A 57,013-nucleotide genomic window follows, 5' to 3' on the forward strand; every position below is an offset into this window, starting at 1 on the left:
CCTGCACGAAACGGGCGTCGTCGGCCACCTCGCCGAAGTTCCAGCCCTCGCCGTAGAGGATGATCTTCTTGCCGTCGACGCCGTCCTTGGCGGGGGTCAGCGCGTCCAGGGCCCTGCGGACGGCCAGGATGTTGGCCTTCGGGTGGTGGCCCATGAGGTCGAAGCGGAATCCGTCGACCTTGTACTGCTTGGCCCAGGTGACGATCGAGTCCACGACGAGCTTGCCCATCATCGCGTTCTCCGGCGCGGTGTTGGCGCAGCAGGTGCTGTCGGCGACCGACCCGTCGGCGAGGAGCCGCTGGTAGTAGCCGGGCACGATCCGGTCGAGGACCGAGGTGTCCGCCTGGCCGGCGGCCGCCGTGTGGTTGTAGACGACGTCCATGACGACCCGCAGCCCGTCCCGGTTGAGCCCCTGGACCATCTGCCGGAACTGCACGGTACGGGCGGTGCCGTCGGGGTCGGTGGCGTACGAGCCCTCGGGGACCGTGTAGTGGTACGGGTCGTAGCCCCAGTTGTAGGCGTCCTTCGCGGCGGTCTTCGCCACGCAACTCTGCTGCTTGTCGGAGTCGGCCGGGTAGGAGGCGAGGTCGCAGTCGGGGTGGGCCTGGTCGGCCTTCCGCTCGGGGATGGTGGCGATGTCGAAGGCGGGCAGCAGATGCACGTAGGAGGTTCCGGCCTTCGCCAGTGCCTTCAGGTGCTTCGAGCCGTCGCTGTCCTTGTCGGTGAACGCCAGGTAGGTGCCGGGGTGCTTGGCGGTGGGGTCGCCCATCGAGAAGTCCCGGATGTGCAGCTCCTGGATCTGCGCGTCCCTCAGCGGCACGGCCCTGGGCTTGCGCAAGGCCGACCAGCCGGTGGGCGCGAGGGACTTGTCGTCCAGGTCGACGACGAGGCTGCGCTCGGAGTTCGCGGTGAGCGCGAGGGAGTAGGGGTCGGTGACCTTGTTGGTGACCACCTTGCGGACGCTGGGCGCCCACACCTTCACCACGTACCGGTAGGGCTTGCCCTTCCAGGACGCCGGGCCGGTGACGGACCAGACGCCGGTGGAGGCGTCGCGGCGCATCTTCACGGCCCTGCCGTCGAGGTCGAGGTGGACGCTCTGCGCGGTCGGCGCCCAGACGGCGAGGGTCGGCCTGCCGTCGCGGAAGGTCGGCCCGAGGGCGGCCTTCGTCGCGCCGGGGTACAGATCGTCCAGCACGCCGGCGATCTGCACGCCGGTCGCGGCCAGCACGGCGCCGTTGGCCGCCCGCTGCGAGGCCACGAGCTGCCCCTTCAGGGCAGCGCGCACCCGGTCCCGGTCACGCGGGTCGACGGACCAGGAGACGTAGTCCTTCAAATGCGGGAACTTCGCCTTCTGGGCGTCGGTGAGCGCCGTCTTGGTCAGACGCAGCCAGTGCTCGTCGTCGCTGGTCAGCGTGCCATCCTTGACGGCGATGGAGCCGTGCGGGGAGTACAGGAGCTGGGTGGAGGCGGCGCCTTCGACGCCGTTCCAGGCGACGGTGTCCCGGTCGATCCAGACCGCCTTGGAGGTGGTGAGGTCGAGGGCGGCGGCGCTGCCCGCGGGCTGCGGCAGCAGGTGCTTGTCCTGGCCGTTCAAGAGCCACACCTCGTGCCCGTCGGCCTTGAGGTCAAGGGACTGGTCGGTGGGCAGGTCCTTGTCGTCGCCCTTGTGGATGATGTAGCTGAGGCTGGTGGCACCCTCGGCGAGGGGAACCTCGAAGACCGCGCCATAGGCGTCAGTCTTCACCGGCTTCAGGGGGTTCGACCAGTCGGTGGGGTTCGCGGCGCCCGTCCAGACGTGCAGGCCCCAGCCGTCGTAGTTCCCGTCGGCGCGGTGGTAGTGGACGACCGCCTTGCTCGTGTCCTGGGCCGGGTAGTCCGGCTTCTGGGTGAGCACGGCGTCCTTGCCCTGCTCGATCCAGACCTCACCCGTCCTGGTGACGTCGATGGACCGGTCGGCGGAGACGTCCTTGTCGCCGTTCTTGTCGATCACCAGGAAGCCGACGTTGGAGGCGCCGGGCTTGAGCTTGACGTAGGCGAAGGCGCCGTAGGCGTCGCGGCCGACGAAGGGGTGGCTGGCGGGCCAGTTCGTCGCCTCGCCGTCGGCGAGGTCGCCCCAGGCGTACAGGCCCCAGTCGGCGTAGTCGCCGTCCGTGCGCTTGTAGTGGACGACCGCGTAGTCGCGGGAGGAGGCCGTGGGGACCTCGGGGGCGGCCGGGGCGCCGGTGGTGGTGCTCGCGGTGGCGCTCGCGGTGTGCCCGGCCGAGTCGATCACGACCGCCTTGTAGCGCAGTGCGGTGCCGGCCGGCACGTCGTCGCCGATGACCTGGGTGACCTTGTAGGGAGCGTGGTCGGCGGAGCCCAGCGTGCGCCACTTGCCGTTGCCGACCTGGGCGGCGAAGACGACGCGGTCGAGCCCGCCGCCCTCGACGTCCGCGCTCGGCTCGACGGTCCCGGTCGCGCCGGCGGCCGGCGCGGTCAGGGTGATCGCCGGCTTCGTGGCGGGCTTGGCGAGGGTGCCCGCGGCCTTGTAGACGACCGTGGCGCCGGCCGGAACGGTGACGGTGAGCCGGCGGTCGGCGTCGGAGGCGCGGGTGTCGTCGGCGCCGTGGACACCGCGGTAGGACATGCCGGCCGAACCGGTGGTGAAGGTCGCCGTCTTCGCCTCGTCGGCGTTGTTGAGGGCGACGACGTACTCCTGGCCGGTCTTCGCGTCCGTACGGGTGAACGCGTAGATCCCGGCGCCGTCGGCGGCGTAGCGCTCCGTCTGGACGCCGTCGGTGAGTGCCGGGTTGTCCTTGCGGAGCTTGGCGAGGGCGGCGATCTGCCGGTACAGCGGGGCGCTCGTGTCGTAGGCGTCGCTCGCGTGGGTGCGGTCGGTGCCGATCTCGTCGTCGTCGAGGTAGTCGGCGACCTTGGAGGCGAACATCGTCTGGCGGGCGTCCTTGTCGCCGCCGGAGCCGGTGAAGCCCTGCTCGTCGCCGTAGTAGACGACCGGGTTGCCGCGGCTGAGGAACATCAGCTCGTTGGCGAACTCGTCCTTCTTCAGGATCTCGGCGTCGGTGGCCTTGGGGTTGTCCTGCTTCAGGAAGTAGCCGATGCGGCCCATGTCGTGGTTGCCGAGGAAGGTGACCTGCTCGTACGCGTTGGCCTTGTCGGTCGTGTACTTGTAGTCGTCACCGAAGACGCTCGCGAGCCGCCGGGCGCTGCCGCCCTGGGAGGCGTAGGCGCGGGCCGCGTCCTGGAAGGGGAAGTCCAGGGTGGCGTCGAGGCGGCCCCGCGTGACGTACGGGGAGGTGACGGCGGTGTCGGCCGAGTAGACCTCGCCGAACATGAAGAAGTTCTTCCGGCCGTGCGCGGCGGCGTACTTGTCCAGCGCGGTCGCCCACTGGGTCCAGAACTCCATGTTCACGTGCTTGACGGTGTCGATCCGGAAGCCGTCGACACCGAAGTCCCGCACCCAGCGCTGGTAGATCCGCTCCATGCCGGTGACCACCTCGGGACGCTCGGTCCACAGGTCGTCAAGGCCGGAGAAGTCGCCGTAGGTGGCGGACTCGCCGGCGTAGGTGGAGTCGCCCCGGTTGTGGTACATGGCCGGGTCGTTGAGCCAGGCGGGGACCTTGTCGTGGCTGGTGGCCCGTGGCGTGCGCGGGAAGGAGCGGGCGTCGACGGCGGGGAACCCCTTGCCGCCGGCCGCGTAGTCGGCGTCGTCGAAGGGCCGTCCGTCCTTCGTCAGGTAGGGGAAGGCGCCCTTGGAGAGGTAGTCGTAGGACTTCTCCTGGTAGTCGACGACGTCGGCGGTGTGGTTGGTGATGACGTCGAAGAAGACCTTCATGCCCTTGGCGTGCGCCCGGGAGATGAGGGTGGAGAGGTCCTGGTTGGTGCCGAAGTGGGGATCGACCTGGGTGAAGTCGGTGATCCAGTAACCGTGGTAGCCGGCCGAGGCGTTGGCGCCGGTGCCCTGGACCGGGCGGTTCTTGAAGATCGGGGCCAGCCAGATGGCGGTGGTGCCGAGGCCCTTGATGTAGTCGAGCCGCCGGGTCAGGCCCTTGAGGTCGCCGCCCTGGTAGAAGCCCTTGTCGGTGGGGTCGTAGCCGGTGCTGAGCCGGGAGCCGGTCAGTCCGCCGCGGTCGTTGGAGGTGTCCCCGTTGGCGAAACGATCCGGCATGACGAAGTAGAACTGCTCGCGGGTGTCGTCGTGCCGGGCGGGCGCGGCGGCGAGCCTCGCGTCCGACGGGGGCGCGGGCGGGGTGGCGGCGTGGGCCGCCAGTGGCTGGATCAGGGCCGCGGCGAGGGCGACGGCGGTGACCGCCGCGGCTCTGGCGCGGTGCGGGGTGCGGCGCGCCCGGGGCGCCGGCCATCTCGGTATCACAGGTGGTAACTCCTCGCGATCGCGGCTCTGTCGGGTCCGGCCCCTGTGCCCGCGGCACGGTTGCGCGGCCGGGCGCCCGCGCGACCGTACCGCCGGCGAAAGGGTTGCAGCAAGACTTCTGAAACGGCTGGAAAGAACTTTCAGGCCCGGTCCGGAAAGACGGTCAGCAGGCCGACTTGCCGGCGTAGACCGCCAAGGCCGTGTCGGAGCCGAGCGTGGCGGTGAGCTGCCCGGCGGAGTTCACGCCGACCGTCCGGTTGCCCTGCACGTCGCAGTAGGTCCCGGCCGGCAGCGAGGTCTGGTAGGTCCGGGTCAGGGACGTGGACTCGTGGTTGATCGCGACATAGCCCTTGCCGCCCCGGCCGAACGCGATGGCGTTGCCGCCGTCGTCCCACCAGTCGGTGACCGCCTGGCCGCGGGTGGTGTTGCGGAAGGCCACCATGGACCTGATCTCGGGCCAGGCGTGCTGGCACTTCCAGCCGTCCTGCCAACAGGCATTGACGGTGCCGCCGTTGGGTGGCCCGGCGTCGGCGTCGGACCACTCGTAGCCGGAGTTGACGTCGGGAGCGCCGTAGGGCCAGGCGAGCATGAAGACGTTGGCCAGGGTGTAGCTCGCGCCGCTCTTGTAGTTCAGGGTGCTGCCGTTGCGCTCGGTGTCGTGGTTGTCGACGAAGACGCCGGCCACCGAGCTGCTCAGATAGCCCCAGCCCTCGCCGTAGTTCTTCAGATACGCGAGCTTCTCCGCGGTGAAGACGCGCTTGAGGTCGTAGGCGTAGCGGAACTCCTGGACGTCCCCGTTGCCGGTGTACTCGGTGGGCTGGACCGCCTCGTTCGCGCCGTAGATGACCTCCTGCTTCCAGTAGGCGCCGGGATTGGTCAGTCGGCTCTTGATGTTCGCCAGGTCCTCGGCCGGGATGTGCTTGGCCGCGTCGATGCGGAAGCCGTCCACGCCGAGGCTCAGCAGGTCGTTCATATAGCCGGCGATGGTCTTGCGGACGTACTCCTCGCCGGTGTCGAGGTCGGCCAGGCCGACGAGTTCGCAGTGCTGGACGTTCCAGCGGTCGGCGTAGTTCGACACCTGCGCGGTGCAGTCGTCGAAGTCGTAGGAGGAGTACAGGCCGGGGTAGTCGTACTTCGTGTACGACGAGCCGCCCGTACCGGTGCCGGAGCCCGCCGACATGTGGTTGACGACCGTGTCGACCACGACCTTCACACCGGCCGCGTGGCAGCTGTCGACCATGTTCCGGAAGGCGGTGCGGTCGCCGAGACGGCCCGCGATCTTGTACGACACCGGCTGGTACGACGTCCACCACTGCGGGCCCTGTATGTGCTCGGCGGGCGGGGAGACCTGCACGTAGCCGTAGCCGGCCGGGCCGAGGGTGGAGGCGCACTCCCTGGCCACCGAGGCGTAGTTCCACTCGAAGAGGACGGCGGTGACGTCCTTGGCGCCGGGCGGGGCGGCCGCCGCGCTGGTCGGGTTCATGCCAATCAAGGCGGCGGTCGTGAGGGCGACCGCCAAGGGGAGGGTTCTGCGTGCCATGTGGGGGTCCTTCGACATTGAAGGCGCTTGCTGAAAAGTTTCAGCAAACTTGCGGTGACGCAGATGTTAAAGGCCCGCTGCCGGAAAGGCAGCGGGCCGGTGTGAAGTTGATGCGAGAACTTTTCGAAGGGCCGTCAGCTCACGGGGACTCAGCCCTCGGTGGACCACCACACCGTGGTGTCCGCCGGTACCTTCGCCTCCCCCTCGGCCTCGGTCACCTCGTCGCTGGCGAGCAGGACCCGGCCGAACGCCGGCATGGTCACCGACTCCCCCGTGGTGTTCGCGACACAGACGAAGGCGCCCCGGCGGAACGCCACGACGCCCTCCGGCGCGCGCAGCCACTCCACCGCGTCACCCGCGCCGAGGTCCGGCTGCGCCCGGCGGACGGCGAGCGCGTGGCGGTACAGCTCCAGCGTCGATCCGGGCTCACCGGTCTGCGCCTGCACGCTCAGCGCGGCCCAGTTGTCCGGCTGCGGCAACCAGCTGCCCCCGCTGCCGAAGCCGTACGAGCCGCCCTCGCGGGTCCACGGGATCGGCACCCGGCAGCCGTCGCGGAAGCCGTCCTGGCCGGCGCCCCGGAAGTACGCCGGGTCCTGGCGCACCTCGTCGGGCAGGTCCACCACGTCGGGCAGGCCCAGTTCCTCGCCCTGGTAGATGTACGCCGAGCCGGGCAGCGCCAGCATCAGCAGGGTCGCCGCCCGGGCCCGGCGCAGGCCCAGTTCGCGGTCGCCCGCGGTGCGGATCTGGGTGCCGAGGCCCGGGGGGTTGGCGAAGCGGGTGGCGTGCCGGGTGACGTCGTGGTTGGACAGCACCCAGGTGGCCGGGGCGCCGACCGGGCGCATGGCCTCGAGGGTGCGGTCGATGACCGTGCGCAGCTCGGCGGCGTCCCATTCGGTGGCCAGGTACTGGAAGTTGAAGGCCTGGTGCAGCTCGTCCGGGCGGACGTAGTGGGCGGTGCGCTCGACGGTCGGGGTCCAGGCCTCGGCGACGCAGATCCGCTCGCCGGAGTACTCGTCGAGGATGGTGCGCCACTGCCGGTAGATGGCGTGCACGCCGTCCTGGTCGAAGAACGGCATGACATCGTTGCCCAGCAGCTTGAGCTGGTCGTGGTCGCCGAGGTCGGGCAGTCCCTCGGCCTTGACCAGGCCGTGGGCCACGTCGACGCGGAAGCCGTCCACGCCCATGTCCAGCCAGAAGCGCAGGATGGAGCGGAACTCGTCGCCGACGGCCGGGTGTTCCCAGTTGAAGTCGGGCTGCTCGGGGGCGAAGAGGTGCAGGTACCACTCGCCGGGCGAGCCGTCGGGCTCGGTCACCCGGGTCCAGGCCGGTCCGCCGAAGATGGACTCCCAGTCGTTGGGCGGGAGTTCGCCGTTCTTCCCCTTGCCGGGACGGAAGTGGTAGCGCTCCCGGAGCGGGGAGCCGGGGCCCTCGGCGAGGGCGCGCTTGAACCACTCGTGCTGGTCGGAGGAGTGGTTGGGGACCAGGTCGACGATGATGCGCAGGCCCAGTTCGTGGGCGTCGCGGATCAGCGCGTCGGCGTCGAGCAGATTGCCGAACATGGGGTCGACGGCACGGTAGTCGGCGACGTCGTAGCCCGCGTCGGCCTGCGGGGAGGCGTAGAAGGGGCTGAGCCACACGGCGTCGACGCCGAGGTCGCGCAGGTAGGGAAGGCGGGAGCGGACACCTTCCAGGTCGCCCATGCCGTCGCCGTTGCTGTCGGCGAAGCTGCGCGGATAGACCTGGTAGATGACGGCGTCCCGCCACCAGTCGCGGCGGCGGTCGGCGACGGCGGCGACGGCGGAGCGGTCGGCCGGGGCTGCGGAGTGCTGCTGGCTCATGGCGTCCTTGGTACGTGACGGAATTCGGGTCATGGTCGTGGGTGCGGTGGCGGGCCGGGCGGGGGCCGGGGATGTGGGGCGGCCGCGGTGCCGGCGGGGTCTGGCGTCTCCCCTTCGGGGGAGGGCAACGCGGCCGCCCGCCCGCGCGCTCGGGCGCGCGGAGTCTCTTCCCGGACGAAGGGGGGTCAGCCCTTCGTGCCGCCCGCGGTGAGACCGGTCACCAGGTTCTTCTGCACGAGGTAGAAGAACGCGGAGACGGGTATCGCCACCAGCACGGCGGTGGCCGCCATCAGGTTGCGCTGGGCGTCGTGTTCGCTGACGAAGCTCTGCAGACCGACGGCGAAGGTGTACTTGCTGTCGTCCAGCATGAACGTCGAGGCGAAGGCCACCTCGCCGAAGGCGGTGATGAAGTTGTAGAACGCGGCGACCGCGAGCCCCGGCTTGGCGAGTGGCAGGATCAGCCGGAAGAAGGTGCCGAAGGGGGAGAGTCCGTCGACTCTTCCCGCCTCGTCGATCTCGAACGGGATCGTGTCGAAGTAGCCCTTGAGCAGCCACGCGCTGTAGGGCACGGCGGTGGAGCAGTAGACCAGGATCAGGCCGAGGTAGCTGTCGATGAGCTGCAGGTCCGACAGGATCTGGTACATCGGCACGATGAGCACGGCGATCGGGAACATCTGGGTGACCAGCAGCACCCACATGAACTTCTTGTAGCCCGGGAACCGCATCCGGGACACGGCGTACCCGGTGGTGGCGGCGACGAGGACGCCGATGACCGTGGTGCCCAGCGAGACGATCAGCGAGCTCTTCATCCAGTCGAAGAAGCCGGTGTGGCCGAGGACGAACGAGTAGTTGGCGAACGTCATCTTGTGCCAGATGCCGCCGGGGTGCAGGTAGTCGTCCTTGTCCGGGCCAAGGGAGAGGAAGACCAGCCAGGCGATCGGGAAGAGCGCGATCAGGCTCGCGACGATGAGGATGCCGTGGGAGGCGAGCGAGGCGAGCGGGCCGCTCTCACCGCGCCGGGGCCGGCGGGTGGCCTGCGCCGGGAGCTGCTCGGTCATGGTGGCGGACGCCTCGGCAGTGGTCGTGGTCATGGGTACTCCTGCCTCAGATCGCGAGCTGCTGCTCGTTGCGGTTCAGCCAGCGGCGGTAGAACGAGGTGAAGACGATCAGGATGGCCAGCAGCAGGATGCCGTAGGCGGCCGACTGGGCGAAGTCGCGCGGCTGCTGTCCGAAGCCCAGGTAGTAGGACCAGGTCACGAGGATCTGGGCGTCGGGGGCCGTGTTGCCGAACAGCAGGAAGATGACCGCGAACTGGTTGAACGTCCAGATCACGCCCAACAGCACGACGGTGGAGCTGACCGACCTCAGCCCGGGCAGCGTGACGTACCGGAAGCGCTGCCAGGCGCTCGCGCCGTCCATCTCGGCGGCCTCGTAGAGGGAGGCGTCGATGGACTGCAGGCCGCCGAGCAGGGAGACCATCATGAACGGCACACCGCACCAGGTGTTGACCATGATCGCGGCGAACCGCTGCCAGAACGTGTCCTCCAGCCACAGCGGCGCCGGCAGGTGCAGCGCGTCCAGGGCGGTGTTGATGATGCCGCCGTCGGCGAGCATGAAGCGCCAGCCGAAGACGGTGACGAAGGTGGGCACGGCCCACGGCAGGACCAGCAGCAGCCGGTAGAGGGTGCGGCCGCGCAGCTTCTGGTTGAGCAGCAGCGCCAGGCCGAGCCCGACGCAGTAGTGCAGCGCGACGCAGAGGACGGTCCAGGCGATCGTCCAGATGAAGTGCGACCAGAAGCGGTCGTACGCCGTCGGGCCGAACAGGATGTCCTTGTAGTTGTCGAGCCCGATGAACTTGTACGTGGCGTCGATGTGGTTGACGCCGATCGTGCGGGCCGAGTTGAGGCTGTTGGCGTCGGTGAGGGTGAGGTAGAGGCCCCGCACCAGCGGGTAGCCCACGAGGACGCCGAGTACGACCACCACCGGAGCGATCATCGCGTAGGCGTACCAGTATTTCTGGTAGCCGTTCCTGACGCGCTGCCCCAGCCCGGGACGAGGCGCGCGGTCACCGCGGCGCTTGCCGGTCGCGCGGTCGATGGCGACTGTCATGGTTCGACACCTTCGGAAAAGAGTTCGGGGGTGGGGCCGGGGTACAGACCGGTGGCCGCCGGATCCGCCGCCCCGAGGGGGACGGATCCGGCGGCCACCCTGGGCTCACTTGGTGAAGCCGGGCACCAGCTTGGCGATGGCCAGTTCGGCGTTGCCGAGGCCCTTGTCGAGCGACTCCTTGCCACCGGCGATCTTGGGCAGCTCGGTGTCGAGCGGACCCCACAGGGAGCTGTACTCGGGCAGCGCCGGGCGGGGCTGGGCGGCGGCCAGGACACCCTGGTAGCCCGCGATGCCGGGGTCGGCCTTGACCTGGGCGGTGTAGGCGTCGTCACGGGTGGGCAGCGTGGAGTTCTTCTGGGCGATGGTCTCCTGGGACTTCGCCGAGGTCATGAACTTCACGAACTTCAGCGCCGCGGCCTGGTGGGCCTGGTCGGAGCCGGCGTAGACCGAGAGGTTGTGGCCGCCGGTCGGGGCGCCCGCCTTGCCGGAGGAACCGGCCGGGACGGTGGCGATGCCGAGGTTGGACTTGTCCTTGAAGGCGCTGCCCTTGTAGAAGTTCGTGATCTCCCAGGGGCCCTGGATGATCGCGGCGACCTTGCCGTTGACGAACGCGTCCTGGATGTGGGCGTAGGCGTCGGCGGTGGTGTCGGCCTTGTGCAGGCCCTGTCCGGAGAAGGTGCTCAGCCAGGTGGCGTAGGCCTTCTTCGCGGCGGGCGAGTTCACGGTGATCTTCTTGGCGGAGGCGTCGACGGTGTCGGCGCCCTCGCCGTAGAGGAAGGTCTGGGCGTAGTAGGCCTGGGTGGAGCCCCAGTAGCCGTACACCTTGTCCTTGGTGTCGATCTTGGCGGCGTCGGCCTTCAGCTCGTCCCAGGTCTTGGGGGCCTCGGTGATGCCGGCCTTCTTGAACAGGGCCTTGTTGTAGACCAGGGCGAGGGTGTCGGTGACCAGCGGCACGCCGTAGGTCTTGCCCTCGTACTGGGCCTGCTTGATCAGGCTCGGCTGGAACTTCGCCTGATCGGCGAGGGCCTCGGTGCCGTCCAGCGGAAGGAAAAAGCCCTTCTTGGCGAAGGCGGGGGTCCAGCCGACCTCGGAGCGCAGCACGTCGGGGGCGCCCTTGGCGCCGGCGGCCGTGTCGAACTTGTTCTGCGCCTGGTCGAAGGGGACGTTGACGTACTTGACCTTGACGTTCTTGTCGGCGGCCTCGAACTGCTTGATCAGGGCCTGGTACGTCGGTGCCTCATTGGTGGCGTTGGAGGTGTCCCACCAGGTGATGGTGACCGGGCCGTCCGACTTCCCGCTGTCGTCGCTCCCGCCGCAGGCCGTCGCCGTGAGGGCGAGGGACGCCACCAGCGCGGAGGCCGCTATGCCACGCCGCATGAGTTCTCCTTGAGGGTTGAGCCCGTGTGCTGCAGGGAGCGGTCCCGTCCGCCGTCCCCGCTGTCGTGCCGACTGCGCCGTTGCGGCGGCCGGGCGACCAGGAACGTAACAGCGATGTAAGCGTTGCGAAAGACCTTGCAGAAAAAAAGTGCAAGGGAACACGATGGTTACCCCGCCGTGACCGGGCGGCACCCGCCGCACAACCGTGCAGCGCCACTGATGGGCGGTCCGGGCGGCACTTGTGCAAGACTCTGCAAGCTCTTGCCACCATGAACCCGAGGGAGCGCGATGAGGCAGCAACCCACGGCAGGCCGTTCACCCGCCGGCGCCCGGCGTCCGGCCGGTGTGCAAGGGGGCAGGCGACCGGTACAGTCCAGTGCCGTGACCACACGGCTTGCCGACATCGCTGCGCAGGCGGGGGTGAGCGAAGCGACTGTCAGCCGGGTCCTCAACGGGAAGCCGGGCGTCGCCGCCACCACCCGTCAGTCCGTGCTCGCCGCCCTCGACGTGCTCGGCTACGAGCGCCCGGTGCGGCTGCGGCAGCGCAGCGAGGGCCTGGTCGGTCTGATCACGCCCGAGCTGGAGAACCCGATATTCCCGGCCCTGGCACAGGTCATCGGCCAGGCGCTGACCCGCCAGGGCTACACACCGGTGCTCGCCACCCAGACCCCGGGCGGGTCGACCGAGGACGAGCTGACCGAGATGCTGGTGGACCGGGGGGTCGCGGGGATCATCTACGTCTCCGGGCTGCACGCGGACACCACCGCCGACATGCAGCGCTACGACCGGCTGCGCGCTCAGGGTGTGCCGTATGTGCTGGTGGACGGGTTCTCGCCGAAGGTGCAGGCGCCGTTCATCTCCCCCGACGACCGGGCGGCGATGACGCTCGCGGTGACCCATCTGGTGTCGCTGGGGCACACCCGGGTCGGGCTCGCGCTCGGTCCGAAGCGGTTCGTGCCGGTGCAGCGCAAGATCGAGGGTTTCGTGCGCGCGATGCACGACCAGCTGGGGCTGGCGGCGCCGACCGTGGAGAGCGAGCTGATCCAGCACTCGCTGTACACGCTGGAGGGCGGACAGGCGGCCACCACGGCGCTGATCGAGCGGGGCTGCACGGCGGTGGTCTGCGCCAGCGACATGATGGCCCTCGGCGCGATACGGGCCGCCCGGCAGCGGGGCCTGGAGGTGCCCCGGGACGTGTCGGTGGTCGGGTTCGACGACTCACCGCTGATCGCCTTCACCGACCCGCCGCTGACCACGGTCCGCAAGCCGGTCCCAGCGATGGGACAGGCCGCGGTGCGCACGCTGCTGGAGGAGATCGGCGGGACGCCGGCGCCGCACAGCGAGTTCGTGTTCATGCCGGAGCTGGTGGTGCGCGGTTCGACCGCCTCGGCGCCGCATGTCGTCCGCACGTCGTAGAAGGTGCATGGGGGACCCGACCTTGGGATGATCGGTCGAGCAAGCCTTGTCTGGCAGACTTGATGCCTATGAGTGACTCGACCGTGACAGAGCCGGAAGGTCGCGAGGAGCCGGCCGCTCCGCGCGCCGTCACGGGTGAGGGCGGCCGGGGCGTGCTGAACCGCTTGCGCCGTCCGCGACGGCCCCGGCTGTGGTTCGAGATCCTTCTGATCGCGGTGAGTTACTGGCTGTACTCGCTGATCCGCAACGCCGTGCCGGAGCAGCGGGCCGCGGCGCTGCGCAACGCCGACTGGATCTGGCGCGCCGAGCAGGAGCTGGGGATCGCCGTCGAACGGTCGGTCAACCACGCCTTCAACGCGGCGACTTGGCTGATCATCGGCATGAACTACTACTACGCCACCCTGCACTTCGTCGTCACGCTCGGCGTACTGGTGTGGCTGTACCGATGGCATCCGGGCCGGTACGCCGCGGCCCGTACGGTGCTGTTCGCGACCACGGGCGTGGCCCTGGTCGGTTACTACCTGTTCCCGCTCGCGCCGCCCCGGCTGATGCGCGGGGGGCGGTTCGTGGACACCGTGATGGTGCACCACACCTGGGGCTCCATGGCCTCCGGCGACCTCAAGCACATGTCCAACCAGTACGCGGCGATGCCGTCGATGCACATCGGCTGGTCGCTGTGGTGCGGGCTGACCGTCTGCGCGCTGGCCTCGGTGCCGTGGGCGCGCGTTCTGGGCCTGCTGTATCCGGCGACCACCCTGCTGGTGATCGTCTCCACCGCCAACCACTTCTGGCTGGACGCGGTGGGCGGCGCCCTGTGCCTGGCGTTCGGCTGCGCCGTGGCCCGGCTCTGGTACGGCGCCCTGCCGCACGCCCTGCCGAGGCCGGCGCCGGTCCTGGAGGCCCGGCCCGCTCAGGCCACCCCGTCGCCGTAGAACAGCTCGTCCACCACCGTGCGCGCCCTGCGGGTGGTACGGCGGTAGGCGTCCAGCATGTCCCCGGCGTGCCCGGCGCCGAAGCCGAGGTAGCGGCCCACGGCGGCCAGCTCGCGCGGCTCGGTGGGAAAGGTGTCCCCGGCCCGGCCGCGCACCAGCATGACGGCGTTGCGCACCCGGGTGGCCAGCACCCATGCCTCGTCCAGGATCTCCGTGTCCTCGGCGGACAGCAGCCCGGCCTCGCGGGCGGCGGACAGCGCCCCGCGGGTGCGGGTGGTGCGCAGACCGGGGACCTCGTGGGCATGCCGGAGCTGGAGCAGTTGCACGGTCCACTCGACGTCCGACAGGCCGCCGGGGCCGAGCTTGGTGTGCAGCTTGGGGTCGGCGCCGCGCGGCAGGCGCTCGGACTCCATCCGGGCCTTCAGCCGGCGGATCTCGCGGACGGCGTCCTCGCCGAGCCCCCGCTCGGGATAGCGCAGCGGGTCGATCAGCTCGGTGAAGCGACGGCCGAGGTCCTCGTCGCCGGCGACCGGCTCGGCCCGCAGCAGCGCCTGGGACTCCCACACGAGGGACCAGCGGCGGTAGTAGGCCTCGTACGACTTCAGGGTGCGTACCAGGGGGCCCGACTTGCCCTCCGGGCGCAGATCGGCGTCGATGAGCAGCGGTGGATCGGCGCTGGGCAGCTGCAGCAGGCGGCGCATCTCGGCGACGACCTTGTTGGCGGCGGCGGCCGCCTCGTGCTCGTCCACGCCGTCCTGCGGCTCGTGTACGAACAATACGTCCGCGTCGGATCCGTAGCCCAGCTCGTGGCCCCCGAACCGGCCCATCCCGATGATCGTGAACCGGGTGGGCAGGGTGTCGCCCCAGCCGCCGCGCACGACCGCGCGCAGGGTGCCGGCGAGGGTGGCCGCCGTGAGGTCGGAGACGGCGGCGCCGACCCGGTCGACCAGGGCCCCCTGGTCGGCCTCGACCGGGCTCGCCTCGGTGCCGTAGGAGCCGACGATGTCGGCGGCGGCGATGCGGAACAGCTCGCGGCGGCGTACGCCCCGGGAGGCGGTGACGCCCTGCTCGGCGTTCTCCGCGCGGCGCACGGCCGCCAGGATCTCCTGTTCCAGCTGGGCGCGGCCGCGCGGCCGGAGCCCCCCGCCGCTCCCCTCGCCGTCGCCGAGGAGGGCCACCGCCTCCGGGGCGCGCATCAGCAGGTCGGGGGCGAGACGGCCGGCCGACAGGACGCGGGCGAGATTCTCGGCCGCCGCGCCCTCGTCCCTCAGCAGCCGCAGGTACCAGGGCGTCTTGCCCAGGGCGTCGGAGACCTTGCGGAAGTTCAGCAGACCCGCGTCGGGCTCCGCCGAGTCCGCGAACCAGCCCAGCAGGACCGGTAGCAGGGTGCGCTGGATCGCCGCCTTGCGGGTCACGCCGGAGGCGAGCGCCTCAAGGTGGCGCAGGGCCGCCGCCGGGTCGGCGTAGCCGAGGGCGACCAGGCGCTCGCGGGCCGCCTCCGGGCTCAACCGGACCTCGCCGGGGGCGAGTTGGGCCACCGCGTCGAGCAGGGGCCGGTAGAAGAGTTTCTCGTGCAGCCGTCGTACGACGCCGGTGTGCCGTTTCCATTCGCGGTTCAGCTCGGCGACCGGGTCGGCGCGCAGGCCGAGGGAGCGGCCGAGGCGGCGCAGGTCCGCCTCCGCCTCGGGGACCAGGTGGGTGCGGCGCAGCCGGTACAGCTGGATGCGGTGCTCCATGGACCGCAGGAAGCGGTAGGCGGCGTCGAGGCGGGCGGCGTCCTCCCGGCCCACGTAGCCGCCGGCGGCCAGGGCCTGCAGGGCGTCCAGGGTGGTGCCGCTGCGCAGGCCGGTATCGGTGCGGCCGTGCACCAGCTGGAGGAGCTGGACCGCGAACTCGACGTCGCGCAGGCCGCCCGGGCCGAGCTTGAGCTCCCTGTCGATCTCGGCCGCGGGGATGTTCTCGACCACCCTGCGGCGCATCTTCTGCACGTCCGCGACGAAGTTCTCGCGTTCGGCGGCCTTCCAGACGAGGGGATCGAGGGCGTCGACGTAGGCCCGGCCGAGGTCCAGGTCGCCGGCGACCGGGCGGCCCTTGAGCAGGGCCTGGAACTCCCAGGTCTTCGCCCAGCGTTGGTAGTAGGCGAGGTGGCTGCTGAGGGTGCGCACGAGGGGGCCGTTGCGGCCCTCGGGGCGGAGGTTGGCGTCCACCGGCCAGATGGAGCCCTCGACGGTCGTCTCGGAGCAGATCCGCATCAGATGCGAGGCGAGCCGGGTCGCGGCCTTGAGGGCCGAGGCCTCGGAGGCGCCCTCGGCCGCCTCGGCCACGAAGATCACGTCCACGTCGGAGACGTAGTTCAGCTCGTGGCCGCCGCACTTGCCCATGGCGATCACCGCGAGGCGGCAGGCCGCGGCGTCCTCGGGCGCGTCGGCCTGCGCTATGGCCAGGGCCGCGCGGAGGGTCGCGGTGGCGAGGTCCGCGAGTTCGGCCGCCGTCTCGGCGAGGTCGGTGGTGCCGCAGACGTCCCGGGCCGCGATGGAGAGCAGACAGCGGCGGTAGGCGACGCGGAGCGAGACGGGGTCGGTGGCCTCGGCCAGGCCGCGCTCGAACTCCTCGACGCCGGGGTGCAGGTCGCGGGGCTCGTAGGTGACCAGGGCCTGCCAGTCGCCGGGGTGGCGGGTGAGGTGGTCGGTGAGGGCGGCGGAGGAGCCGAGGACGCCCAGGAGGCGGTCGCGCAGCGGCTTGGCCGCGATCAGGGTGTCCAGGAGTTCGCGGCGCGCGACGGGGTCGTGCGGGTGGTGCTGGGCCTCCAGGAGGCGGACGAGGCCGTCCAGGGCCAGGTCGGGGTCGGCGGTGGCGCCCAGGGCCTCCAGGAGGACCGGGTCGTCGCGGACGGGGGTCAGCTCCGGGCCGTCCAGGAGGCGCTCGGCGGCGGAGGGGTCGGTGAAGCCGTGCCGGAGCAGGCGGGTGAAGGTACTGCTCCTGCGCCCCGGCGTCATGCGCGGCCTCCCCTTGTCACGGATCAAGGTCGTCCCGGTCAGAGCCTAGCCCGAGTGGCGGCGGGGAGGGCCGGGGCGGGGGCGGTTCCGGTCGTGCTGTGGCGTGGCGGGGTGCGCGGTGCCCGCGATGGTTCGTGGCGTGGTGTGGCGTGGTGCGCGGTGCCCGCGATGGTTCGTGGCGTGGTGTGGCGTGGTGCGCGGTGCCCGCGATGGTTCGTGGCGTGGCCGTGGCGTGGTGCGCGGTGCCCGCGATGGTTCGTGGCGTGGCCGTGGCGTGGTGCGCGGTGCCCGCGATGGTTCGTGCGGGGTGCGGCGGGTTGGGTGCGCCTTGCGTGGGAGGCGGGCGGGACCGCGCGCGGACAGCCGGCCTCCGCCGGCTAACCGGCCTCCGCCGCCGAACGGGTGGACCGCTGGTGTGGCAGGAGAGCGCTCATCGTCTGTGCCGCGCTCGCCGCCGCGTCCGCGCAGCAGTTGTTGAACAGGACATGGGTCTCCTCCGTGCGGTCGGCCAGATGGGCGATGCGGGGCAGCCACTTCTCCAGTTCCGCGGCGGTGTAGGTGTGGCGGAAGCGCTCCTCCTTGGTGCCGGTGCCCCAGTAGGGGCTGCGGCCGTGGAAACGGATCATGGACAGGCGGGGGGTCGTCACCGGGGTGACCGGCGGGAGGGAGGTGGGCAGGCCCTGGACCGTGTCCACGGCTACGGCGGTGGCGTCCAGGTCCGTCAGGAAGGCGGCCGTGCGCTCGGTCCGCCACCAGGCGGGGTCACGGAACTCCACGGCGAACGGCCAGCCCCGGGCCCGTTCCCGGGCGGCGCGGATGAACGCCTCGGCGCCGGGACCGGGGGCGAGGGAGGGCGGATACTGGAAGAGGAGGGTGCCCAGGCGGCCGGTGTCGCGGAGGGGGGCGAGCGCCTCGGCGTAGCGGGTCCAGACCTCCGTGAGCAGGCCCTCGTCGCGGGGGTGGCCGCGCAGGTCGGCCGGCAGGGCGGCGGGACGGGTGGGGTGCCCGGTGAGAAGGGAGAACGCCTTGACGTCGAAGCGGAATCCGGCGGGAGTGCGGTCCGCCCAGCCCGTCGTGGTGCGCGGACTCGGCAGGGCGTAGTACGGCGAGTCGACCTCTACCACGGGGAAGCGGGTGGTGTAGTGGCGCAGTCGTCCCTCGGGGTCGCGGTGGCCGGGCGGGTACCAGCCGCTCCTGAGCAGCGCGGGGTCGGTCCAGCCGCAAGTGCCCACCAGAATACGTGTCATGGGAGGCCGGTACCCGCAGTTCATCCGGTCTTCACCCGCGAGGTTGGCTGCCTTGGGGTGCGGGAATATTGGCGTGAGCATGCTCTGTCCGCACCGCCAGCCCCGTAACTCCCCACCGGAGGTTGATGTGTCCGGCAGTTCCGTTTTCCGCCGTGCCCGTACCGTCGTGGCGTCCGCGACGGCCCTCGCCGCGAGTGCGGTCGGGCTGTGGGCCGGGCTCGGTGGCGCGTCCGCGCACGCCGCGAGCGCCGTGCCCAGGCCCGACCACGTGGTCGTCGTGGTCTTCGAGAACCACGCCTACAACCAGGTCATCGGCTCGTCCGACGCGCCGTACATCAACTCGCTGAAGTCCGGCGGCGCCAACCTGACCCAGTCGTACGCCGAGACCCACCCGAGCCAGCCGAACTACTTCGCCCTGTTCTCCGGTTCGACGCAGGGCGTCACGGACGACAGCTGCTACACCCCGGGTTTCTCCTCCGCCCCCAACCTGGCCTCCGAGCTGATCGCCGCCGGGCGCAGCTGGGCCAGCTACAACGAGACGCTGCCCAGCCAGGGCTCGACGACGTGCAGCAGCGGCAAGTACGCGCGCAAGCACAACCCCTGGTTCGGGTTCGCCAACGTGCCGACGTCGAGCGCGAAGACGTTCGCCCAGTTCCCGACCGACTACGCGACGCTGCCCCAACTGTCGTTCGTGACCCCGAACCTGTGCAGCGACATGCACGACTGCTCGGTTTCCAGCGGTGACACCTGGCTGAAGAACAACCTGGGCGCGTACGCGACGTGGGCCAAGACCCACAACAGCCTGCTCGTCGTCACCTTCGACGAGGACAACCGGCTCAGCGGCAACAGGATCCCGACCGTGCTGTACGGGCAGCCGGTCGCCGCCGGCTCGTCCAGCTCCACCACGTACAACCACTACGACCTGCTGCGCACCCTGGAGGACAGTCAGGGGCTGACCTCGCACGCGGGCAACGCGGCCTCCGCCAACGACATCAGCGGCGTCTGGGCGTCCTGAGGTGTACGTGGCGGACAGCCGCGCGAGCACGCCGGCGCGGGCGTCCGCGGACGGTGCCGTCCGGCCTCCCGCCGGGCGGCGCCGGGCCGCGATCGCGCCCACCGTCCTGGCCCTGGGCACGGTCAGCCTGATCACCGACGTCTCCTCGGAGATGGTCACGGCGGTACTGCCGCTGTACCTGGTGACCGGTCTGGGCCTGTCGCCCCTGGGCTTCGGGCTGCTCGACGGCGTCTACAACGGCTTCTCGGCACTCGTGCGCCTGGTCGGCGGGCATCTGGCCGACCGGGGCGGGGGCCGGCACAAATGGGTGGCGGGGCTCGGGTACGGCGTCTCGGCCGTGTGCAAGCCGCTGCTGCTGGTGGCGCACTCGCTCACGCCGATCGGGCTGGTGCTGGCCGCCGACCGCACCGGCAAGGGGTTGCGCACCGCGCCCCGGGACGCCCTGATCTCCCTGTCCAGCACGCCGGAGGGCCGGGGACGGGCGTTCGGTGTGCACCGGGCCATGGACACCGCCGGCGCGCTGCTCGGCCCGCTGGCGGCGTTCCTCATCCTGCGGGCCACGGTGGACGGCTACGACGCGGTGTTCACCGTCAGCTTCTGCGTGGCCGTGCTGGGGGTCCTGGTGCTGGTGCTCTTCGTGCCGGGCGGCCGCGGCGGCGCGGCCCCGGCCGAGCGGCCCACCCTGCGCGCCGCCGTGGGACTGCTGCGCCGGCGCGACCTGCGCCGGATCACCGTCTGCGCCCTGCTGCTGGGCCTCGCCACGGTGAGCGACTCCTTCGTCTATCTGCTGCTCCAGCGCCGTCTCGGCGTCCCGGACCGCTGGTTCGCGCTGCTGCCGCTCGGTACGGCGGCCGCGTTCCTGCTGCTGGCCGTGCCGCTCGGCCGGCTCGCCGACCGGATGGGGCGGTGGGCCGTCTTCCTCGCCGGGCACGGGGCGCTGCTGCTCGGCTACGGCCTGCTGCTCACCTCGTGGCACTCGGGTGCGCTGCCGTACGTCGTCCTGGCCCTGCACGGCGGCTTCTACGCGGCCACCGACGGGGTGCTGATGGCGGCCGCCTCGCAGAGCGTGCCGGAGGCACTGCGCTCCTCGGGACTGGCCGTCGTGCAGACCGGGCAGGCGCTGACCCGGTTCGCCTGTTCGCTGCTGTTCGGCGCCGCCTGGACGGTCTGGGGCGACCGGGCGGCACTGGCGGGCGCGGCGGGGGCGCTGGCCGTGTGTGCCGTGGCCTCGCTCGTGCTGCGCCCGGGAGAGACCGCGCACCCTGGGGAGACGGTGACCGCATGACCGTACGCAACCGCTTCCTGATCCTGGTCGCGGCCGTCGCCGTGCTGGCGGCGGTGGGGCTGGCGTCCGTGCTGCACGCCTCGGCCCGGGCCGGCCGCCGTGACCACGCGCAGGCGGGCGGCCCGCGGATCACGCCCGGCGCGGTGACGCTGACCGGGCGCGGACGCGTGGTGTTCCGGAACATGGCGTGGGGCCCGCACCGGGACGAGCTGACGAGCGTCCCGGCCGACGACCCGGCCGGCCCGCGCACCGCCTCGGGCGTCAAGTGCCTGCGGTTCTACGCCGCTTCGGGCACCGGTGTGTGTCTGCGGGCGGTGCACGGGCCGGTGTCCGACACCTACCGCGCCGTCGTCCTGGACGCCCGGCTGCGCCCGGTGCACCACTACGACGTCCCCGGCATCCCCTCCCGCGCCCGGGTCTCCCCCACCGGGCACTTCGCCGCCTGGACCGCGTTCGTGGGCGGCGACTCCTACGCGGGGACGAACTTCTCCACGCGGACGGCGATCGTGGACACGCGCTCCGGCGAACTGATCCCGTCCCTGGAGGCCTTCCGGATCGTCAGGGACGGGCACCCCTACCGGGCGGCCGACGCCAACTTCTGGGGGGTGACGTTCGCGGCGGACGACCGGACGTTCTACGCGACGCTGGCGACCGGGGGCCGCACCTATCTGGTCCGCGGCGACCTGCGGGCCCGTACGGTCACCACGCTGCACTCCGACGTCGAGTGCCCCTCCCTCTCCCCCGACGGCACCCGGATCGCCTACAAGAAGCGCGTCCGGGGGCTGCCCGCCGACGCCCCCTGGCATCTGTACGTGCTCGACCTGCGCACCATGCGCGAGACCCCGCTCGCGGAGCCGCGCAGCGTGGACGACCAGGCGGTCTGGCGCGATGCCCGCACGCTCGTGTACGCGCTGCCGGGGGACTACGGCGCCGACCTGTACGAGGTCCCGGCGGACGGCTCGGGGTCACCCCGGCGGATCAGCACGGCGGCGGTGTCACCGGCGTACCTCGGGTAGCGGCGGCGAGGGGAGACGGCCGGACGGGCGCGCGTCAGCGCGATGGCGCGCCGGGACCATGACCCCCTCCCCGGGTCCACCCCTACAGCACCGGCAGGTTCTTGCGCAGCTCGAACGCGGTCACCTCGGAGCGGTACTCCTCCCATTCCGAGCGCTTGTTGCGCAGGAAGAAGTCGAAGACGTGTTCGCCGAGGGTGTCGGCGACCAGGTCGCTGCGTTCCATGAGGGTGAGGGCCTCGCCGAGGTTCTGCGGGAGGGGCTCGATGCCCATGGCGCGGCGCTCGGCGTCGGAGAGCGCCCAGACGTCGTCCTCGGCGCCGGGCGGGAGCTCGTAGCCCTCCTCGATGCCCTTCAGGCCGGCGGCCAGCAGGACGGCGTAGGCCAGGTACGGGTTCGAGCCGGAGTCGATGGAGCGGACCTCCACCCGGGCGGAGCCGGTCTTGCCGGGCTTGTACATGGGGACGCGGACCAGGGCCGAGCGGTTGTTGTGGCCCCAGCAGATGTACGACGGTGCCTCGCCACCGGCACCCGCCGTGCGCTCGGAGCCGCCCCAGATGCGCTTGTAGGAGTTGACCCACTGGTTGGTGACCGCGGAGATCTCGGCGGCGTGCTTGAGCAGACCGGCGATGAAGGAGCGGCCGACCTTGGAGAGCTGGTACTCGGCACCGGACTCGTAGAACGCGTTCCGGTCGCCCTCGAAGAGGGACAGGTGCGTGTGCATGCCGCTGCCGGGGTGCTCGGAGAAGGGCTTCGGCATGAAGGTCGCCTGCACCCCCTGCTCCAGCGCCACCTGCTTCATGACCAGGCGGAACGTCATGATGTTGTCGGCCGTGGACAGCGCGTCGGCGTACCGCAGGTCGATCTCCTGCTGGCCGGGCGCGCCCTCGTGGTGGGAGAACTCCACCGAGATGCCCATCGACTCCAGCATGGTGATCGCCTGGCGGCGGAAGTCCATGCCGACGTTGGTGGGGGTGTGGTCGAAGTAGCCGGAGTTGTCGGCGGGGGTGGGGCGGGTGCCGTCCAGCGGGCGGTCCTTCAGCAGGAAGAACTCGATCTCCGGGTGGGTGTAGAAGGTGAAGCCCAGGTCGGAGGTGCGGGCCAGGGCGCGCTTGAGGACATAGCGCGGGTCGGCGAAGGACGGGGAGCCGTCCGGCATGAGGATGTCGCAGAACATGCGGGCGGTGCCGGGGGTCTCCGCGCGCCAGGGCAGGACCTGGAAGGTGGAGGGGTCCGGCTTGGCGATCATGTCGGACTCGTAGACCCGGGCGAAGCCCTCGATGGCGGAGCCGTCGAAGCCGATGCCCTCGTCGAAGGCCTGCTCCAGCTCGGCCGGGGCCACGGCCACGGACTTGAGGAAGCCCAGCACGTCCGTGAACCACAGCCGTACGAACCGGATGTCGCGCTCCTCCAAGGTCCGGAGCACGAACTCCTGCTGCTTGTCCATCTTCCGCTTCCCCATCCTTGCTGGTCAGGCCGCCTGTGTCCGCCGTGCCACGAAGACGGTCGGGCACCTGAGCATCCCACCACAACACCATTTCGCGCGCGTTGCGGACCTTGATCGCCGAAGCGTCCTCGGCCTGAACGCCTCTCGTACGGCAGGTGTACCGCGCTGTCGTCCATCTTGCCTGCTCGAACCGGTATCCGTAATGGCCGGTCCGCCCCCCGGGCCCGGCCCGCGGGAGAGGCCCGGCGGGGTCGCGCCGCCGCGCCGGGTCCCTTTTCCGGTCCTTCCGCTCCCGCCTTTCCGCTCCCGCCCTACGGAAGGGGCCCACTCTCCCCTTACGATCAGCGGGCCCCACCTCTCCGTCCGTCTCTTTCCCCCAGAAGGACACGCCTCATGGGTTCCGGCAAGAACAGCAGCACCGCGGCGCGCAAGGCGCGCATAGAGGAGATGCGGCGCGCCGAGCAGGCCCGCGAACGCCGCAACCGGGCGCTCGTCGTCGCCGCCTCCGTGGTGGTCGTCGCCGGCCTGGTCGTCGGCGGTGTGGCGCTCGTGGACTCGCGGTCCGACTCGGGCTCGAAGGGCTCGAAGGGCTCGACGGCGAGCGGTGACGCCAAGAATTCCGGGGACTCCGGGCACTTCACCACCGGTAAGGACGGTGTGCGGACCTGGTCCGGCAAGCTGTCGCGCACCCATGTGACGGCCAGCGTGTCGTACCCGATGCACCCGCCGGTGGGCGGCAACCACAACCCGGTCTGGCTGGACTGCAACGGCGACGTCTACACCAAGCCGGTGCGGGACGAGAACGCCGTGCACGCGCTGGAGCACGGCGCGGTCTGGGTGACGTACACCGACAAGGCGGCGAAGGCCGACGTGGACGCGCTCGCGGCGAAGGTGAAGAAGACGCCGTACTCGCTGATGAGCCCGTACGCGAACCAGGCCGCGCCGCTGATCCTGTCGGCCTGGGGCCACCAGGTGACGGTGAAGAGCGCGAGCGACCCGGAGGTGGCCAAGTTCTTCGCCACCTATGTGCAGGGGCAGCAGACGCCCGAGCCGGGCGCCTCGTGCACCGGCGGGGTCATGAAGTGAGCCCGCGGCACGTCGGCTGGGTCGCCGGGACCGCGGCGGCGGTGCTCGTCGCGGCCGGCGCGATCACGTACTCGGTCGCCGAGGACACCGGCGGACCGGGAACCGGCACGCCGGACGCGCGGTCCGCGGACGCGGGGTTCGCGCGGGACATGGCCGTGCACCACCAGCAGGCCGTGGAGATGTCGTACATCGTGCGGGACCGCACCAAGGACGAGGACGTGCGGCGGCTCGCCTACGACATCGCGCAGACGCAGGCCAACCAGCGCGGCATGATGCTGGGCTGGCTGGACCTGTGGGGGCTGCCGAAGGTGTCGGCCGATCCGCCGATGACCTGGATGGGCATGGGTGACATGGCCTCCGGCAAGGACGGCGCGCTGATGCCGGGCATGGCGACGAACACCGAGATGCGCAGGCTCGGCACGCTCAGCGGCCGACAGGCGGAGGTCTTCTATCTCCAGCTGATGACGGCCCATCACCAGGGCGGTATCCACATGGCCGAGGGATGTGTGGCCCGCTGCACGGTCGGCGTGGAGAAGCGGCTCGCCAAGGGCATGGTGGACTCGCAGCAGTCGGAGCTCCAGGTGATGGCGGGGATGCTCAAGGAGCGGGGGGCGCGGCCGCGTTCCTGAACAGGAAGTCGCTCGTTCCGTTACACAGCCGTAAGGAAGAAAGGCGCAATTCGCCCTTCGTGACGCGTACTTGAGCTTCTCTTGACTTTCACCTTCCCCTGGCATGAACAGTTCATCGTCAGAGTGGCCCCCATCGTGTGATCCATCACCGGCCTGAACCGCCGCGGGCCGGCGCGCGGAGTCACGACGTGCCAACCACTACATGCATGCGATCCGCATCGCAGGGGGTTCTATGAGATCCAACCGCGCCAAGCTGCGCGCCGTGAGCATGGCAGCGACACTGCCCATGATCGCCGGCGCGCTGGCGCTGGGCATACCCGCGGCACACGCCACGGACAGCCCCGCTCGTGACGCACTGAAGGGCACCAAGCCGCTCTGGGCCACAGCCAAGGCGGACAAGGGCGCGACGTCCGACAGCGCCCAGGTCAAGGCCCGGGTCTACCTGGCGGGTCGCGACGCGGCCGGCCTCGCGGCGTACGCCAAGGCGGTGTCCGACCCGAACTCGCCCTCGTACGGCAAGTACCTGAGCGCCGGCAAGGCGCAGGCCCGTTTCGGTGCCACCAAGGCCCAGGTGGCCGCCGTCAAGTCGTGGCTGAAGTCGGCTGGTCTGACGGTCACCGCGGTCACCCCGCACTACGTCGCCGTCTCCGGTGACGTCGCCGCCGCCGAGAAGGCGTTCGGCACCCAGCTGCACAACTTCGCCAAGGGCTCGAAGATCTACCGCGCCCCGTCGCGCACCGCGTCCGTGCCGGCCGCTCTGCAGGGCTCCGTCCTGACCGTCACCGGCCTGGACAGCGCCCCGCACAAGTCGTCCCACGACGACCAGCTGCCGCCCCCGGACGCCGTGTTCAAGAACGCCGGGCCGTTCTCCTCGTACTACGGCTCCAAGGTCGCGGACACGCTGCCGGACGCGTACGGCCAGAAGATCCCCTACGCGATCAAGGGCTACACCGGCAAGCAGCTGCGCGCCGCCTACGGTGCCGGCGAGTACACCGGCAAGAAGGTCCGTGTCGCCATCACGGACGCCTACGCCTCTCCGACCATCGCCTTCGACGCGGGCAAGTACGCCCAGAAGAACGGCGACGCGGCCTGGAAGACCAGCCAGCTGCACCAGGCGCTGCCGGCCCAGTACACCAAGACCAAGGAGTGCGGGGCGGCGGGCTGGTACGGCGAGGAGACCCTCGACGTCGAGGCCGTGCACGCGGTCGCGCCCAACGCCGACGTCACCTACGTGGGCGCCGCGTCCTGCTACGACGACGATCTGCTCGACTCGCTCAGCAAGGTTGTCGACAACCACCTGGCCGACATCGTCTCCAACTCCTGGGGCGACATCGAGGCCAACCAGACGCCGGACCTCGCGGCCGCCTACGACCAGGTCTTCCAGCTGGGCGCGGTGCAGGGCATCGGCTTCTACTTCTCCTCCGGTGACAACGGCGACGAGGTCGCCCACACCAAGACGAAGCAGGTCGACACCCCGGCCAACTCGGCGTGGGTGACCGCGGTCGGCGGCACCTCGCTGGCCGTCGGCAAGGGCGACACGTACCAGTGGGAGACCGGCTGGGGCACCGAGAAGGCGACCCTCTCCGCCGACGGCAAGAGCTGGACCGGCTTCCCGGGCGCCTTCACCTCGGGCGCGGGCGGCGGCACCAGCAAGAACGTGCCGCAGCCGTACTACCAGAAGGGCATCGTCCCGAAGGCGCTGGCCACGGCCAACAACGCCGAGGGCAACCGCGTCGTCCCGGACATCTCGGCGATCGCCGACCCGAACACCGGATTCCTGGTCGGCCAGACCCAGACCTTCCCGGACGGCTCGGCGCAGTACAGCGAGTACCGCATCGGCGGCACCTCGCTGGCCGCCCCGGTCATCGCGGCGGTCCAGGCGCTGGCCCAGGAGGCCCGCGGCGGCACCGCCATCGGCTTCGCCAACCCGTCGATCTACGCCAAGTTCGGCAAGAAGGGCGTCTACCACGACGTCACCGACCAGCCGACCGGCAAGGACCTGGCCGTGGCCCGCGTGGACTTCGCCAACGGCATCGACGCGACCGGTGGTCTGCTGTACTCGGTCCGCAGCCTCGGCAAGGACAGCTCGCTGGCCGCGGTGAAGGGCTACGACGACGTCACCGGCGTGGGCTCGCCCGCGAACGGCTACGTGTCGTCGTACGCGAAGAAGCACTGACGCCGCGCTGAGCGGTCGAGCGGGGGGCGTGGGATCCTGCTGGATCCCACGCCCCCTTCGCGTTGCTCCGACCTGAGCGAGGCGATCGGACGCAGCCGGGGAGTCGTCGGCGACCTCGGCCATGTGGGTGACGGCCCGCATCCGGACCGAGGTGACCGATCCCGGTCGGCGCGGGTCGCCCGCCGCGCCGTGTCCGGCGCGGCCAGGGCCCAGTGAGCCGCCGGGGAACCGAGCGTGCCCCGGCACAGCGGTTCACTGCCTGAAGCTCCCGGTGTGCGGTCGGCGCCGAACTGCCGCATATTGGCACGTGATGACCTCTTCCAGGGACGGGGTGGCGCCCTGTGGTGCCACCGCCCGGCGGACCGGCTCCGATCAGGAGGCGGCCGTGTCGGCGCCTTCCCGTATCACGCCAGGGCCGCACGGCCGTCCCCCTCGCATGCCCTCGGGAGCGACGCGCCCGGCGGCGCACCAAGGAGGCTGTATGTCGTTCCATGACCCTGCGGCACTCGACTGCCCCTTCGACTTCGCCGACGCGCTGGAATTCGACCCCTCGCTGGCCTCACTGGCCGAGCGCGGTCCGGTCAGCCGGATCCGGCTGCCCTACGGTGAGGCCGAGGCGTGGCTGGTGACCAGCTTCGCCGGCGTTCGCCAGGTGACGTGTGATCCTCGGTTCAGCCGGGCCGCGATCATCGGGCGGGACTACCCGAGGATGACGCCGGAGCCGATCGTGTCACCGGAATCCATCAACGTGACGGATCCGCCGTACGTCACCCGGTTGCGCCAGGCGGCGGCGCAGGCGTTCACCCGGGAGCGGGTGGAGGCCATGCGGCCGGCGGTGGACGGGGTCGTGGCCAAGCTGCTCTCCGCGGTGGCCGAGACGGGGCCGCCGGCGGACCTGGTGACGTCCCTGTCGGTTCCGCTGCCCCACCTGACGATCTGCGAGCTGCTGGCCGTCCCGGAGGCCGACCGCGAGCGGTTGCGGGCCTACACGATGCGGCTGCTGGCCACCTCCCCGGCCGCCCGGGAGGACGCCGCCGACGCCAAGGCAGCCCTGCGGGAGTACTTCGCCGGACTGATCCCCGCCCGGCGCGACACGCCGGGCGAGGACCTGCTCAGCGCGATGGTCACCGCCCCGGTGGCGCCGGGCGAGGAGCCGCTGAGCGACGAGGAGTTGGCGGTCATGGCCGTGACGCTCATCCTCAGCGGCAACGACACCGCTACCTGCCAGATCAGCAACATCGTCTACCTGCTGCTGACCCGGCCCGAGGACCAGGCCGCGCTGGCCGCCGACCCCGCCCGGTTCCCCGGCGCGCTGGAGGAGCTGCTGCGGTTCATCCCCTTCCGCAAGGGCGTGGGCATCCCGCGGATCGCCCTGGAGGACGCGGAGGTCGAGGGAACCGCCATCGCGGCCGGCGACTACGTGCACGTGTCCTACCTGGCGGCCAACCGCGACCCGGCCGTCTTCCCCGATCCGCACACGCTGGACCTCGAACGGCCGGTGCGCCCGCACATGACGTTCGGGTGGGGCGGCCACCACTGCCTCGCCGCGCCGCTCGCACGAGCGGAGCTGGACAGCGCGGTCACCGGCCTGCTGACCCGCTTCCCCGATCTGCGCCTCGCCGTCGCGCCCGAGGACATCGAGTGGGACACCGGCACCATCCGGCGCTTCCCGGTGCGGCTGCCGGTCACCTGGTGAGCCCCTGAGCGGGCCCGCCGGGCGGGTCCTCCCGGCGGGTCAGCGGTGCAGCGCCCCGGACTCCTCCGGCAGGTGGGAGGTGACCACCCGGCCGGCCGAAGGGGTCTCCCGGCGGCGGTCGACCGCGTACGCGACGGCCGCCACGCCCACGCCCAGGACGGCCAGGGCCGCGCCCGCGAGGGCCGGGGACGTCGCGCCGAAGCCCGCCGCGAGGGCCAGACCGCCGATCCAGGCGCCGCCGGCGTTGGCCAGGTTGAAGGCCGCCTGGTTGGCGGAGGAGGCCAGGGAGGGGGCCGCAGCGGCCTTCTCCATGACCATCAGCTGGAGTGGGGAGCCGGTGATGAACGCGGCCATGCCGAGCAGGGCCACCGCCACCGCCGCGCTCCACTCCGCGCGCATCAGCAGCGGGAACAGCCCGAGCACGACCACCAGCGCCGCCAGGCCGCCGAAGAGCGTGCCGCGCAGGGAGTGGTCGGCGAGGCGGCCGCCCAGCAGGTTGCCGGCGGTGGCGCCCACGCCGAAGAGCGCGAGGAGCACCGTCACGTCGGCCTCGGCGAAACCGGCGGAGTCCGTCAGCATCGGGGTGACGTAGCTGTAGGCGGCGAAGAGCGCGCCGAAGCCCGCCACCGTCGTACCGAGGGCCAGCCAGACCGGCAGGGACCTCAGGGCCGCCAGTTCGCCGCGCAGGCCGTTCGCCGAGGCGTGGGTGTGGTCGTGCGGGATGAGCGCCGCGAGGGAGGCGATCGCGGCCAGGCCGATCACGCTCACGCCGAGGAACGTGGCCCGCCAGCCGAGGTGCTGGCCCACCAGCGTGGCGACGGGGACGCCGGCGATGTTGGCGACCGTCAGGCCGAGGAACATCAGCGACACGGAGCGGGCCTTGCGCTCCGGCGGGACCATGTTCGTGGCGACGACCGCGCCCACGCCGAAGAAGGCGCCGTGTGGCAGTCCGCTGACGAAGCGGGCGGCCAGCAGGGAGCCGTTGCCGGGGGCGAACGCGGACAGCGCGTTGCCCACGACGAACAGGGCCATGAGGGCGATCAGGACCGTGCGCCGGGACATCCGGGCGGTCACGGCGGCCAGCAGCGGGGCGCCGATGACCACGCCCAGCGCGTACGCCGAGACCAGGTGCCCGGCGGCGGGGATCGAGATGTGCAGGTCGCCGGCGACGTCGGGGAGCAACCCCATCATCACGAACTCGGTCGTGCCGATGCCGAAGGCGCCCACGGCTAGGGCGAGCAGGGCCAGGGGCATGAAAGACCTTCCAGAGAGGGTGGTGCCGTACAGATTCGCGGTATGTTCCCGTACGGAACAAAGCCTCTCGGGCCCAGTATTCCAGAGGGTTACGGCGCGGTTGCCGATGTGGTGACCGTCACGCGCGAAGGCGTGAGGTGCCTCACATCTTGACGCGGGCCGCCACAGGGAGGTGATCGCTGCCCGTCCGCGGCAGCGTCCAGGAGCTCTCCGGCTCGACGCCCTTGACCATGATCTGGTCGATCCGCGCCATCGGGAACGACGCCGGCCAGCTGAAGCCGAAGCCGCTGCCCGCCGCGCCCTGCGTGGAGCGCAGCTGCGAGGTGACGGCGTTGAGCGAGCGGTCGTTCATCGTGCCGTTGAGGTCGCCGAGCAGGACGACCCGCTTCAGCGGCTCGTCGGCGATGGCCTCGCCGAGCGCGTCGGCGCTCTTGTCGCGCTGCCGGGCCGTGAACCCGGCCTCCACCTTGACCCGCACCGAGGGCATGTGCGCCACGTACACCGCGACGGAACCCTCGGGGGTGGCGACGGTGGCGCGCATCGCCCGCTGCCAGCCGAGCTTGATGTCGACGGCCTGGACGTCGGTCATCGGGTACTTGCTCCACAGACCGACCGTGCCCACGACCGCGTGGTACTTGTACGTCGGCGCCAGCGCCTTCTCGTACACGGGCAGGGCGGAGGCGGGCAGCTCCTCCAGGGCCAGCACCTGGGCGCCGGATCCGGCGACGTCGGCGGCGGTCGCGGCCGGGTCGGGGTTGTCGGCGTTGACGTTGTGGGTGGCCACCATCAGGTCGCCGCCGCTGCCGCCCGACTTGTCGGTGAGCAGCCCGCCGAAGAGGTTCAGCCAGACGATCGCCGGGAGCAGGAGCGCGATCAGCGCGGTCGCCGACCTGCGCACCACGGCGAGGACCAGCAGCACCGGGATGGCCACGCCCACCCAGGGCAGGAAGGTCTCGGTGAGACTGCCCAGGTTGCCCAGCCGGTTGGGGATGCGGGAGTGCACCAGCATCACCAGGGCGAGCAGCAGTCCCAGCACCGCAAGGACGATGCCCCGGCGCCAGATGCCCGGGTCACCGCGCCAGCCGTCGAACAGCCGGTGCCCCAGGCGCCGAAGCCGGGATCCAGGTCGCTCGGGCCCCGAGTCTCCGTTGTCCGTCTCCGTCATGTACGCCTGCTGCGCCATACCGTCTGCCTCACTGCCTGCCGTGCACACCGTTCGTCCCCGTGCTCTTCCGACCCTAGGGGATGATCGGTGCCGATCCCGCCGTCCCATGACGGCCGTACGGAAGTCCAGGACGAACGAAGCGGTGCCGGGAGTTCCTCTCGGGCCCGGTCGGGTGAGGTCTGTGACGAAACGTGCACACGAGTGCTACGAGGCCGTCGAGCTGACGGGCCGTAGGCCTTCCAGGACCGTGTCGACGATCTCCTCGGCCAGGCCGTCGGGCAACTCGGCGTCGGGCCGCATGATGGTGCGGACGAGCATGGGGCCGACGAACATGTCGTTGGCCAGTTCCAGGTCGACGTCCGGCCGGATCTCGCCGTTGTCCCGGGCGCGTCGCAGCACCTCCATGGCCTGGACGCGCCGGGGCGCTATGACGCCGGCGTGGTAGGCCGCCCAGATCCTGGGGCTGGACTTCATCTGGGCGTACACGTTGTGCAGGATCGCCGACGAGCGGCTGACGAGCCCGCGTTGACGCAGGGACTCCAGCATGGCGACGAGGTCGTCGCGCAGGCAGGTGCCGGGGAGCACCGGGTCGGGGGGTTCGGCGGCGCGTACGACGTCGACGAACAGCTCCTCCTTGCCGCTCCAGCGGCGGTAGATGGTGGCCTTGCCGACCCCGGCCGTCCGCGCGACCCGTTCGATGGACAGCTCGGCGAGGGGCACGCCCTCCTCCAGTAGCTTCACCACGCCCTCCACGATGGCGCGTTCCACGGCTTCGCTGCGCGGGCGGCCCCGCGCCGGGGTACCCGGTCGCGGTGCGCTGTCGGCAAGGCTCACGTCGATCCGTCCTCTCACTGTGCTGCGGGAATTCTCCCGCAGCGGCCTCCTTCCCCCGTGGAGTTCCGCCCGACTCTCAGTCCGTGGCGGCGACCAGTTCCCGCTCGTCCTTGTCCTCGTGGCCCGCCGTCGGCTTGCCCGGCAGGAAGAGGACGGTCACCACGGCGCCGAGCAGCGCGATGCCGGTACCGCACAGGGCGGTGACGTGCATGGCGTGCAGGAACGCGTCGTGGGCGGGGGTGACCAGGGCCTGGCCGCGCGGGCCGAGCTTCTCGGCGATGCCGAGGGTGGCCTCGATGGACTCGCCCGCGGCGTCGCGCAGGCCGGGCGGCAGCGCGCCGAGCCTGCCCTCGATGCCGGTGCGGTAGGAGGACGCGAGCACCGAGCCGAGGACGGCGATGCCGAGCGCGCCGCCGACCTGGCGGAAGGTGTTGCTGAGCGCGGAGGCGGAGCCGGCCTTCTCGCGCGGCAGGGCCTGCATGATGACGACCGAGGTCGGCGTCATGATGTGCGCCATGCCGGTGCCCATGAGGAAGAAGACGACCTCCAGCAGCCAGATCGGCGTGTCGGCCTCGAACGTGGCGAACGCGGCCAGGGTCGCCGCGATCAGCACCAGACCGGCGGTGGTGGTCGCCTTGTTGCCGAAGCGCTCGACGAGCAGCCGGGCGCGCGGCGCGAAGATCAGCTGGGCCAGGGCGAGCGGCAGCATCAGCACACCGGACTCCAGCGGCGAGTACCCGCGCACGCTCTGGGTGTAGAAGACACCGAAGAACGTGACGCCCATCAGCGCGAAGAAGACCAGCGCGATGGCGCTCATGGCGGCCGAGAAGACCTTGTTCTTGAAGTAGGTGACGTCCAGCGACGGGTGGTCGCTGCGCTTCTCGTAGACCACGAATCCGGCCAGGACGACGAGGCCGGCGATGATGGTCGCGAGGACCTTCGCGTCGGTGAAGTCGGCCAGCTCGCCGCCCTTGATGATGCCGTAGACCAGCAGCACCAGGCCGACGACGGACAGGACGACACCGACGGGATCCAGCCGGCCCGGGCTGGGGTCGCGGGAGTCGGGCACCAGCCAGGCCATCAGCACGAGCGCGACGATCACGATCGGCACGTTGACGAAGAAGACCGAGCCCCACCAGAAGTGGTCGAGGAGCGCGCCGCCGGTGATCGGGCCGATGGCGATGGCGAGGCCGACACCGCCCGCCCAGATGCCGATGGCCTTGGGCTGCTCCTCGCGCTCGAAGACGTTCATCAGCACGGCGAGGGTGGCGGGCATGACGAAGGCGGCACCGAGGGCCATCAGGGCGCGGTAGGCGATCAGCTGGCCCGGCGAGCCGGACTCGGCGGCGAGCGCCGAGCCGATGCCGAACACGGCGATGCCGCCGAGCAGCACCTTCTTGCGACCGAGGCGGTCGCCGACGAGGCCGGCGGTGAAGAGGAGACCGGCGAAGACGAGGGTGTAGGCGTTGATCGCCCACTCGATCTGGCTCTGGGTGGCACCCAGGCCGGTCGGCGCCGGGGTGGCGATGGTCTTGATGGCGACGTTCAGGATGGAGTTGTCGAGCACCACGATCAGCAGGCTCAGCATCAACACGCCGAGAATCGCCCAGCGGCGCCGGTGTACGGCCTCCGGTATCCGGGAGGCAGGGACGGAACTTGTCATGCCCGCAAGCCTACGATCATTCCGATACGGAACCGTCTCGTATCTTTATTTCTTTACCAAGGCCTTACATGACTTTCGGCCAAGGGCGGGATCACAGGGGCCCCCTCTGGCCCTGTCTGGCACGAGGTGCCACCATGGAGGGGATCCGGGGACGCCGTCAGGGCGCCTCGAGATGACTGAAGGAGCCGTTGCCATGACGCAGCTTTCGGCTGCCCACACCAAGCCTTCCGACGGCAGCAAGGCGCTGTACGGGGGGAAGGGCACCCGCCGCATCACGGTCCGCGACATCGCCCTCGCCAAGGAACGCGGCGAGAAGTGGCCCATGCTCACCGCCTACGACGCGATGACCGCGTCCGTCTTCGACGAGGCCGGCATCCCGGTGATGCTCGTCGGCGACTCGGCGGGCAACTGCCACCTCGGGTACGAGACCACCGTGCCCGTCACCCTCGACGAGATGACCATGCTCTCCGCGGCCGTCGTCCGCGGCACCCAGCGCGCCCTCATCGTCGGCGACCTGCCCTTCGGCTCCTACCAGGAGGGCCCGGTGCAGGCGCTGCGCTCGGCGACCCGGCTGGTGAAGGAGGCCGGGGTCGGCGCGGTCAAGCTGGAGGGCGGCGAGCGCTCCCACGAACAGATCCGGCTGCTGGTGGAGTCCGGCATCCCGGTGATGGCCCACATCGGCCTCACCCCGCAGTCCGTCAACGCCATGGGCTACCGCGTACAGGGCCGTGGCGAGGAGGCGGCGCAGCAACTGCTGCGCGACGCGAAGGCCGTACAGGACGCCGGCGCGTTCGCGGTCGTGCTGGAGCTGGTGCCGGCGGAGCTGGCGGCCGAGGTCACGCGCGTGCTGCACATCCCGACGGTCGGCATCGGCGCGGGCCCGGAGACGGACGCACAGGTGCTGGTGTGGACCGACATGCTGGGGCTGACGTCCGGCCGGGTACCGAAGTTCGTCAAGCAGTACGCCGACCTGCGTGAGGTCATGGGCAACGCGGCGAAGGCGTTCGCCGAGGACGTCGTCGGCGGGACCTTCCCGCTGGAGGAGCACTCCGTCCACTAGGGCCTGTGTGAGGTCGTGATCATCTCGGGTTCTGGTCCCGTGCGGGGGTGGGACCTGGTAGGACGCTGGGTGTGACACGTACGCAACTTACCGACGAGCAGTGGGAGTTCATCGAGCCGTACCTGCCGATAGGCGAGTACGGTCCGTACCCCGAGCGGCTGCGGGAGCAGTTCGAGGGGGTGATCTGGCGGTTTCGGTCCAGTGCCCAGTGGCGCGAGATGCCCTCCGAGTTCGGACCGTGGCCGACGGTCTACGGGCGCTTTCGCGTCTGGCGGGACGCCGGAGTCTTCTCCGCTCTTCTGGAAGGCATGATCGCCGAGGCCGCTCGCCGGGGACAAACGGACTTGTCCCTGGTCAGCGTGGACTCCACTACTGTCCGCGCCCACCACGACGCAGCCGGGATGCACCTCGGCAAGGACGTCATGGACGCCCTTGAGGAAGCCGCCGCCGAACAGGAGCGGGCCCGGCAAAAAGGGGCGGCCCGCCGGGACAGAACGGGCAGGACGGCGGCGACGACCCCGAGCAGGAAGAGCGACGGCGTATCAGGCGACGGCGCAGGTTCCGGCTGAACCAAGCCCTGCTCGGCAGATCCCGTGGCGGACTGACGAGCAAGATTCATCTCGCCGCGGACCGCAGGTGCCGTCCGCTGTCCCTCGTGCTGACCGCAGGACAGGCCGGCGACAGCCCGCAGTTCGTCCCTGTGTTGCAGAAGATTCGGGTCCGTCTGCCTGTGGGCCGGCCTCGAACCCGGCCCGGCGCTGTCGCCGCGGACAAGGCCTACTCGTCCCGCGCCAACCGCTCTTACCTGCGCAAACGCAGCATCAAGGCAGTCATTCCGGAAAAGAAGGACCAGGCCGCCAACCGGAAGAAGACGGGCCGCCGAGGCGGCCGCCCCACGTGCCACGACCGTGATCTTTACAAGGAGCGGAACACGGTCGAGCGGCTCATCAACAAGCTGAAGGCCTGGCGGGGCATCGCCACTCGATACGACAAATCACCCGAGAGCTACCTCGCCGGCCTCCACCTCCGTGCCTCAATGATCTGGATCAACGACCTGCTGAAGGCAACTGGCTGATCACAACGTCACACAGGCCCTAGGACCACGGCCGACCGAGCCATCGCGGTAACACCGGGCAGCCCGCCGATCGTCCCCCGTCGGCGGGCTGCCGCTTTTCCCGGCGGGCGGCTGCCGTCGAGGCGCGACGGGCGGTTGTCGGAGGGCTGTGGCCGGTTGTCGGTGGGCTGTCGGTGGTTTGTCGGTGGGGGCTGGCATCTTCTTCCCCATGAATCGAATCGACGACAACCCCGCCGGCGTGAACCACGCCGTGTCCGTACGGGGGCTGGTCAAGCACTACGGCGAGACCAAGGCGCTGGACGGGGTCGACCTGGAGGTGCGCCAGGGCACCGTGATGGGTGTGCTCGGGCCGAACGGCGCCGGCAAGACCACCCTCGTACGGATCCTGTCCACCCTGATCACCCCGGACGCGGGCGAGGCCACCGTGGCCGGTTACGACGTCCTGCGCCAGCCCCGGCAGCTGCGCCGGGTGATAGGGCTGACCGGCCAGTACGCCTCGGTGGACGAGAAGCTGCCCGGCTGGGAGAACCTGTACATGATCGGCCAGCTGCTGGACCTGCCCCGCAAGGAGGCCCGCGCCCGCGCCGACGAACTGCTGGAGCGCTTCTCCCTCACCGAGGCGGCCAAGCGCCCGGCGAGCACGTACTCCGGCGGTATGCGCCGCCGGCTGGACCTCGCCGCCTCGATGATCGGCCGGCCCTCCGTGCTCTTCCTGGACGAGCCGACCACCGGACTCGACCCCCGCACCCGCAACGAGGTCTGGGACGAGGTGAAGGCGATGGTCGGCGACGGCGTCACCGTGCTGCTCACCACCCAGTACATGGAGGAGGCCGAGCAGCTCGCCTCCGAACTGACCGTCGTGGACCGCGGCAAGGTCATCGCGGGCGGCCGCATCGAGGAGCTGAAGGCCCGGGTCGGCGGGCGCACCCTGCGCGTACGGCCGGTGGACCCGCTGCAACTGCGCCCGCTCGCCGACATGCTGGACGAGCTGGGCATCACCGGGCTCGCGGCCACCACCGTGGACAACGAGTCCAAGACGCTGCTGGTACCGATCCTCAGCGACGAGCAACTGACCGCCGTGGTCGGCGCCGTCACCGCACGCGGCATCACCATCTCCTCGATCACCACCGAACTGCCCAGCCTGGACGAGGTGTTCCTGTCGCTCACCGGCCACCGTGCCAGTGCCCCGCAGGAGGCCACGCCCGCCGACTCCCGCGAAGAGGTCGCCGTATGAGCGCCACCACCATCACGCCGCCCCGCACGTCCGGCGACACCCGGATCAGCCTGCGCGGGCATCTGCGGCACACCGGCGCGCTCGTGCGGCGCAACCTGCTGTGGATCCGGCAGGACCCGGAGTCGATGTTCGACGCCATCCTGTTCCCGGTGATCTTCACCCTGCTCTTCGTCTACGTCTTCGGCGGCTCGATCGGCAAGGCCATGGGCGGCGGTCAGGACGAGTACGTGCAGTACATCGTGCCCGGACTGATGGCCATGATGGGCATGAACATGGCCCAGGGCGTGGGCACCGGCTTCAACCAGGACTTCAACTCCGGTGTCATGGACCGCTTCCGCTCGCTGCCCATCGGCCGCGGCTCCGTGCTCTTCGCGAAGATCGCGGTGGAGCTGATGCGGATGCTGTTCGCGACGGCGGTGCTGATGGTCGTCGCCGTCCTCGTGGGCTACGACATCCACCACTGGAGCGGGCTGCTGGCCTCCGTGGGACTGTCCGTGGTGTTCGGCTCGTCGCTGATGTGGGTATTCCTCACGCTCGGCGTGATCATGAAGAGCGCGCAGTCCGTGCAGGCCATGGGCTTCCTGGTGTTGATGCCGCTGCAGTTCGGCTCGTCCATCTTCGCGCCGACCGCCTCGATGCCGGGCTGGCTGCAGAACTTCACCGACTACAACCCGCTGTCCGCGCTGGCGGACACCGCGCGCGGCCTGATGGAGGGCGGCCCGGTCGCGCACGACCTGTGGGTGACGCTGATCTGGTCGGTGGGGCTCACCGCGGTCATGGCGCCGGTCGCCATCCACAAGTTCCGGACGAAGAGCTGACCCGCGCCGGGTCAGAGCAGGGCGGTGGCCTCCACGAGGGAGAGGCCACCGCCCTCGGCGTACGCGGACGCGTACGCCTGCGGGCCGAGCCTTCGCCGGATCCGGGCCTCGGTCATCTCGTGCCCCCGGCGCTCCATCACGGACAGCACGTGTCCGGTCGGCAGCATGGCGACGGCGGCGCCCAGACAGCGGGCGGCGTCGGCGGCCCGGTCGCCGTCGCCCTCGTCGAGGCTCGCCAGGGCCATCGCCGCGACGGCGAGGCACAGCGCTCGCAGGTGCGGCGTGATCGCCTGGGACAGGGGGTCCTCGGCGAGCCGCACGGCCCGGCGGACCCGTTCCAGGGCCTGCTCGCCCTGCCCCTCCAGGGCCTCCAGCCAGGCCTCCTGGCTCAGGATCAACGCGTCGAAGACGACGAAGTGGGATATCCTGAACTCTTCGCGCAACAGGCGGAGTTGCTCGCGCGCCTCGGCGAGGCGGTCGGTCAGGCCCAGCCAGCCGGCCAGGAACAGCCGGGCGGCCGGCATCCCCTCGTTGTGCGCGCCCTCCTGGCTCGCGATGACCTCGCGGAGCAGCCGCTCACCGCGCTCGGTCTCGCCCGACTCCAGGTAGGCGGTGCCCAGGCGGGCGCGGAGCACGGCGATCTGGGCGTGGGCGCCCAGGCGTGCGGCGTGCTCGATGGCCGCCTGGTAGTCGGCGGCGGCGTCTAGGTAGGCGCCCATGCGTTCGTGGGCCTCGCCGCGCGCGGACAGCGCCTCGGCGGTGCCCCACTCGTCGCCCAGGCCGCGGTAGATCTCCAGGGCCTCGTCGGCGTCCTGGAAGGCGTCCCGCGCCGAGGTGGTGCGGTTGGCGAGCAGGTTGGCGCGCATCTGCAGGGAGCCGGCCAGTTCCCACTCGAAGCCGGGGGTGTCCCGGCAGGTCCGCACGGCGGCGTCGATGATCGTCTGGAGCCGGTCCACGCCGGTGACGAGCATCTCGGCGAAGAACCAGGCCATGCCGGGTGAGCGGCAGACCTGCGGCAGGCCCGGCTCGTAGACCTGGGTGATGACCCGCAGCTTGGCCCGGGCCTCGGGGGTCTGCCAGTCCTCCAGCTGGGTGTCCATGCAGGCGAGATGGGCGAGGTGGACTCCGCGGCGGGCCTCGGTGAGGAGTTCGCCGGTGAGCGGGGGCGGGATGTCGGTGCTCCGCTGCCAGACCGGGCGGGCCGGGCGGACCGGCTCGGTGAACGGGTCGGGGCCCAGCGCCATCACCTCCTGGCACCAGCCTCGGCACTCGATGCGCAGATCGCGCATCTGCCAGTACCAGACCAGGGACAGCACCAGGCACAGCCCCTCCTGCTCGTCGCCGAGGGTGACGGCGTGCCGCAGCGCGGTGCGCAGGTTCTCGTACTCCAGCTGGAACCGCTCGATGGCGGCGCGCTGTTCGGGGCCGCGCAGCAACGGGTCGGTGGTGCGGGCGAGTTCGCGATAGTACGTGAGGTGGGCGCGCTCGGCGTCGGCGCGGCCACCGGTCTCGTCGAGCCGTTCGGCGGCGTACTCGGCGACGGTCTCCAGGAGCCGGTAGCGCATGCCGTTCCCGGGTGCGGGGGCCGCCACCACGAGGGACTTGTCGACCAGGGAGCCGAGCGCGTCCAGGGCGGCCGGACCGCACACGGCCTCGGCCGCGGCCAGATCGCAGCCGCCCGCGAAGACGGACAGCCGGGACAGCACGTCCCGTTCGTCGGTGGCCAGCAGGTCCCAGGACCAGTCCACGACGGCGCGCAGGGTCTGCTGGCGGGGCAGCACGGTGCGGCTGCCGGAGGTGAGCAGCCGGAAGCGGTCGTCGAGCCGGTCGGCTATCTGCCGGGGGGTGAGCATGCGCAGCCGGGCCGCGGCCAGCTCGATGGCCAGGGGCAGCCCGTCCAGCCGCCGGCAGATCTCGGCGCAGGCGCCGGGGTCGTCCTCGACACGGAAGCCGGAGCGGGCCGCCGCGCCCCGCTCGGCCAGCAGCCGCAGGGCGACCGGCTCGGGCAGCGGTTCCACCGGCCGCACCAGTTCACCCGGCACGCCGAGGGGCTCGCGGCTGGTGGCGAGGACGGTCAGCTCGGGGCAGCGGGCCAGCAGGCGTTCGGTGAGCCGGGCGGCCGCCTCGATCACGTGCTCGCAGTTGTCCAGGATGATCAGCATCCGGCGCCGGGCGCAGTGTTCCACGAGCCGTTCGACGGGGTCGTGCCGGTCGGCGACCGCGCGCATGCCGTCCACACCGGCGCCGTGCAGCAAGGTCTCGCGGGCGCCGATCGCGGTGAGGACGGCCTGCGGGACGGCGGCCGGGTCGTCCACGGGGGCCAGTTCGGCCAGCCACACCCCGTCGGGAGCGGTGTGCCGTACCGCCTCGGCGGTCTCCTGGGACAGCCGGGTCTTCCCGGCGCCGCCGGGCCCGAGCAGGGTGACCAGGCGGGCGGCCGCGAGATCGGCGCCGACGGCCTCGATGTCGCTCTCCCGGCCGACGAACGAGGTCAGCCGGGCGGGGAGGTTGCCGGCCCGGGGGGCGGGCTGCGCGTCCGGCGGGGCCTCGGTCAGCAACTCGGCGTGCAGGGCGCGCAGTTCGGGACCGGGATCGGAGCCGAGCCGGTCGGCGAGCAGCCGGCGCACCTCCTCGTAGCCCGCGAGCGCCTGGGCCGGGCGGCCGGCGTCGCGCAGGGCGCGCAGCCGCAGCGCCTGGAGCGGTTCGTCCAGCGGGTGGCCTTCGCACAGCGCGGTCAGCTCCGGCAGCGCCTGCTCGGCCTGTCCGAGGGCGAGGGCGGCGGCGTGCCAGGCGCGCAGAGCGTCGAGGCGGCGGCTCTCCCAGCGGGCCGCCTCGGCGGTGTGGCCGGGCAGGTCGGCGAGGGCGGGGCCCTGCCACAGGGATAGGGCCTCGTCGAGGACGGCGGCGGCCTTGGGGGCGTCGCCGTCGGCGAGGGCGCGCAGGCCGTCGGCGGTGAGCCGGTCGAAGCGGACGAGGTCGATGTCGTCGGGGGCGGCGGTGAGCCGGTAGCCGCCGTCGACGGAGGCGACGGCGGCCGCGCCGAGGGCCCGCCGCAGCCGGCCGACGAGCGCCTGCAGCGCGCCGGCCGCGTCGGCGGGCGGGCCGGCGTCCCACACCTCGTCGACCAGCACGCCGACCGGGACGGTCCGGCCGGCCCGCAGCGCGAGCACGCTCAGCAGAGCACGCAGCCGCGCCCCGCCGACCGGGACGGCCGTGCCGTCGGGACGGATTGCCTGGGTGGTGCCGAGCAGCCGATATCGCACGGAGCCCATTCTCCCCGGAGCCCTCACCACCACTCACGGGGTCCACCCGGCGCGGCGCGGGATCCCTCGGGGGCGGGGGCGGAAGTCTCGGGGGCGGATCCCTTCAGGGTCGGGGACGGGAGTCTCGGGGTCGGAGGTGGATCCCTCGGGGGCGGGGGCGAAACCCCCGGGGCCGGGGTCGGGGACCTCAGCGGCGGATACCTCGGAGTCGGGGGAGGAACCCTCGGGATCGGGGGCGGATCACTCGGATCCCTCGGGATCGGGGGCGGAACCTTCGAGGCTGGGAGCGGGAGCCTCCGGGTCGGGGACGGAACCTTCGAGGCCGAGGGCGGGAGCCTGCGGGCCGGGGGCAGGGGCCCCCGGAGCGGTGTCCGGGGCCTGCGGACTCCGGGCAGCGGCCCCCAGCCCCGGCGCGATACCGGACCCCTCGGCGCCCGGGGCGAAACACCCAGGGGCGGGGGCGGACGCCTCCGGGGCGGGGACCCCCGACCCCGGGGTCCCCGAGTCCGTCGCGTGAGCCCCCGGGGCGCTGTTCGGGAGGATGGGGCTGGTTCCCGTTACGTCCAGGGTGACCAGGGCGCCCTTGGTGTGGTGGATGCGGTGGGGGCCCGGGGTCCGGCCGGGTTCCTCGGTCTCGAACCACTTCGGGCAGGAGTCGACGGACTGCGGGGTCCACGCTCCCGGCACCTGTTCCATCCGGTACGGGGACGGCAGGAGAATCGGCTCCCCGGGCTCCGTGCCCGCGCGCGCCCGGGCCCGGTCGATACGCTCCAGGGCACGCTGGTCGGTGTAGGCCACATACTCCTGGCGCACCAGGTCGATGGCGTGGACGCGGCCAGTGGTCGCCTGGTCGGGGCCGCCGTGGTTCTCCACCCAGGCCTCGGCGCCGTGGTACTCGTCCCGGTGGGTGTCCGGGGCGACGGCCACGAGCCGCCAGCCGACCTCGTCGCCCACCGCGAAGGGGGTGCCGCAGCACCCCATCTGCCAGTCCTCGTAGAACACCCTGATCCGTGCCATCCCCCCACCCTCCAGGAACCGGACGGGCGCCGCGAGACGTTTTCCCCTCACGTGCGCGGCCGGTACGGTCGCAGTTCCCGACCGACCCCCGGCACCCCAGGAGCCCGCAGATGACGACCGCCACCACCCGCCACGGTGATCGACGGGTCAGCCCCGTGTTCGTCGGGATCCTGGCCGTGACGGCGGTGACCGGCTGGGCCACCTGGACGGGCTTCGCCGAGCAGCCGGGCATCGCGGTGTTCCTGTTCGTGACCGCGACCTGGATCGTCTCCCTGTGCCTGCACGAGTACGCGCACGCGCGCACCGCCCTGCACAGCGGGGACATCTCGGTCGGCGCGAAGGGCTATCTCACCCTCAACCCGCTGAAGTACACGCACGCCCTGCTCAGCATCGTGCTCCCGGTGCTGTTCGTGATCATGGGCGGGATCGGCCTGCCGGGCGGCGCGGTGTTCATCGAGCGCGACCACATCAAGGGCCGCTGGCGGCACAGCCTGATCTCGGCGGCGGGCCCGCTGACGAACGTGCTGTTCGCGGCGGTGTGCACGGCCCCGTTCTGGCTGCACGCGCTGGACGGCGTCCCCCGCGACTTCCGGTACGCGCTGGCGTTCCTCGCCCTGCTCCAGGTGACGGCGGCGATCCTGAACTTCCTGCCGGTGCCGGGCCTCGACGGGTACGGCGTGCTGGAGCCCTGGCTTTCGTACAAGGTCAAGCGGCAGGTGGAGCCGTTCGCGCCGTTCGGTCTGCTGTTCGTGTTCGCGCTGCTGTGGGTGCCGTCCGTCAACAGCGTCTTCTTCGACATGATCGACGCGATCCTGCGGGCCCTCGGTATCGACGTCCTGGACCAGGCTTGCGGTCAGGAGCTGTACCGGTTCTGGCAGGGCACCAACGAGTACTGCGCGGTCATCCGCTGAGGGAGCCGCTCCCGGCCGCCTTGCCGCGCTTGAGGTAGTACCAGGTCATGTTGGACGTCAGGCCCGCCAGCAGCACCCAGACGATCCCCAGCCAGCTGCCCTGGGCGAAGGAGACGACCGCCGCGGCGACGGCGAGGACGCAGACGGCGAGGGTGTACAGGGCGATGCGGGGCATGAAGCTCGGCTCCTTGCGGGGGGGACACTGCTACGACGACCAGTGTCCCCCATGGCTCCGGCCCGGCTCACACGTCGGTGACGCGCAGCCCGGCGTGTGCCTTGTAGCGGCGGTTGACGGAGATCAGGTTCGCGACGAGCGACTCGACCTGGTGGGCATTGCGCAGCCGGCCCGCGAAGACGCCCCGCATGCCGGGGATCCGCCCGGCCAGCGCCTGCACGATCTCCACGTCGGCGCGCTCCTCGCCGAGCACCATCACATCGGTGTCGATCTGCTCGATCTCCGGGTCCTGGAGCAGCACCGCCGACAGGTGGTGGAAGGCGGCGGCGACCCGGGAGTCGGGCAGCAGGGCGGCGGCCTGCTCGGCGGCGCTGCCCTCCTGCGGCTTGAGCGCGTAGGCGCCCTTCTTGTCGAAGCCGAGCGGGTTGACGCAGTCCACGACGAGCTTGCCGGCCAGCTCCTCGCGCAGGGACTTCAGCGTGTCGCCGTGGCCGTCCCACGGTACGGCGACGATCACGATGTCACTGCGTCGCGCGGCCTCGGCGTTGTCGGCGCCCTCGACGCCGTGGCCGAGTTCGCCGGCGGCGGCCTGGGCGCGCTCGGCGGAGCGGGAGCCGATGATCACCTTCTGGCCGGCCCGGGCGAGCCGGTAGGCGAGTCCCTTGCCCTGCGGCCCGGTGCCGCCGAGCACGCCGACGACGTGTCCGGAGACGTCGGGCAGGTCCCAGGGGTCCTTGGCGGGGGCCTTCTGTGCGCTGTCGCTAGAGGTCATGGGCCCGACTCTACGTCCGCCGCGGGGCCCGCACCGGGTCAGGTCAGCCGGTGCACGGGCACCCGGCGGAAGGTGATCGTCTCGTAGGCGCCGAAGTCGCCGGTCTCGTACAGCAGCCCGACCGTGTCGGGGTCGAGGCGGACCAGGTCGGAGTAGGCGGCGGGCAGTCCGTCGACGGTGTGGACGCTGCGCCAGGTGGTGCCGGCGTCGGTCGAGGCGCGCAGGGTCATCAGGGCGCGGGCGGCGGGGTCGGCCGGGGCGGAGAACAGCAGCAGGTCCGGGTCGCGCAGTTGCAGGACGGAGGCCTCGCAGACCGGTGCGGTCAGTCCGGCCTGGGGCCGGAAGGGCTTGACGAGGGTGCGCCCGCCGTCCGCGGAGTGGGCGTCGGCGCGGCTGCCGGGGGCCGGGGAGTCGTTGCGGGTGTTGAAGTAGACGCGGCCGTCGGGGAGTTCGGCGGCGGTGGTCTCGTTGACGTTGACGTATCCGTCGGTGTTCTCGTCCAGGTAGCCGAGGTACCAGTTCTGGCCGCGGTCGTCGCTGAGCAGGCAGTGACCGCTGTTGTACTTCGGCTCGGCGCCGGTGTCGGCGCCGGTGGGCGGCAGGGTGTGGTTGGCCGGGACGAGGACGCGGCCGGTGCTCAGCTGGAGGGCGTGCCCGGGGGTGGTGGCGTACCAGCGCCAGCCGGGCTTCTTGACCTGGGCGGTGATCTCCCTGGGCGCGGACCAGGTGAGGCCGTCGTCGTCGCTGTGCTGCACCCACACGCGCCGGCCGTCGGCGTCCGCGACCTGTCCGCGCAGGATGGCGGCCTCGGTGGCGCCGGCCGCGGCGCGGACGTGCACGAGCAGGATCCGGCCGGTGTCGAGGACGACGGGGGCGGGGTTGCCGGCGAGGTCGCCGCCGTTGCTCGCGGCGACCCGCGGCGGGCCCCAGGTGCGGCCCCCGTCCGTCGACCGTTTGACCACGATGTCGATGTGGCCGTGGTCGGCCGGGGAGTCGACCCGGCCCTCGCAGAAGGCGAGCAGGGTACGGCCCCGGGTGACGACCACCGCCGGGATCCGGTAGGCGGCGTATCCCTCGTGGCCCGCGCGGAAGGGGACGGACAGGTCGGTCACGGGGCGGCTCCTCCTGCGGACGGCATCGCCCCGTCTGCTTCCCCGGTCGGGCGAATTCGGGGTGAACTCCACGTCACGAGTGTCCGGTTGCGGCAGGATGCGGGCTCATGGACGCCGTACGGGTCGCGTTGTTGCGGGAAGTGCTCGCCGGGACCGAGTGGCTGGGGGCCACCCGCGCGTTCGCGGGGGTGCTGCGCGGGTCGGTGGTGGCGCACGGGGGCGGGCTGCTGCTGGTGGGCACGCCCGCGTACGAGCCCTGGCATCTGGCGGCGCACCTGGTGGACGAGGCGGCCTGGTCGGGCACGCCGGAGCTGGCGCCGACCCTGGTACGGCATCGCGCGCGCCCGTCCGACCCCGCGCACCTGGCCGTCGGGCCGGGCCGGATCTCGGCGGCGCGGCGCGGTGAGACGCTGCTGGTCGTGGCCCCCGAGGAGCCTGCCTCGCTGCTGGAGCGGGTGTACGACGCCCGGCGGGCCGGGGTGACGGTGCTGGCGCTGGGTGCGGGCGGCGGGGAGCTGGCCGCGATGGCCCATGACACTTTGGCCGTGCCGGCGGGGGCGGAACTGGACCTGGACAGCGTGCAGCACCTGGTCAGCGCGGCGGCCGGCGAGAACGCGGGCCCGACACGGGCGCGCCGGGGCTTCAGGGACCGCCTCGTCCGCCTGGCCGAGACCCTGACCGCCCCACCCCCGGCCCCCTGGTGAGGGCGCGCCCACGGAACACGGCGTGAGAAACCGACCCGGCGGGGTGCCGCCCTAGGCGGATCGGCACCTCCCGCACCACGAGCTGCGACGAGACGCTCCCGGCCGGCCCTCGGCGCCCCGGGCCGGTGTGCGGGCCTCGGTGGTCTCCGGCGTGCGCGAGGGCCCTGGGGCTGGTCGCCCGCGGACACGGCGGGAGAGACCGACCCGCGCGGGTGCCGCCCTCGGCGGATCGGCACCTCCCGGACCGCCAGCTGCGACCAGACGATCCCGGCCGGCCCCGGACGAGCGATCTCGCCACCCGGGCGGTGTGCGGGCCTCTTGGGGCTGCTCGTGCCGTGCCTGCCGGGGCCGGTGGCGTGCGGGCGCCGGAGGACCGACGAGCACGCGGTCGGGACGCGCCGGCGGCGCGCCGTCGCCGGGGAGCCCGTGGCCCCCCGCTTGATCAGTCGCCGTGGAGCCCGTGGACCCCCGGCCGATCAGTCGCCGCCGGGAGTCGCGGCGTCACTCGTCGTCGGGTTTGCCCTGCGCGGAGGCGTCGTGCCAGCGCGGGTCGTTCTCCCACTCCAGGTTGCGTTCACGCGCGATGTCCAGCGCGTGCTGGGCCTCCTCGCGGGAGGCGTACGGCCCGAAGCGGTCCTTGCCCGGACAGTCCGGGCCCTCCTCGACCTTCTTGTGCTCCAGGCAGTAGAACCACTCACCGGGCTTGCCGGCCGTACGCTTCTTGAACAGGGCCATGAAGTGCTCCTCTCGCCATCGACATGTTCCCCCATGTCCGCTGGATAGACTCGCCGGCATGTCTGGCCAGTCGCTGCTCGTACCAGGGGAGCTGTCCCCCATCCGTTCCGTGCCCGGAAACATCCGCCGCCCCGAGTACGTCGGCAAACCCGCGCCGACGCCGTACACCGGGCCGGAGGTGCAGACCCCGGAGACCATCGAGGCCATGCGGACCGCCGGCCGTATCGCCGCGCGGGCGATGGCGGAGGCCGCGAAGATCATCGCGCCCGGGGTCACCACGGACCAGTTGGACAAGGTCGCCCACGACTACATGTGCGACCACGGCGCCTATCCGTCCACGCTCGGTTACCGCGGCTTCCCCAAGTCGCTGTGCACCTCGGTCAACGAGGTCATCTGTCACGGCATCCCGGACTCGACGGTCCTCAGGGACGGCGACATCGTCAACCTGGACGTGACCGCGTACATCGGCGGGGTGCACGGCGACAACAACGCCACCTACCTGGTCGGGGAGGTGGACGAGGAGTCCCGGCTGCTGGTGGAGCGCACCCGCGAGTCCCTCGACCGAGCCATCAAGGCCGTGAAGCCCGGCCGCCAGATCAACATCATCGGCCGGGTCATCGAGTCGTACGCCAAGCGCTTCGGCTACGGGGTGGTCCGTGACTTCACCGGTCACGGCATCAACTCGTCCTTCCACTCCGGGCTGATCATCCCGCACTACGACAGCCCGCACGCCACGACGGTCATGCAGCCGGGCATGACCTTCACGATCGAGCCGATGCTCACGCTGGGCACCCACGAGTACGACCTGTGGGAGGACGGCTGGACGGTCGTGACGAAGGACCGCAGGCGTACCGCCCAGTTCGAGCACACGCTGGTGGTGACGGACACCGGCGCGGAGATCCTCACCCTGCCGTGATGGCGGCCGAGCCCGCTCCCTGCCCGGGGGCGGGCTTTCTCTTGTAGTGTTTTACCGACAGCATGTCGGGAACGTTACCGACACGGGGTCGGCAAGGGCATTGACCGGTAGGGCTTACTCAGAGGATGGGCCGATGGACTCCTTCTCGTCCCTCATCCGCACCGCTTCGCGCGAGCAGCACATGGAAGCGGAGACCTCGACGTTCATGAGCGACCTGCTCGGCGGCCGGCTCGGCGTGGACGCCTACGCCCGCTACACCGAACAGCTGTGGTTCGTCTACGAGGCCCTGGAGAGCACGGCCGGGCGGCTGACGGCTGACCCGGTGGCCGGGCCGTTGATCCGGCCCGAGCTGCTGCGGCTGCCGGCGCTGGAGCGGGACCTGGCGCATCTACGGGGTCCGGACTGGCGGCAGGGGCTGAGCGCTCTGCCGGAGACCCGGGCGTACGCGGACCGGGTGCGCGAGTGCGCCGAGGCCTGGCCGGGTGGTTACGTCGCCCACCACTACACCCGCTACCTGGGCGACCTGTCGGGCGGTCAGATCATCCGCGACAAGGCGGAGAGGACGTGGGGCTTCGCCAGGAAGGGCGACGGCGTCCGCTTCTACGTCTTCGAGGAGATCGGCAACCCGGCCGCTTTCAAGCGCGGCTACCGGGAGCTGCTGGACGCGATCACGGTGGACGACCTGGAGAAGCAGCGGGTGGTGGGCGAGTGCAAGCGGGCGTTCACGCTGAACACGGGCGTCTTCCGGGCGCTGGGCGAGGAGTTCCCGCTGTCCGCGTGAGCCGTGACGACTGGGCCCCCTCGGCGCGCGGGACGCGCGTGAGGGGGCCCGGATCAATCACCTCAGCGCAGGTAGTCGCTGCAGTGGACGCCGCTCCAGGCCGCGTGGTTGTAGAGGGAGTTGAGTTCGCCCGCGTACGGGCTACAGACGGGCCCGCTGTCGTCGCGGTCGTCGTGGTCGGAGGCACTGGCCGACGTGGCGCCGGTGGCGGCCAGGGCGGCGGCGAGGACGGTCGCGGCCACGACTGAACGGATGCGCATGGTGCTCCTCTCGGGGAGGCTCAAGTGGTCACGCCCAGAGGTCCCCGTTCCCTCCCTCCCGCACACGTGGGTCCACCCGAACGGAGCCCCTATCACCACCCGCGCGCCCGCGCACCTCGGTCACCGCTCCAGGTGGACGCGCCCGCCGACCTCGACCCAGCCGTGCGGCTGGGGCGCGGTGAGGATCTGCGATCCCGCGCCCTGGGTGATGTTCAGCGCCCGGCCCAGCCGGTCGGTCAGCAGCAGGGCGGCCGCACCGGTGGCCTCGTCCTCGTCGATGCCGTCGCCCCGGCCCGGGAAGGCACGGGCCCTGACCCGTCCGGCCGCCTCGTCCTCCCAGGCCCAGGCGTAGATCCACTCCCCCGGCGGCGGCACGTCGAGCGCGTCCACCTCCGCGGCGCTCGCGAACCGACGCAGGGTGCGCGGCGGGGCCCACTCCGCACGGGCCTCGATCCAGCTGAACTCGCCGTCCAGCCGGACGCCGACCACTCCGGCGGGGGTGACCAGTTCGGGTACGTCCAGCAGCCAGCCGGTGCCGACGCAGGGGTGACCGGCGAACGGCAGCCGCAGGGCGGGTGTGTAGATGTCGATCACCCCGCGCTCGGAGTCGTCGACGAACACGGTCTCGCTGAAACCGAGTTTGGCCGCCAGCGCCTGGCGTTCGCCGCGACCGGGGACGGTCGCGCCGTCGCGGACGACGCCGAGTTCGTTGCCGTATCCGCCGTCCGGGCCGCAGAAGACGCGGAGTACGTCGTAGTCAGTCACGCGGGCATTGAACCTCATGATCGCGTGGACGGTCCGCGCCGGCGGGCGTTCGCGTGAGAGCTGAATCACGACCCCGGGGGAGGTTGGTCAGGTAAGCCTCATGTAAGTTAGGGCAGCCTCACCACACCGTCGTTCCCGTCTTGGAGCCCGTATGCGTGCCGCCCGACTCACCGTCACCGCCGCCGTCGCGACGGCGGCCCTGACCGCCCTCTCGGCCTGCACTGCGAAGAGCGACGCCAAGGGCGGGGACGCCATCCAGGTCACCGCGGCCGACTCCAAGTGCGAGACCTCCGCCACGTCCGTTCCGGCCGGCCAGGTCACCCTGCAGATAGAGAACAAGGGCTCCAAGGCCACCGAGGTGGAGATCCTCTTCCCGGACGACCGGATCGTCTCGGAGAAGGAGAACATCGGCCCGGGCACCAGGTACACGCTGACCGCCGAGGTGAAGGCCGGGTCGTACGAGATCGCCTGCCGCCCCGGTATGAAGGGCCACGGCGTCCGGCAGAAGCTCGACGTGACCGGCTCCGGCAAGAGCGCCAAGCGCGACCCGAGGCTCGACCAGGCCGTCGCGGGCTACCGCCAGTACGCCCAGGACCAGGCCGACGCCACCGTGCCGCTCGCCGAGACCTTCGCCAAGGCCATCAAGGACGACGACCTCGACGCCGCGAAGAAGGCCTACTCCCCCTCCCGGCTCGGCTGGGAGCGCACCGAGCCGGTCGCGGAGTCCTTCGGTGACATCGACCCGAAGACCGACGCCCGCGCCGACGGCCTGGAGAAGGGCCAGAAGTGGACCGGCTGGCACCGGCTGGAGAAGTCCCTCTGGCAGGACCAGAAGATCGGCGCCGCGGAGAAGACCCTCGCCGACCAGCTGGTGAGCGACCTGAAGGACTGGCAGAAGCGGGTCGGCAAGGCCGAGATCACCCCCTCCTCCATGGCCAACGGCGCCAAGGAACTCCTCGACGAGGTCGCCACCGGCAAGGTCACCGGCGAGGAGGACCGCTACTCGCACACCGACCTGGCCGACTTCAAGGGCAACGTCGAGGGCGCGCAGAAGGCCTACGAGCTGCTGAAGCCGGTCGCCGCGAAGAACGACGCGGCGCTGACCACCGAGCTGGACAAGCAGTTCACGGCCCTGAACACGCTGCTGGACAAGTACCGCTCGAACAAGACCTCCTACGACTTCGTCTCCTACGACAAGGTCGGCAAGGACCAGCGCAAGGAGCTGTCGGACGCGGTGAACGCGCTGGCCGAGCCGCTGTCGAAGCTCGCCGCCGCGGTCGTCAAGTAAACGGAACCGGGACAGGGCGATGAACGAGACGCAGGACGACCGGGGCACCGGCCCCTCGCGGCGGGCGCTCATCGGCTGGGGCGGTGCCGGGCTCGCGCTCGGTGCCGCGACGGCCGGCGGCGCGGTGGCGATGGCCCGGGCCGGTGACGACGTCGACCCGGCCGCCGCCGAGGCGGGCGGCGCGGTGGAGTTCCACGGGGCCCACCAGGCCGGCATCGCCACCCCGGTGCAGGACCGGCTGCACTTCGCCGCGTTCGACGTGAAGACCGACGACCGCGCCGCGTTCGTACAGCTGCTCAAGGACTGGACGGCGGCGGCGCGGAAGATGACCGCGGGCCACCCGGTCGGCGAGGGCGCCTACGGCGGGCTCGCCGAGGCCCCGCCGGACGACACCGGCGAGGCACTGGGCCTGAAGCCGTCCCGGCTGACCCTGACGATCGGGTTCGGACCGTCGCTCTTCGACAAGTTCGGCCTGAAGGACCAGCGGCCGGCCGCCCTGGCCGACCTGCCGCCCTTCCCCGGCGACAACCTGGACAGGTCCCGCACCGGTGGCGATCTGTGTGTCCAGGCCTGCGCCGACGATCCGCAGGTCGCCGTGCACGCCATCCGCAACCTGGCCCGTATCGGCTTCGGCAAGGTCGCCATCCGCTGGTCGCAGCTGGGCTTCGGCAAGACCTCCTCGACCACCCCGGGCGCCCAGACCCCCCGCAACCTCATGGGGTTCAAGGACGGCACCCGCAACATCGCGGGCACCGAGACGGACCGCCTGGCGAAGTACGTGTGGGCCGGCGAAGGGGACGGCCCCGGCTGGATGACCGGCGGCTCCTATCTGGTCGCCCGCCGGATCCGGATGAACATCGAGACCTGGGACCGCGCCTCGCTGCAGGAGCAGGAGGACGTGTTCGGCCGGGACAAGCGCGAGGGCGCGCCGGTCGGCAAGGCCAAGGAGCACGACGCGCCGTTCCTGAAGGCGATGAAGCCGGACGCGCACGTGCGGCTGGCGCACCCGGACTCCAACGGCGGGATCACCATCCTGCGCCGCGGCTACTCCTTCACCGACGGCACCGACGGCCTCGGCCGGCTCGACGCCGGTCTGTTCTTCCTCGCCTACCAGCGGGACGTGCGCAAGGGGTTCATCCCCCTGCAGCGCAAGCTGTCGGCGCAGGACGCGCTCAACGAGTACATCCAGCACGTGGGTTCGGCGGTCTTCGCGGTGCCCCCCGGCGTCCGGGACTCCGGCGACTGGTGGGGCCGCACGCTGTTCTCGAAGGAGGCGTAGCCCGTGTTCTCCAACTACCTGATCGGCCTGCGTGAGGGACTGGAGGCGTCGCTCGTCGTCTGCATCCTGATCGCCTACCTGGTCAAGACCGGCCGCAGGGACGCCCTGAAGCCGATCTGGATCGGTATCGCCATCGCGATCGCCATCGCGATGGGTTTCGGCTGCGCCCTCGAATTCGGCTCGCAGGAGATGACGTTCCAGGCGCAGGAGGCGCTCGGCGGCTCGCTGTCCATCCTCGCCGTCGGCCTGGTGACCTGGATGGTGTTCTGGATGCGGCGCACCGCCCGGCACCTGAAGGCGGAGCTGCACGGCAGGCTGGACGCGGCCCTCGCCCTGGGCACCGGCGCCCTGGTCGCCACCGCGTTCCTGGCCGTGGGCCGGGAGGGTCTGGAGACCGCGCTGTTCGTGTGGGCGTCGGTGCACGCGGCGAGCGACGGCACCCCGCGCCCGCTGATCGGCGTCGCGCTGGGCCTGCTCACGGCGGTGTTCCTCGGCTGGCTGTTCTACCGGGGCGCCCTGAAGATCAACCTGGCGAAGTTCTTCACCTGGACCGGCGGCATGCTGGTCGTGGTCGCGGCGGGCGTGCTGGCGTACGGCTTCCACGACCTGCAGGAGGCCGGCTGGGTCCCGGGCCTGACGCGGCTGGCCTTCGACATCAGCGACACGATCGAGCCGGACAGCTGGTACGGCACCCTGCTGAAGGGCGTGTTCAACTTCCAGCCCGACCCGACGGTCCTCCAGGTCACGGTGTGGCTGCTGTACCTGATCCCGACGCTCACGATCTTCCTCGCCCCGGTAGGGTTCGCCTCCGGAAAGGGGAAGGTGAAGGAGCCCGATGACCAGGGAACGCAGCCGTCGACGGCTTCGCAGGCGTGACCGTAACGCACTCATAGCGGCCTCGCTGACCGCTTTGTCGCTGACCGCGAGCGGCTGTGTGGTGGTGCACGGGGAGCGGGTGCGTCTCCCGGCCGCCACCCGGGCGGAGGCGGCCAGGGCGCTCACCGCGTTCACCGACGCCTACAACAAGGCCGACAAGGCCTACGACAGCTCCCTGGACGCCCCCTACGTCACCGGCGCCCTCGCCGACATCGACTCCGCGCGGCTGCGGGCGGGCCACGTCAACAGCCCCTCGGGCAACGCCCGTCACACGCCGCTGAAGCTGACGGACGCGAAGTTCACCATCCCGAAGAAGGCCGGCTGGCCCCGCTGGTTCGTCGCCGACGCCCGGGGCAACAAGGGCGGCGACTTCCGGTGGCTGCTGGTGTTCACCCGGGGCGGCCTCGGCGAGCGCTGGCAGGTGGCGTATCTGACCCTCATGGCGCCCGGCGCCGTGCCCCGCTTCCGGACGGACGCGGACGGCTGGGCCGAGGCCGCGCCGGCCGACTCGCCGGGACTGGCCGTGCCGCCACAGGAGCTCAGCGAGCGGTACACGGCCTATCTGAAGAGCGGCGGCAAGGACTTCGCGGACGGCCCGAGCACCAGCGGGCTGCGCGCCGACCGCGCGAAGGCGGCGAGGAAGCCGGGCCTGGTCCGGCAGTTCATCGACGAGCCGGTCGTCCACGGCGACTACGCGCCGCTGGCGCTGCGCACGGCGGACGGCGGGGCGCTGGTGTTCTTCGCCACGCACCACTTCGAGAAGCGGACCGCGGCCGCGGGCACCTCGGTACCGGTCGCGAACAAGGACGTGCGGGCCCTGACCAAGGGCGAGGTGAAGCAGTCCCTGACGCTGGAGTCGATGGCCAACGAGGCCGCCCTCGACCCGGCCGGCAGCGGTGCGGTGCGGATACTGGGACGGCTGGGGGGACTGACCTCCGCGCAGGGCGAGTGACCGGCCGCCGCGAACGCGCGACCCGCTCGCGCCCGTTCAGTGGCGCAGCGGCCAGGACCCGCCCGGGTTCTGGGAGTCGGAGCCGACGTGCCGGGCGCAGGCGTCGGTGAGCGTCTCCAGCAGGGTCAGCGGGTCCGGCAGCGAATGCTCCGGGCCGCGCACCCAGCGCACCCGCCGGTCGTCGCCGGGCAGCCGGGCGGGCGGTACGAGGACGTAGGAGCCCCGGCAGTGCCAGCGCAGACCGGGGTGTTCGTCCATGGTCTCGGGGTGGCAGTCCAGTTCGCACGGCCACCACTCGTCCTCGTCCTCGGGAGTGCCCCGGGTGAGGGTGAAGAACAGCATGCGGCCGTCGTCGCTGCCGGCGACCGGTCCGACCTCGACACCGGCGCCGAGGAGCCGTTCCAGTGCCTCGCGGCCGGCTTCCAGCGGCACGTCCAGGACGTCGTGGGTCACGCCGGTGGAGGTGATGAAGTTGGCCTGCGGCTGGTGCCGGGCCCAGCGCTCGATCTGGGCGTGGTCCGTCGTGGACTGCGTCTGCCAGGCGAACGAGACCGGGTGCCGGGCCGGGGTGGGGCAGCCGACGCGGTCGCAGGAGCAGCGGTAGCCGGGAGCGGGGTGCGCGGCGGGGGCCAACGGCAGGCCCGCGTCGGCGGCGGCGAGCAGCAGGGCCTCCCGGCCGCTGTCGTCGACGGCCTCCTTCGCGCGGCGTCCGAGCAGCCACTGGGAGAGTTTGCCCTGCCGGCCGGGGCGGCCGCCGAACGTCGCGCTCATCTATCCCCTTCGGTTCGCTGGTCGCCTCGCTGGTGTGCGGACAGCATGCCCTATCGTCCCATCTTCATCTGCTTCGGGGGGTCCGGGGGCGGAAGCGGCGGAAGCGGTGGCGGCACGGCGCGCAGGGTCAGCGGGGGGCGATTCCGTGCAGGGCGTAGTCGACGAGGGTGTCCGTGTAGTCGTACGAGATCGGGCCCGTGCGCTGCAGCCACCGCTGGGCGAGCGGTGAGACGAACAGCTCCAGTGCGATACGGGGGTCGACGTCGGCGCGTACGCCTCCGGCGTCCCGGGCGGCGCGCAGCCGGTCGACGTACAGCTGGAGCTGGGGTTCGAGGAGCCGGGCGACGTACTCCCGGCCGAGCTGCTCGTTGACCAGTCCCTCGGCGGCCAGCGCCCGCGCCGGTGCCGCGAAGCGGGGGTCCACGAGTTCGTCCACCGTGGCCCGCAGCACCGCCTTGAGGTCGGCGGCCAGGTCACCGGTGTCCGGGATGGCGTACGTGTCCTGCCCCGCCGCCCGGGCCGCCTGCTCGCCGAGGTCCAGGAAGGCCTCCAGCAGGACGTCCGCCTTGGCCGGCCACCAGCGGTAGATGGTCTGCTTGCCGACCCCGGCCCGGGCGGCGATGGCCTCGACGGTGGTCTTCGGGTAGCCGACCTCGCCGACCAGGGAGAGGGCGGCGGCGTAGATCGCCCGCCGGGACTTCTCGCTGCGGCGGGTGGCGTCGGGGGCGGGCTTGTCGACCATGGGGTCGAAAGTAACAAGGAGCCGGGCCGGGCTACGACACGGTGTCGTGTGGAGGCCAGGCGTCGCCCCAGTCGGCGTCCCGGGCCGTCTTGTACAGCTCGCCGTGGCGCTTGGTGACGGTCGTGCGGCGCAGCTGTTCGTCGGCCTCGCACAGGTCGAGCAGCACCTGTCCCTTGCGGATCTGGGGACGCCGGACCACCCGGGCGGGGGCCGGTTCGGCGGGCAGCCGGGTCGCGGCGACGTAGGAGAACTTCTCGTCCTCGTACGCCAGCGAGCCGCCCTTGATCTGGCGGTGCAGGGAGGAGCGGCCGACCCGGGCGGAGAAGTGGCACCAGTCCTGGCCGGGCACGATGGGGCAGGCGGCGCTGTGCGGGCAGGGTGCGGCGACATGGAACCCGGCCCCGATCAGCCGGTCGCGGGCCTCGATGACCCGGGCGTACCCGGCGGGTGTGCCCGCCTCCACGATGACCACGGCTTGCGCGGCGCCGGCGGCGGCGTCGACGAGGGCGGCTCGGTCGGTCTCGCGGAGTTCGTTGAGGACGTAGGACACCGTCACCAGGTCGGTGCTCTCCAGGGTGAGGCCGGCGCCGATCCGGTCGCGCTGCCAGCGGGCGTCCGCGAGGGCCGGGGTGGCGGCGGCGATCTCCCGGCCGATGGCGAGCGCCGGCTCGGCCCAGTCGAGCACCGTCACCGGCCGGGTGCCGTCCCAGGTGGCGGCCACGGCCCAGGTGGCGGCGCCGGTGCCGCCGCCGACGTCCACATGGCTGCCGGGCGCCCAGCCGGGCACCGCGTCCGCGAACGCGGCGAGCGCCGAACGGACGGCCGCGAACGTGGCCGGCATCCGGTAGGCGGCGTACGCGGCCACGTCGGCGCGGTCGCGCAGGATCGGCGCGTCGGTGGGGGTGGCTCCGCGATAGGCGGCGATCAGCCGGTCCACGGCCCGGGTCACCGCCGTGGGAGGCAGACCGTCCAGCAGCTCGGCGAGACGTCGGCGGAGAGCTTCGGCCGGGGGTACGGGGTCGTTCACCCACCGATTCTACGGCCCCCGCCGGCGCCCCCGACCGCCCCGTCCACGGCCGGAGGGTGCCGGTCAGATCACCGCTCGGGACAGGTGGGTGCCCAGCGTCGCCCGCGGCCGGTCGTCCGGCGGGCGGCGTCGGGGGTGGACCGTGTTGGCCAGCAGGACGAGGAAGGTGTCCGTCGCCGGGTCCAGGACCAGGGAGGTGCCGGTGAAACCGGTGTGGCCCGCCGCGCCACGGCCCGCCAGCTCCCCCATGAACGCGGGCCGGTCCAGGACGAAGCCCAGCCCCGGCGGGGTGAACAGCAGATCGACGAAGTCGGGTCCGAGGATGCGCGCGGGACCGTAGGAGCCGCCCGCGAGCAGCGCCCGGCAGAAGACCGCCAGGTCGCGCGCGGTGGAGAACAGACCCGCGTGCCCGGCGACCCCGCCGAGCGCCCAGGCGTTCTCGTCGTGCACCACGCCCCGCAGCATGCCCCGGTGGGCCTTGGCCCAGGGGCGCCGCTGGTCCTCGGTGGCCGCCGCGCCCGGGCAGGGGCCGAAGGCGGTGGCGGTCATGCCGAGCGGCCGGGTGATGCCCTCGTGCACGAGGACGTCCAGGGTGCGGCCGGTGATCCGCTCCAGCACGTGCTGCAAGAGGAGCATGTTCAGGTCCGAGTACCGGTACGCGCCCGGCGCCGAGACCGGTGCCTCCGCCCGCAGCAGGGCCAGTGCGGCCCTGTCGTCCGGGCAGTCGTACAGGGGGAGTCCGGGGCGCAGCCCGGAGGTGTGGGTGAGCAGCTGTCGTACGGTGACGCCGTGGGCGGCCGCGGCCCGGAACTCCGGCAGCCAGTCGCCGATCCGGGCGTCCATGCCGAGGGTGCCGCGCTCGATCTGCTGCACGGCGGCGACGGACGTGAACAGCTTGGTGAGGGAGGCCAGGTCGAAGGGCGTGTCGACGGTGGCCGGGACCCGGGCGGCGGCCGGCAGTTCGACGCCGGTGTCGGTCTCGGGGTCGTAGGAGGCGTAGCGCACCGCCCAGCCCGAGGCCTCGGCCACGGCGATCACCGGGCCGCGCCCGGCCAGCACGACCGCGCCGGCCGCCCAGGGGCGTGCTCCGGCGGTCAGGTCGTACGCCGCGGCGGCCAGCCGGCCGAGTTCCACGGGGTCGAGCCCGGCCCGCTCCGGTGTGTCGGCGCGCAGTCTCGGTGCGCTCAGTTCTCGTCTCCCTCCGACCCCGCACGCGTGTTCCCGCGCGTGTTCCAGGGACGGCACATTCCCACGAAGCAGGCCGCCGCGACCAGTGCTCCCGAAAGCTGGACGACGGCCATGGGTACGGCGGTGTCCTCGCCGGCGATGCCGACGAGCGGGGAGGCGACCGCTCCGACGAGGAAGGAGGAGGTGCCGAGCAGCGCGGAGGCGG

General features: G+C 71.7%; 46 protein-coding genes and 1 pseudogene (2 of these 47 running past the window's edge). 21 read left to right on the plus strand and 26 right to left on the minus strand.

Annotated elements, in window-relative coordinates:
• The 6 genes from pulA to ACIBA9_RS14660 all read right to left on the minus strand — a co-directional run.
• A protein-coding gene (gene pulA, locus ACIBA9_RS14635) for a pullulanase-type alpha-1,6-glucosidase (protein ID WP_399362870.1) crosses the window boundary here: on the minus strand, positions 1-4,369 show its 5' portion. It extends 1,031 nt beyond the left edge of the window; 4,369 of the gene's 5,400 nt are visible here — the first part of the coding sequence; it begins with the start codon at positions 4,367-4,369; the stop codon falls past the left edge of the window.
• Positions 4,370-4,532: 163 nt separating this feature from the next.
• Complete coding sequence (locus tag ACIBA9_RS14640; protein ID WP_399362872.1) at positions 4,533-5,909, minus strand: alpha-amylase family protein; 1,377 nt, start codon at positions 5,907-5,909, stop codon at positions 4,533-4,535.
• Between the two features lie 149 nt (positions 5,910-6,058).
• Positions 6,059-7,747 (minus strand): glycoside hydrolase family 13 protein, encoded by a 1,689-nt coding sequence (locus ACIBA9_RS14645; RefSeq protein ID WP_399362874.1) that lies wholly within the window; start codon positions 7,745-7,747, stop codon positions 6,059-6,061.
• 185 nt (positions 7,748-7,932) lie between these two features.
• On the minus strand, positions 7,933-8,838 hold the full coding sequence (locus ACIBA9_RS14650) for a sugar ABC transporter permease (protein WP_399362876.1): 906 nt from the start codon (positions 8,836-8,838) through the stop codon (positions 7,933-7,935).
• A gap of 13 nt (positions 8,839-8,851) precedes the next feature.
• Positions 8,852-9,856: a carbohydrate ABC transporter permease gene (locus ACIBA9_RS14655; protein ID WP_399362878.1), complete on the minus strand. Its 1,005-nt coding sequence runs from the start codon at positions 9,854-9,856 to the stop codon at positions 8,852-8,854.
• 105 nt (positions 9,857-9,961) lie between these two features.
• Positions 9,962-11,233: an extracellular solute-binding protein gene (locus ACIBA9_RS14660; protein WP_399362880.1), complete on the minus strand. Its 1,272-nt coding sequence runs from the start codon at positions 11,231-11,233 to the stop codon at positions 9,962-9,964.
• A gap of 381 nt (positions 11,234-11,614) precedes the next feature.
• On the opposite strand from ACIBA9_RS14660, the gene ACIBA9_RS14665 reads away from it, so the two are divergent.
• Both ACIBA9_RS14665 and ACIBA9_RS14670 read left to right on the plus strand, forming a co-directional pair.
• Positions 11,615-12,649, plus strand: a complete 1,035-nt coding sequence (locus tag ACIBA9_RS14665) for a LacI family DNA-binding transcriptional regulator (protein ID WP_362157331.1) — start codon at positions 11,615-11,617, stop codon at positions 12,647-12,649.
• A gap of 68 nt (positions 12,650-12,717) precedes the next feature.
• Positions 12,718-13,581, plus strand: a complete 864-nt coding sequence (locus tag ACIBA9_RS14670) for a phosphatase PAP2 family protein (protein ID WP_399362882.1) — start codon at positions 12,718-12,720, stop codon at positions 13,579-13,581.
• Here the strand turns inward: ACIBA9_RS14670 and ACIBA9_RS14675 are convergent.
• Together ACIBA9_RS14675 and ACIBA9_RS14680 are read right to left on the minus strand one after the other, a co-directional pair.
• Positions 13,560-16,577, minus strand: coding sequence for a bifunctional [glutamine synthetase] adenylyltransferase/[glutamine synthetase]-adenylyl-L-tyrosine phosphorylase (locus ACIBA9_RS14675; RefSeq protein WP_399362884.1), 3,018 nt, complete (start codon positions 16,575-16,577; stop codon positions 13,560-13,562). The genes ACIBA9_RS14670 and ACIBA9_RS14675 overlap by 22 nt on opposite strands.
• 377 nt (positions 16,578-16,954) lie before the next feature.
• Positions 16,955-17,824 (minus strand): DUF72 domain-containing protein, encoded by an 870-nt coding sequence (locus tag ACIBA9_RS14680; protein WP_399362886.1) that lies wholly within the window; start codon positions 17,822-17,824, stop codon positions 16,955-16,957.
• Between the two features lie 127 nt (positions 17,825-17,951).
• Between ACIBA9_RS14680 and ACIBA9_RS14685 the strand changes: the two genes are divergently transcribed.
• The 3 genes from ACIBA9_RS14685 to ACIBA9_RS14695 are packed head-to-tail and all read left to right on the plus strand — an operon-like array spanning position 17,952 to position 21,140.
• Positions 17,952-18,839, plus strand: a complete 888-nt coding sequence (locus ACIBA9_RS14685; protein WP_399362888.1) for an alkaline phosphatase family protein — start codon at positions 17,952-17,954, stop codon at positions 18,837-18,839.
• A 1-nt stretch (position 18,840) separates the two neighbouring features.
• On the plus strand, positions 18,841-20,124 hold the full coding sequence (locus ACIBA9_RS14690; RefSeq protein ID WP_399362890.1) for an MFS transporter: 1,284 nt from the start codon (positions 18,841-18,843) through the stop codon (positions 20,122-20,124).
• Complete coding sequence (locus ACIBA9_RS14695) at positions 20,121-21,140, plus strand: TolB family protein (protein WP_399362892.1); 1,020 nt, start codon at positions 20,121-20,123, stop codon at positions 21,138-21,140. The genes ACIBA9_RS14690 and ACIBA9_RS14695 overlap by 4 nt, the downstream gene beginning before the upstream one ends.
• 82 nt (positions 21,141-21,222) lie before the next feature.
• Here ACIBA9_RS14695 and ACIBA9_RS14700 read toward each other — a convergent pair whose 3' ends face one another.
• On the minus strand, positions 21,223-22,584 hold the full coding sequence (locus tag ACIBA9_RS14700; protein WP_362157314.1) for a glutamine synthetase family protein: 1,362 nt from the start codon (positions 22,582-22,584) through the stop codon (positions 21,223-21,225).
• A 393-nt stretch (positions 22,585-22,977) separates the two neighbouring features.
• Here ACIBA9_RS14700 and ACIBA9_RS14705 point away from each other — a divergent pair, with 393 nt between their 5' ends.
• From ACIBA9_RS14705 to ACIBA9_RS14720, 4 genes are all read left to right on the plus strand, one after another.
• Entirely contained in the window at positions 22,978-23,670 is a 693-nt protein-coding gene (locus ACIBA9_RS14705) for a DUF3105 domain-containing protein (protein WP_399362894.1), read from the plus strand.
• Complete coding sequence (locus ACIBA9_RS14710; RefSeq protein WP_399362896.1) at positions 23,667-24,299, plus strand: DUF305 domain-containing protein; 633 nt, start codon at positions 23,667-23,669, stop codon at positions 24,297-24,299. The genes ACIBA9_RS14705 and ACIBA9_RS14710 overlap by 4 nt, the downstream gene beginning before the upstream one ends.
• A gap of 232 nt (positions 24,300-24,531) precedes the next feature.
• Entirely contained in the window at positions 24,532-26,475 is a 1,944-nt protein-coding gene (locus ACIBA9_RS14715; protein ID WP_399362898.1) for a protease pro-enzyme activation domain-containing protein, read from the plus strand.
• A 481-nt stretch (positions 26,476-26,956) separates the two neighbouring features.
• Complete coding sequence (locus ACIBA9_RS14720; RefSeq protein ID WP_399362900.1) at positions 26,957-28,171, plus strand: cytochrome P450; 1,215 nt, start codon at positions 26,957-26,959, stop codon at positions 28,169-28,171.
• A 39-nt stretch (positions 28,172-28,210) separates the two neighbouring features.
• On the opposite strand, the gene ACIBA9_RS14725 is transcribed toward ACIBA9_RS14720, so the two are convergent.
• The 4 genes from ACIBA9_RS14725 to ACIBA9_RS14740 all read right to left on the minus strand — a co-directional run bounded on the left by ACIBA9_RS14725 (position 28,211) and on the right by ACIBA9_RS14740 (position 33,087).
• Entirely contained in the window at positions 28,211-29,425 is a 1,215-nt protein-coding gene (locus ACIBA9_RS14725) for an MFS transporter (RefSeq protein WP_399362902.1), read from the minus strand.
• A gap of 142 nt (positions 29,426-29,567) precedes the next feature.
• Positions 29,568-30,608 carry an endonuclease/exonuclease/phosphatase family protein gene (locus ACIBA9_RS14730; RefSeq protein ID WP_399362904.1) on the minus strand — a complete coding sequence of 347 codons (1,041 nt, stop codon included), beginning with the start codon at positions 30,606-30,608 and terminating at the stop codon, positions 29,568-29,570.
• A gap of 186 nt (positions 30,609-30,794) precedes the next feature.
• A complete protein-coding gene (locus tag ACIBA9_RS14735) occupies positions 30,795-31,424 on the minus strand; it encodes a TetR/AcrR family transcriptional regulator (RefSeq protein ID WP_399362906.1) in 630 nt (209 codons plus the stop codon).
• 76 nt (positions 31,425-31,500) lie between these two features.
• The gene (locus tag ACIBA9_RS14740; protein WP_399362908.1) at positions 31,501-33,087 is read right to left on the minus strand and encodes an MFS transporter; all 1,587 of its coding nucleotides are present in this window, start codon (positions 33,085-33,087) and stop codon (positions 31,501-31,503) included.
• A 193-nt stretch (positions 33,088-33,280) separates the two neighbouring features.
• On the opposite strand from ACIBA9_RS14740, the gene panB reads away from it, so the two are divergent.
• The 4 genes and pseudogenes from panB to ACIBA9_RS14760 all read left to right on the plus strand — a co-directional run bounded on the left by panB (position 33,281) and on the right by ACIBA9_RS14760 (position 37,274).
• Positions 33,281-34,147 carry a 3-methyl-2-oxobutanoate hydroxymethyltransferase gene (gene panB / locus ACIBA9_RS14745; protein ID WP_362157292.1) on the plus strand — a complete coding sequence of 289 codons (867 nt, stop codon included), beginning with the start codon at positions 33,281-33,283 and terminating at the stop codon, positions 34,145-34,147.
• A gap of 71 nt (positions 34,148-34,218) precedes the next feature.
• Positions 34,219-35,222 (plus strand): annotated as a pseudogene (locus ACIBA9_RS14750) (IS5 family transposase).
• 208 nt (positions 35,223-35,430) lie between these two features.
• Positions 35,431-36,456 (plus strand): ATP-binding cassette domain-containing protein, encoded by a 1,026-nt coding sequence (locus ACIBA9_RS14755; RefSeq protein WP_399362910.1) that lies wholly within the window; start codon positions 35,431-35,433, stop codon positions 36,454-36,456.
• Positions 36,453-37,274: an ABC transporter permease gene (locus ACIBA9_RS14760; protein WP_393898290.1), complete on the plus strand. Its 822-nt coding sequence runs from the start codon at positions 36,453-36,455 to the stop codon at positions 37,272-37,274. Before ACIBA9_RS14755 ends, ACIBA9_RS14760 begins: the two co-directional genes overlap by 4 nt.
• Positions 37,275-37,285: 11 nt before the next feature.
• On the opposite strand, the gene ACIBA9_RS14765 is transcribed toward ACIBA9_RS14760, so the two are convergent.
• Both ACIBA9_RS14765 and ACIBA9_RS14770 read right to left on the minus strand, forming a co-directional pair.
• Positions 37,286-40,546, minus strand: coding sequence for a BTAD domain-containing putative transcriptional regulator (locus tag ACIBA9_RS14765; protein ID WP_399362913.1), 3,261 nt, complete (start codon positions 40,544-40,546; stop codon positions 37,286-37,288).
• 231 nt (positions 40,547-40,777) lie between these two features.
• The gene (locus tag ACIBA9_RS14770; RefSeq protein WP_399362915.1) at positions 40,778-41,554 is read right to left on the minus strand and encodes a DUF6578 domain-containing protein; all 777 of its coding nucleotides are present in this window, start codon (positions 41,552-41,554) and stop codon (positions 40,778-40,780) included.
• Positions 41,555-41,664: 110 nt separating this feature from the next.
• Here ACIBA9_RS14770 and ACIBA9_RS14775 point away from each other — a divergent pair, with 110 nt between their 5' ends.
• Positions 41,665-42,465 carry a site-2 protease family protein gene (locus ACIBA9_RS14775; protein ID WP_399362917.1) on the plus strand — a complete coding sequence of 267 codons (801 nt, stop codon included), beginning with the start codon at positions 41,665-41,667 and terminating at the stop codon, positions 42,463-42,465.
• Here ACIBA9_RS14775 and ACIBA9_RS14780 read toward each other — a convergent pair.
• From ACIBA9_RS14780 to ACIBA9_RS14790, 3 genes are all read right to left on the minus strand, one after another.
• Positions 42,455-42,640: a hypothetical protein gene (locus ACIBA9_RS14780; protein ID WP_399362919.1), complete on the minus strand. Its 186-nt coding sequence runs from the start codon at positions 42,638-42,640 to the stop codon at positions 42,455-42,457. The two genes, ACIBA9_RS14775 and ACIBA9_RS14780, sit on opposite strands and share 11 nt — an antisense overlap.
• A 67-nt stretch (positions 42,641-42,707) precedes the next feature.
• On the minus strand, positions 42,708-43,412 hold the full coding sequence (gene npdG / locus ACIBA9_RS14785; RefSeq protein WP_362157279.1) for an NADPH-dependent F420 reductase: 705 nt from the start codon (positions 43,410-43,412) through the stop codon (positions 42,708-42,710).
• A 38-nt stretch (positions 43,413-43,450) separates the two neighbouring features.
• Positions 43,451-44,524, minus strand: a complete 1,074-nt coding sequence (locus tag ACIBA9_RS14790) for an exo-alpha-sialidase (RefSeq protein ID WP_399362921.1) — start codon at positions 44,522-44,524, stop codon at positions 43,451-43,453.
• A gap of 107 nt (positions 44,525-44,631) precedes the next feature.
• Between ACIBA9_RS14790 and ACIBA9_RS14795 the strand changes: the two genes are divergently transcribed.
• Entirely contained in the window at positions 44,632-45,228 is a 597-nt protein-coding gene (locus ACIBA9_RS14795) for a hypothetical protein (RefSeq protein ID WP_399362923.1), read from the plus strand.
• Positions 45,229-45,729: 501 nt separating this feature from the next.
• Here ACIBA9_RS14795 and ACIBA9_RS14800 read toward each other — a convergent pair.
• Complete coding sequence (locus ACIBA9_RS14800; RefSeq protein WP_362157273.1) at positions 45,730-45,963, minus strand: hypothetical protein; 234 nt, start codon at positions 45,961-45,963, stop codon at positions 45,730-45,732.
• Positions 45,964-46,021: 58 nt separating this feature from the next.
• Between ACIBA9_RS14800 and map the strand changes: the two genes are divergently transcribed.
• Positions 46,022-46,879, plus strand: a complete 858-nt coding sequence (map, locus tag ACIBA9_RS14805) for a type I methionyl aminopeptidase (protein ID WP_399362925.1) — start codon at positions 46,022-46,024, stop codon at positions 46,877-46,879.
• Between the two features lie 133 nt (positions 46,880-47,012).
• The gene (locus ACIBA9_RS14810; RefSeq protein ID WP_399362927.1) at positions 47,013-47,660 is read left to right on the plus strand and encodes a heme oxygenase (biliverdin-producing); all 648 of its coding nucleotides are present in this window, start codon (positions 47,013-47,015) and stop codon (positions 47,658-47,660) included.
• A 62-nt stretch (positions 47,661-47,722) separates the two neighbouring features.
• Here ACIBA9_RS14810 and ACIBA9_RS14815 read toward each other — a convergent pair whose 3' ends face one another.
• Positions 47,723-47,920, minus strand: a complete 198-nt coding sequence (locus ACIBA9_RS14815; protein WP_362157267.1) for a hypothetical protein — start codon at positions 47,918-47,920, stop codon at positions 47,723-47,725.
• Positions 47,921-48,040: 120 nt separating this feature from the next.
• Positions 48,041-48,685: a PhzF family phenazine biosynthesis protein gene (locus ACIBA9_RS14820; protein ID WP_399362929.1), complete on the minus strand. Its 645-nt coding sequence runs from the start codon at positions 48,683-48,685 to the stop codon at positions 48,041-48,043.
• 151 nt (positions 48,686-48,836) lie between these two features.
• On the opposite strand from ACIBA9_RS14820, the gene efeO reads away from it, so the two are divergent.
• From efeO to ACIBA9_RS14840, 4 genes are read left to right on the plus strand one after another with little or no spacing between them, the layout of a single operon-like run.
• Positions 48,837-49,973 (plus strand): iron uptake system protein EfeO, encoded by a 1,137-nt coding sequence (gene efeO / locus ACIBA9_RS14825; protein ID WP_399362931.1) that lies wholly within the window; start codon positions 48,837-48,839, stop codon positions 49,971-49,973.
• A 19-nt stretch (positions 49,974-49,992) separates the two neighbouring features.
• Positions 49,993-51,252, plus strand: a complete 1,260-nt coding sequence (gene efeB, locus ACIBA9_RS14830; protein ID WP_399362933.1) for an iron uptake transporter deferrochelatase/peroxidase subunit — start codon at positions 49,993-49,995, stop codon at positions 51,250-51,252.
• Positions 51,253-51,255: 3 nt separating this feature from the next.
• Positions 51,256-52,128, plus strand: a complete 873-nt coding sequence (gene efeU / locus ACIBA9_RS14835) for an iron uptake transporter permease EfeU (RefSeq protein ID WP_399362935.1) — start codon at positions 51,256-51,258, stop codon at positions 52,126-52,128.
• Entirely contained in the window at positions 52,088-53,080 is a 993-nt protein-coding gene (locus ACIBA9_RS14840) for a hypothetical protein (protein WP_399362937.1), read from the plus strand. The genes efeU and ACIBA9_RS14840 overlap by 41 nt, the downstream gene beginning before the upstream one ends.
• A 36-nt stretch (positions 53,081-53,116) precedes the next feature.
• On the opposite strand, the gene ACIBA9_RS14845 is transcribed toward ACIBA9_RS14840, so the two are convergent.
• The 5 genes from ACIBA9_RS14845 to ACIBA9_RS14865 form a co-directional block, all read right to left on the minus strand.
• On the minus strand, positions 53,117-53,851 hold the full coding sequence (locus tag ACIBA9_RS14845) for a bifunctional DNA primase/polymerase (RefSeq protein ID WP_399362939.1): 735 nt from the start codon (positions 53,849-53,851) through the stop codon (positions 53,117-53,119).
• Between the two features lie 127 nt (positions 53,852-53,978).
• On the minus strand, positions 53,979-54,593 hold the full coding sequence (locus ACIBA9_RS14850; RefSeq protein ID WP_362157250.1) for a TetR/AcrR family transcriptional regulator: 615 nt from the start codon (positions 54,591-54,593) through the stop codon (positions 53,979-53,981).
• Positions 54,594-54,624: 31 nt separating this feature from the next.
• Positions 54,625-55,620, minus strand: coding sequence for a small ribosomal subunit Rsm22 family protein (locus ACIBA9_RS14855; RefSeq protein ID WP_399362941.1), 996 nt, complete (start codon positions 55,618-55,620; stop codon positions 54,625-54,627).
• A 63-nt stretch (positions 55,621-55,683) separates the two neighbouring features.
• Positions 55,684-56,865 (minus strand): serine hydrolase domain-containing protein, encoded by a 1,182-nt coding sequence (locus ACIBA9_RS14860; RefSeq protein ID WP_399362943.1) that lies wholly within the window; start codon positions 56,863-56,865, stop codon positions 55,684-55,686.
• Positions 56,805-57,013 carry the 3' portion of a multidrug effflux MFS transporter gene (locus ACIBA9_RS14865; protein ID WP_399362945.1) on the minus strand. Its footprint extends 1,099 nt past the window's final position, so the window shows 209 of its 1,308 coding nt (coding positions 1,100-1,308); its start codon lies beyond the right edge, outside the window; the stop codon is at positions 56,805-56,807. The genes ACIBA9_RS14860 and ACIBA9_RS14865 overlap by 61 nt, the downstream gene beginning before the upstream one ends.

The sequence above is a fragment of the Streptomyces sp. NPDC051452 genome (assembly GCF_044454765.1).
Classification (GTDB): Bacteria; Actinomycetota; Actinomycetes; order Streptomycetales; family Streptomycetaceae; genus Streptomyces.

Bases quoted from the DNA above. Each gene is read 5' to 3' on its own strand.
- ACIBA9_RS14640 (WP_399362872.1), bottom strand. From the start codon at position 5,909: ATGGCACGCAGAACCCTCCCCTTGGCGGTCGCCCTCACGACCGCCGCC.
- ACIBA9_RS14645 (WP_399362874.1), bottom strand. From the start codon at position 7,747: ATGAGCCAGCAGCACTCCGCAGCCCCGGCCGACCGCTCCGCCGTCGCC.
- ACIBA9_RS14650 (WP_399362876.1), bottom strand. From the start codon at position 8,838: ATGACCACGACCACTGCCGAGGCGTCCGCCACCATGACCGAGCAGCTC.
- ACIBA9_RS14655 (WP_399362878.1), bottom strand. From the start codon at position 9,856: ATGACAGTCGCCATCGACCGCGCGACCGGCAAGCGCCGCGGTGACCGC.
- ACIBA9_RS14660 (WP_399362880.1), bottom strand. From the start codon at position 11,233: ATGCGGCGTGGCATAGCGGCCTCCGCGCTGGTGGCGTCCCTCGCCCTC.
- ACIBA9_RS14670 (WP_399362882.1), top strand. From the start codon at position 12,718: ATGAGTGACTCGACCGTGACAGAGCCGGAAGGTCGCGAGGAGCCGGCC.
- ACIBA9_RS14675 (WP_399362884.1), bottom strand. From the start codon at position 16,577: ATGACGCCGGGGCGCAGGAGCAGTACCTTCACCCGCCTGCTCCGGCAC.
- ACIBA9_RS14680 (WP_399362886.1), bottom strand. From the start codon at position 17,824: ATGACACGTATTCTGGTGGGCACTTGCGGCTGGACCGACCCCGCGCTG.
- ACIBA9_RS14695 (WP_399362892.1), top strand. From the start codon at position 20,121: ATGACCGTACGCAACCGCTTCCTGATCCTGGTCGCGGCCGTCGCCGTG.
- ACIBA9_RS14700 (WP_362157314.1), bottom strand. From the start codon at position 22,584: ATGGACAAGCAGCAGGAGTTCGTGCTCCGGACCTTGGAGGAGCGCGAC.
- ACIBA9_RS14705 (WP_399362894.1), top strand. From the start codon at position 22,978: ATGGGTTCCGGCAAGAACAGCAGCACCGCGGCGCGCAAGGCGCGCATA.
- ACIBA9_RS14715 (WP_399362898.1), top strand. From the start codon at position 24,532: ATGAGATCCAACCGCGCCAAGCTGCGCGCCGTGAGCATGGCAGCGACA.
- ACIBA9_RS14720 (WP_399362900.1), top strand. From the start codon at position 26,957: ATGTCGTTCCATGACCCTGCGGCACTCGACTGCCCCTTCGACTTCGCC.
- ACIBA9_RS14725 (WP_399362902.1), bottom strand. From the start codon at position 29,425: ATGCCCCTGGCCCTGCTCGCCCTAGCCGTGGGCGCCTTCGGCATCGGC.
- ACIBA9_RS14730 (WP_399362904.1), bottom strand. From the start codon at position 30,608: ATGGCGCAGCAGGCGTACATGACGGAGACGGACAACGGAGACTCGGGG.
- ACIBA9_RS14740 (WP_399362908.1), bottom strand. From the start codon at position 33,087: ATGACAAGTTCCGTCCCTGCCTCCCGGATACCGGAGGCCGTACACCGG.
- panB (WP_362157292.1), top strand. From the start codon at position 33,281: ATGACGCAGCTTTCGGCTGCCCACACCAAGCCTTCCGACGGCAGCAAG.
- ACIBA9_RS14755 (WP_399362910.1), top strand. From the start codon at position 35,431: ATGAATCGAATCGACGACAACCCCGCCGGCGTGAACCACGCCGTGTCC.
- ACIBA9_RS14760 (WP_393898290.1), top strand. From the start codon at position 36,453: ATGAGCGCCACCACCATCACGCCGCCCCGCACGTCCGGCGACACCCGG.
- ACIBA9_RS14765 (WP_399362913.1), bottom strand. From the start codon at position 40,546: ATGGGCTCCGTGCGATATCGGCTGCTCGGCACCACCCAGGCAATCCGT.
- ACIBA9_RS14770 (WP_399362915.1), bottom strand. From the start codon at position 41,554: ATGGCACGGATCAGGGTGTTCTACGAGGACTGGCAGATGGGGTGCTGC.
- ACIBA9_RS14775 (WP_399362917.1), top strand. From the start codon at position 41,665: ATGACGACCGCCACCACCCGCCACGGTGATCGACGGGTCAGCCCCGTG.
- ACIBA9_RS14780 (WP_399362919.1), bottom strand. From the start codon at position 42,640: ATGCCCCGCATCGCCCTGTACACCCTCGCCGTCTGCGTCCTCGCCGTC.
- npdG (WP_362157279.1), bottom strand. From the start codon at position 43,412: ATGACCTCTAGCGACAGCGCACAGAAGGCCCCCGCCAAGGACCCCTGG.
- ACIBA9_RS14795 (WP_399362923.1), top strand. From the start codon at position 44,632: ATGGACGCCGTACGGGTCGCGTTGTTGCGGGAAGTGCTCGCCGGGACC.
- ACIBA9_RS14800 (WP_362157273.1), bottom strand. From the start codon at position 45,963: ATGGCCCTGTTCAAGAAGCGTACGGCCGGCAAGCCCGGTGAGTGGTTC.
- map (WP_399362925.1), top strand. From the start codon at position 46,022: ATGTCTGGCCAGTCGCTGCTCGTACCAGGGGAGCTGTCCCCCATCCGT.
- ACIBA9_RS14810 (WP_399362927.1), top strand. From the start codon at position 47,013: ATGGACTCCTTCTCGTCCCTCATCCGCACCGCTTCGCGCGAGCAGCAC.
- ACIBA9_RS14815 (WP_362157267.1), bottom strand. From the start codon at position 47,920: ATGCGCATCCGTTCAGTCGTGGCCGCGACCGTCCTCGCCGCCGCCCTG.
- efeO (WP_399362931.1), top strand. From the start codon at position 48,837: ATGCGTGCCGCCCGACTCACCGTCACCGCCGCCGTCGCGACGGCGGCC.
- efeB (WP_399362933.1), top strand. From the start codon at position 49,993: ATGAACGAGACGCAGGACGACCGGGGCACCGGCCCCTCGCGGCGGGCG.
- ACIBA9_RS14840 (WP_399362937.1), top strand. From the start codon at position 52,088: ATGACCAGGGAACGCAGCCGTCGACGGCTTCGCAGGCGTGACCGTAAC.
- ACIBA9_RS14845 (WP_399362939.1), bottom strand. From the start codon at position 53,851: ATGAGCGCGACGTTCGGCGGCCGCCCCGGCCGGCAGGGCAAACTCTCC.
- ACIBA9_RS14850 (WP_362157250.1), bottom strand. From the start codon at position 54,593: ATGGTCGACAAGCCCGCCCCCGACGCCACCCGCCGCAGCGAGAAGTCC.